53 protein-coding genes and 1 pseudogene (1 of these 54 cut by a window edge) are annotated in these 57,671 nt (G+C 38.3%); 25 read left to right on the plus strand and 29 right to left on the minus strand.

Annotation, left to right across the window (positions count from 1 at the left end; genetic code table 11):
- Positions 1-150: 150 nt before the first annotated feature.
- The 4 genes from MOMA_RS06560 to nrdB form a co-directional block, all read right to left on the minus strand.
- Positions 151-657: a C40 family peptidase gene (locus MOMA_RS06560; protein WP_009501704.1), complete on the minus strand. Its 507-nt coding sequence runs from the start codon at positions 655-657 to the stop codon at positions 151-153.
- 365 nt (positions 658-1,022) lie between these two features.
- The gene (gene rpoD, locus MOMA_RS06565) at positions 1,023-2,924 is read right to left on the minus strand and encodes an RNA polymerase sigma factor RpoD (RefSeq protein WP_009501726.1); all 1,902 of its coding nucleotides are present in this window, start codon (positions 2,922-2,924) and stop codon (positions 1,023-1,025) included.
- A 164-nt stretch (positions 2,925-3,088) separates the two neighbouring features.
- Positions 3,089-3,358: a 2Fe-2S iron-sulfur cluster-binding protein gene (locus MOMA_RS06570; RefSeq protein ID WP_009501727.1), complete on the minus strand. Its 270-nt coding sequence runs from the start codon at positions 3,356-3,358 to the stop codon at positions 3,089-3,091.
- 66 nt (positions 3,359-3,424) lie between these two features.
- On the minus strand, positions 3,425-4,558 hold the full coding sequence (nrdB, locus tag MOMA_RS06575) for a class Ia ribonucleoside-diphosphate reductase subunit beta (RefSeq protein WP_009501728.1): 1,134 nt from the start codon (positions 4,556-4,558) through the stop codon (positions 3,425-3,427).
- 322 nt (positions 4,559-4,880) lie between these two features.
- Between nrdB and MOMA_RS06580 the strand changes: the two genes are divergently transcribed.
- From MOMA_RS06580 to MOMA_RS06610, 7 genes and pseudogenes are all read left to right on the plus strand, one after another.
- Positions 4,881-6,086, plus strand: a complete 1,206-nt coding sequence (locus tag MOMA_RS06580) for a metal ABC transporter solute-binding protein, Zn/Mn family (protein WP_009501729.1) — start codon at positions 4,881-4,883, stop codon at positions 6,084-6,086.
- Positions 6,087-6,297: 211 nt separating this feature from the next.
- Complete coding sequence (locus MOMA_RS06585; RefSeq protein WP_009501730.1) at positions 6,298-7,089, plus strand: metal ABC transporter ATP-binding protein; 792 nt, start codon at positions 6,298-6,300, stop codon at positions 7,087-7,089.
- Positions 7,090-7,194: 105 nt separating this feature from the next.
- On the plus strand, positions 7,195-8,136 hold the full coding sequence (locus MOMA_RS06590; protein ID WP_009501731.1) for a metal ABC transporter permease: 942 nt from the start codon (positions 7,195-7,197) through the stop codon (positions 8,134-8,136).
- A 119-nt stretch (positions 8,137-8,255) separates the two neighbouring features.
- Positions 8,256-10,238 carry an ATP-binding cassette domain-containing protein gene (locus MOMA_RS06595; RefSeq protein ID WP_009501732.1) on the plus strand — a complete coding sequence of 661 codons (1,983 nt, stop codon included), beginning with the start codon at positions 8,256-8,258 and terminating at the stop codon, positions 10,236-10,238.
- 140 nt (positions 10,239-10,378) lie between these two features.
- Entirely contained in the window at positions 10,379-11,662 is a 1,284-nt protein-coding gene (locus MOMA_RS06600; protein ID WP_009501733.1) for an aspartate kinase, read from the plus strand.
- 314 nt (positions 11,663-11,976) lie between these two features.
- A pseudogene (gene csrA / locus MOMA_RS10095) lies at positions 11,977-12,198 on the plus strand (carbon storage regulator CsrA); the annotation flags it as partial.
- Between the two features lie 320 nt (positions 12,199-12,518).
- Positions 12,519-12,869: a HopJ type III effector protein gene (locus MOMA_RS06610; protein ID WP_009501735.1), complete on the plus strand. Its 351-nt coding sequence runs from the start codon at positions 12,519-12,521 to the stop codon at positions 12,867-12,869.
- A 58-nt stretch (positions 12,870-12,927) separates the two neighbouring features.
- Here the strand turns inward: MOMA_RS06610 and MOMA_RS06615 are convergent, their stop codons facing one another.
- Positions 12,928-13,398, minus strand: coding sequence for a nucleoside deaminase (locus tag MOMA_RS06615; protein WP_051012758.1), 471 nt, complete (start codon positions 13,396-13,398; stop codon positions 12,928-12,930).
- An 876-nt stretch (positions 13,399-14,274) separates the two neighbouring features.
- Here MOMA_RS06615 and MOMA_RS09885 point away from each other — a divergent pair.
- From MOMA_RS09885 to MOMA_RS06630, 3 genes are all read left to right on the plus strand, one after another.
- Entirely contained in the window at positions 14,275-14,433 is a 159-nt protein-coding gene (locus MOMA_RS09885; protein WP_161600316.1) for a hypothetical protein, read from the plus strand.
- The gene (locus tag MOMA_RS06625) at positions 14,387-14,830 is read left to right on the plus strand and encodes a P-loop NTPase family protein (RefSeq protein ID WP_009501738.1); all 444 of its coding nucleotides are present in this window, start codon (positions 14,387-14,389) and stop codon (positions 14,828-14,830) included. Before MOMA_RS09885 ends, MOMA_RS06625 begins: the two co-directional genes overlap by 47 nt.
- Before the next feature lie 632 nt (positions 14,831-15,462).
- Positions 15,463-15,810 (plus strand): hypothetical protein, encoded by a 348-nt coding sequence (locus MOMA_RS06630; protein WP_009501740.1) that lies wholly within the window; start codon positions 15,463-15,465, stop codon positions 15,808-15,810.
- 189 nt (positions 15,811-15,999) lie between these two features.
- Here the strand turns inward: MOMA_RS06630 and tgt are convergent, their stop codons facing one another.
- The 4 genes from tgt to MOMA_RS06650 form a co-directional block, all read right to left on the minus strand.
- Positions 16,000-17,109, minus strand: coding sequence for a tRNA guanosine(34) transglycosylase Tgt (gene tgt, locus MOMA_RS06635; RefSeq protein ID WP_009501741.1), 1,110 nt, complete (start codon positions 17,107-17,109; stop codon positions 16,000-16,002).
- A 209-nt stretch (positions 17,110-17,318) separates the two neighbouring features.
- Positions 17,319-18,485 (minus strand): tRNA 2-thiouridine(34) synthase MnmA, encoded by a 1,167-nt coding sequence (mnmA, locus tag MOMA_RS06640; protein WP_009501744.1) that lies wholly within the window; start codon positions 18,483-18,485, stop codon positions 17,319-17,321.
- A gap of 141 nt (positions 18,486-18,626) precedes the next feature.
- The gene (locus MOMA_RS06645) at positions 18,627-19,637 is read right to left on the minus strand and encodes an ornithine carbamoyltransferase (RefSeq protein WP_009501745.1); all 1,011 of its coding nucleotides are present in this window, start codon (positions 19,635-19,637) and stop codon (positions 18,627-18,629) included.
- A 27-nt stretch (positions 19,638-19,664) separates the two neighbouring features.
- Positions 19,665-19,901, minus strand: coding sequence for a DNA gyrase inhibitor YacG (locus MOMA_RS06650; RefSeq protein WP_009501746.1), 237 nt, complete (start codon positions 19,899-19,901; stop codon positions 19,665-19,667).
- Positions 19,902-20,111: 210 nt separating this feature from the next.
- On the opposite strand from MOMA_RS06650, the gene trmB reads away from it, so the two are divergent.
- The 4 genes from trmB to MOMA_RS06670 all read left to right on the plus strand — a co-directional run bounded on the left by trmB (position 20,112) and on the right by MOMA_RS06670 (position 25,359).
- Positions 20,112-20,765, plus strand: coding sequence for a tRNA (guanine(46)-N(7))-methyltransferase TrmB (gene trmB / locus MOMA_RS06655; protein ID WP_051012743.1), 654 nt, complete (start codon positions 20,112-20,114; stop codon positions 20,763-20,765).
- A 218-nt stretch (positions 20,766-20,983) separates the two neighbouring features.
- On the plus strand, positions 20,984-23,683 hold the full coding sequence (gyrA, locus tag MOMA_RS06660) for a DNA gyrase subunit A (protein WP_009501748.1): 2,700 nt from the start codon (positions 20,984-20,986) through the stop codon (positions 23,681-23,683).
- A 68-nt stretch (positions 23,684-23,751) separates the two neighbouring features.
- Positions 23,752-24,240 (plus strand): 2-amino-4-hydroxy-6-hydroxymethyldihydropteridine diphosphokinase, encoded by a 489-nt coding sequence (locus MOMA_RS06665; protein ID WP_009501749.1) that lies wholly within the window; start codon positions 23,752-23,754, stop codon positions 24,238-24,240.
- A gap of 6 nt (positions 24,241-24,246) precedes the next feature.
- The gene (locus MOMA_RS06670; protein WP_009501750.1) at positions 24,247-25,359 is read left to right on the plus strand and encodes an ion transporter; all 1,113 of its coding nucleotides are present in this window, start codon (positions 24,247-24,249) and stop codon (positions 25,357-25,359) included.
- 27 nt (positions 25,360-25,386) lie between these two features.
- Here the strand turns inward: MOMA_RS06670 and MOMA_RS06675 are convergent, their stop codons facing one another.
- The 4 genes from MOMA_RS06675 to MOMA_RS06690 all read right to left on the minus strand — a co-directional run bounded on the left by MOMA_RS06675 (position 25,387) and on the right by MOMA_RS06690 (position 29,634).
- Positions 25,387-26,379, minus strand: coding sequence for an EAL domain-containing protein (locus MOMA_RS06675; RefSeq protein WP_009501751.1), 993 nt, complete (start codon positions 26,377-26,379; stop codon positions 25,387-25,389).
- Positions 26,380-26,437: 58 nt separating this feature from the next.
- Complete coding sequence (locus MOMA_RS06680) at positions 26,438-27,220, minus strand: 16S rRNA (uracil(1498)-N(3))-methyltransferase (RefSeq protein ID WP_009501752.1); 783 nt, start codon at positions 27,218-27,220, stop codon at positions 26,438-26,440.
- Between the two features lie 91 nt (positions 27,221-27,311).
- Entirely contained in the window at positions 27,312-28,466 is a 1,155-nt protein-coding gene (locus tag MOMA_RS06685) for a PilT/PilU family type 4a pilus ATPase (RefSeq protein WP_009501753.1), read from the minus strand.
- Positions 28,467-28,584: 118 nt separating this feature from the next.
- Entirely contained in the window at positions 28,585-29,634 is a 1,050-nt protein-coding gene (locus tag MOMA_RS06690) for a type IV pilus twitching motility protein PilT (protein WP_040625291.1), read from the minus strand.
- A 237-nt stretch (positions 29,635-29,871) separates the two neighbouring features.
- Here MOMA_RS06690 and MOMA_RS06695 point away from each other — a divergent pair, with 237 nt between their 5' ends.
- Positions 29,872-30,582 (plus strand): YggS family pyridoxal phosphate-dependent enzyme, encoded by a 711-nt coding sequence (locus tag MOMA_RS06695; protein ID WP_009501755.1) that lies wholly within the window; start codon positions 29,872-29,874, stop codon positions 30,580-30,582.
- Positions 30,583-30,679: 97 nt separating this feature from the next.
- Here the strand turns inward: MOMA_RS06695 and MOMA_RS06700 are convergent, their stop codons facing one another.
- The 10 genes from MOMA_RS06700 to leuC all read right to left on the minus strand — a co-directional run bounded on the left by MOMA_RS06700 (position 30,680) and on the right by leuC (position 39,696).
- On the minus strand, positions 30,680-31,117 hold the full coding sequence (locus MOMA_RS06700; protein WP_040625294.1) for an Mpo1 family 2-hydroxy fatty acid dioxygenase: 438 nt from the start codon (positions 31,115-31,117) through the stop codon (positions 30,680-30,682).
- Between the two features lie 88 nt (positions 31,118-31,205).
- Positions 31,206-32,276, minus strand: a complete 1,071-nt coding sequence (gene leuB / locus MOMA_RS06705; protein ID WP_009501757.1) for a 3-isopropylmalate dehydrogenase — start codon at positions 32,274-32,276, stop codon at positions 31,206-31,208.
- Positions 32,252-33,490 carry a DNA methyltransferase gene (locus MOMA_RS06710; RefSeq protein ID WP_009501758.1) on the minus strand — a complete coding sequence of 413 codons (1,239 nt, stop codon included), beginning with the start codon at positions 33,488-33,490 and terminating at the stop codon, positions 32,252-32,254. The genes leuB and MOMA_RS06710 overlap by 25 nt, the downstream gene beginning before the upstream one ends.
- A gap of 10 nt (positions 33,491-33,500) precedes the next feature.
- Positions 33,501-34,151 (minus strand): 3-isopropylmalate dehydratase small subunit, encoded by a 651-nt coding sequence (leuD, locus tag MOMA_RS06715; RefSeq protein ID WP_009501759.1) that lies wholly within the window; start codon positions 34,149-34,151, stop codon positions 33,501-33,503.
- 181 nt (positions 34,152-34,332) lie between these two features.
- Positions 34,333-35,382 (minus strand): hypothetical protein, encoded by a 1,050-nt coding sequence (locus tag MOMA_RS06720; protein ID WP_009501761.1) that lies wholly within the window; start codon positions 35,380-35,382, stop codon positions 34,333-34,335.
- Positions 35,383-35,388: 6 nt separating this feature from the next.
- Complete coding sequence (locus MOMA_RS06725; protein WP_009501763.1) at positions 35,389-35,664, minus strand: hypothetical protein; 276 nt, start codon at positions 35,662-35,664, stop codon at positions 35,389-35,391.
- Positions 35,664-36,005: a hypothetical protein gene (locus tag MOMA_RS09715; protein ID WP_009501764.1), complete on the minus strand. Its 342-nt coding sequence runs from the start codon at positions 36,003-36,005 to the stop codon at positions 35,664-35,666. Before MOMA_RS09715 ends, MOMA_RS06725 begins: the two co-directional genes overlap by 1 nt.
- A 174-nt stretch (positions 36,006-36,179) precedes the next feature.
- Positions 36,180-37,199: a PDDEXK family nuclease gene (locus MOMA_RS06735; protein ID WP_009501765.1), complete on the minus strand. Its 1,020-nt coding sequence runs from the start codon at positions 37,197-37,199 to the stop codon at positions 36,180-36,182.
- A gap of 4 nt (positions 37,200-37,203) precedes the next feature.
- On the minus strand, positions 37,204-38,202 hold the full coding sequence (locus MOMA_RS06740) for a DNA cytosine methyltransferase (protein ID WP_040625301.1): 999 nt from the start codon (positions 38,200-38,202) through the stop codon (positions 37,204-37,206).
- Positions 38,203-38,253: 51 nt separating this feature from the next.
- Positions 38,254-39,696 (minus strand): 3-isopropylmalate dehydratase large subunit, encoded by a 1,443-nt coding sequence (gene leuC / locus MOMA_RS06745; protein ID WP_009501767.1) that lies wholly within the window; start codon positions 39,694-39,696, stop codon positions 38,254-38,256.
- Between the two features lie 300 nt (positions 39,697-39,996).
- Between leuC and MOMA_RS06750 the strand changes: the two genes are divergently transcribed.
- Positions 39,997-40,875, plus strand: a complete 879-nt coding sequence (locus MOMA_RS06750; protein WP_009501768.1) for a LysR family transcriptional regulator — start codon at positions 39,997-39,999, stop codon at positions 40,873-40,875.
- A 59-nt stretch (positions 40,876-40,934) separates the two neighbouring features.
- On the opposite strand, the gene MOMA_RS06755 is transcribed toward MOMA_RS06750, so the two are convergent.
- Together MOMA_RS06755 and MOMA_RS06760 are read right to left on the minus strand one after the other, a co-directional pair.
- Positions 40,935-42,116 carry an aspartate aminotransferase family protein gene (locus MOMA_RS06755; protein ID WP_009501769.1) on the minus strand — a complete coding sequence of 394 codons (1,182 nt, stop codon included), beginning with the start codon at positions 42,114-42,116 and terminating at the stop codon, positions 40,935-40,937.
- Between the two features lie 120 nt (positions 42,117-42,236).
- Complete coding sequence (locus MOMA_RS06760; RefSeq protein ID WP_009501770.1) at positions 42,237-42,449, minus strand: cold-shock protein; 213 nt, start codon at positions 42,447-42,449, stop codon at positions 42,237-42,239.
- Between the two features lie 538 nt (positions 42,450-42,987).
- Between MOMA_RS06760 and pyrH the strand changes: the two genes are divergently transcribed.
- The 4 genes from pyrH to MOMA_RS06780 all read left to right on the plus strand — a co-directional run bounded on the left by pyrH (position 42,988) and on the right by MOMA_RS06780 (position 46,030).
- Positions 42,988-43,713 (plus strand): UMP kinase, encoded by a 726-nt coding sequence (gene pyrH, locus MOMA_RS06765; protein WP_009501771.1) that lies wholly within the window; start codon positions 42,988-42,990, stop codon positions 43,711-43,713.
- 114 nt (positions 43,714-43,827) lie between these two features.
- Positions 43,828-44,382, plus strand: a complete 555-nt coding sequence (frr, locus tag MOMA_RS06770) for a ribosome recycling factor (RefSeq protein WP_009501772.1) — start codon at positions 43,828-43,830, stop codon at positions 44,380-44,382.
- Between the two features lie 4 nt (positions 44,383-44,386).
- Positions 44,387-45,136, plus strand: a complete 750-nt coding sequence (gene uppS / locus MOMA_RS06775; protein ID WP_040625174.1) for a polyprenyl diphosphate synthase — start codon at positions 44,387-44,389, stop codon at positions 45,134-45,136.
- Positions 45,137-45,154: 18 nt separating this feature from the next.
- Positions 45,155-46,030 carry a phosphatidate cytidylyltransferase gene (locus tag MOMA_RS06780; protein WP_009501774.1) on the plus strand — a complete coding sequence of 292 codons (876 nt, stop codon included), beginning with the start codon at positions 45,155-45,157 and terminating at the stop codon, positions 46,028-46,030.
- A 13-nt stretch (positions 46,031-46,043) separates the two neighbouring features.
- On the opposite strand, the gene queG is transcribed toward MOMA_RS06780, so the two are convergent.
- Together queG and MOMA_RS06790 are read right to left on the minus strand one after the other, a co-directional pair.
- Positions 46,044-47,198 carry a tRNA epoxyqueuosine(34) reductase QueG gene (queG, locus tag MOMA_RS06785; protein WP_009501775.1) on the minus strand — a complete coding sequence of 385 codons (1,155 nt, stop codon included), beginning with the start codon at positions 47,196-47,198 and terminating at the stop codon, positions 46,044-46,046.
- Positions 47,199-47,332: 134 nt separating this feature from the next.
- On the minus strand, positions 47,333-47,800 hold the full coding sequence (locus tag MOMA_RS06790; protein WP_040625175.1) for a hypothetical protein: 468 nt from the start codon (positions 47,798-47,800) through the stop codon (positions 47,333-47,335).
- Between the two features lie 705 nt (positions 47,801-48,505).
- Between MOMA_RS06790 and MOMA_RS06795 the strand changes: the two genes are divergently transcribed.
- The 3 genes from MOMA_RS06795 to ilvC all read left to right on the plus strand — a co-directional run bounded on the left by MOMA_RS06795 (position 48,506) and on the right by ilvC (position 51,817).
- On the plus strand, positions 48,506-50,218 hold the full coding sequence (locus MOMA_RS06795; protein WP_227498108.1) for an acetolactate synthase 3 large subunit: 1,713 nt from the start codon (positions 48,506-48,508) through the stop codon (positions 50,216-50,218).
- Complete coding sequence (gene ilvN / locus MOMA_RS06800; protein WP_009501778.1) at positions 50,218-50,709, plus strand: acetolactate synthase small subunit; 492 nt, start codon at positions 50,218-50,220, stop codon at positions 50,707-50,709. The genes MOMA_RS06795 and ilvN overlap by 1 nt, the downstream gene beginning before the upstream one ends.
- 85 nt (positions 50,710-50,794) lie before the next feature.
- On the plus strand, positions 50,795-51,817 hold the full coding sequence (ilvC, locus tag MOMA_RS06805) for a ketol-acid reductoisomerase (RefSeq protein ID WP_009501779.1): 1,023 nt from the start codon (positions 50,795-50,797) through the stop codon (positions 51,815-51,817).
- A gap of 102 nt (positions 51,818-51,919) precedes the next feature.
- On the opposite strand, the gene MOMA_RS06810 is transcribed toward ilvC, so the two are convergent.
- Together MOMA_RS06810 and MOMA_RS09585 are read right to left on the minus strand one after the other, a co-directional pair.
- Complete coding sequence (locus tag MOMA_RS06810) at positions 51,920-54,718, minus strand: DEAD/DEAH box helicase family protein (RefSeq protein WP_009501780.1); 2,799 nt, start codon at positions 54,716-54,718, stop codon at positions 51,920-51,922.
- Positions 54,711-56,774, minus strand: coding sequence for a site-specific DNA-methyltransferase (locus MOMA_RS09585; RefSeq protein ID WP_009501781.1), 2,064 nt, complete (start codon positions 56,772-56,774; stop codon positions 54,711-54,713). The genes MOMA_RS06810 and MOMA_RS09585 overlap by 8 nt, the downstream gene beginning before the upstream one ends.
- A gap of 165 nt (positions 56,775-56,939) precedes the next feature.
- Here MOMA_RS09585 and MOMA_RS06820 point away from each other — a divergent pair, with 165 nt between their 5' ends.
- Together MOMA_RS06820 and bamA are read left to right on the plus strand one after the other, a co-directional pair.
- Positions 56,940-57,437 carry a hypothetical protein gene (locus MOMA_RS06820; protein WP_009501782.1) on the plus strand — a complete coding sequence of 166 codons (498 nt, stop codon included), beginning with the start codon at positions 56,940-56,942 and terminating at the stop codon, positions 57,435-57,437.
- Between the two features lie 145 nt (positions 57,438-57,582).
- On the plus strand, positions 57,583-57,671 hold the beginning of the coding sequence (gene bamA, locus MOMA_RS06825; protein ID WP_009501783.1) for an outer membrane protein assembly factor BamA. 2,287 nt of this gene lie beyond the right edge of the window; the window shows 89 of its 2,376 coding nt (coding positions 1-89); its start codon is at positions 57,583-57,585; its stop codon lies off the right edge, out of view.

Genomic DNA, 57,671 nt, shown 5'->3' on the forward strand with positions numbered 1-57,671 from the left:
AAGACAGCTATAAATTGCAATTTTACGGATAAACGCACAAAAAAACAGACAAAAGTCTGCTAATTTGTTAAACATTTTTGTTAAGCGTTAAGCACGAACACATCTTTAAATTTAAAACAGTTAAATTTAAAACACCTGTTAAATTTAAAGTTAGTCGTTCAACACACGACGAGCGGTAATAAAACGCCCCGCCCAATATTTTGAATCAAGGTTTGTAATTTCTACGGTTTTACCCGTTGATGGTGAATGGATAAATTTGCCCTCGCCGACATACATGCCTACATGACTGATACGCTTGCCACTATGAGCAAAAAACAGCATATCCCCTACTTGTAGTGCATCGCGACCAACCTTTGTGCCAACGGTTGCCATATCGCGCGAGGTGCGTGGTAAACTTATGCCTGCATTGTTAAATACATATTGCATAAAACCGCTGCAATCAAATCCGCTGGGTGTTGTACCGCCAAGGCGATAGGGCGTACCGATAAGGGTTTTAGCCTTGCTAAGCAAACTGTCAGCCATGCTTGAAGTTTGGTTTTGTAGTGTGTTGATTTTTTCTAAAAAATTATCAACATTGTCATTTGCCATTGCACCAGTTGGCAGGCTAAGTATCGCACAAGGAAGAACGGTTAACACAGCTTTTTGGATAAAATTCATGATTAAAAACTCACGTTTAAGTTTTTATACCTATATTTGTTATTTTTTGTTATTTTATAATGCTTTTATAAATTTTTGCTAAAAAATATGGGTATAAAAATTTATCAATTATACAAAAATGGGCGTTTTGTTACATAACCAACCTATTTGGTTACACAACGATAAAATTGGCATTATAATAACAGGAAAAATTTAACAATTTGGATATCTTTTTGGCTTAAAATGTTAATAAATATTACAATGTTAATAAAGATGGGCGTGAGAAAGTTTACAGAAATTATACAGAAAGACTGTGGTAATAAATAGCACACAATAAAAAACTGTTATTGGTTAAAATAACAGTTTTTTGAACTTATGAATGATTCTCAATCATTTTCAAGGAATGAACGCAAATGTTCTGAACGCGAAGGGTGGCGTAATTTGCGTAAGGCCTTGGCTTCTATTTGACGAATGCGTTCGCGCGTAACATCAAACTGTTTGCCAACTTCTTCTAATGTGTGATCGGTTGCCATGTCAATACCAAAGCGCATTTTTAGCACTTTAGCCTCGCGGTCGGTAAGATTGGCAAGCACTTCACGCGTGGCTTCTTTTAGGCCTTGGGCTGTGGCTTCATCGACAGGGCTGTTAATGCTTGAATCTTCGATAAAATCACCCAAATGACTGTCTTCATCATCACCAATCGGCGTTTCCATAGAAATTGGCTCTTTGGCAATTTTTAGCACTTTACGCACTTTTGCCTCGTCCATATCAAGGCGACAACCCAGCTCTTCAGGGGTTGGCTCGCGTCCCATTTCTTGTAGCAGTTGACGGCTAACGCGATTGATTTTATTGATGGTTTCAATCATGTGTACAGGAATACGAATGGTTCTGGCTTGATCCGCGATTGAACGCGTGATCGCTTGGCGAATCCACCATGTTGCATACGTAGAAAACTTATAACCACGGCGGTATTCAAATTTATCCACCGCTTTCATAAGGCCAATATTGCCCTCTTGAATAAGGTCTAGGAATTGTAAACCGCGGTTGGTGTATTTTTTGGCAATGGAAATTACCAAACGCAAGTTGGCTTCCACCATTTCTTTTTTGGCACGGCGGGCTTTGGCTTCGCCAACTGACATATTGCGTGCGACTTTTTTCATCTGATTAATATCCATGCCAAGTTTGGTTTCATAATCAGCGATTTTGCCTTGATGTAACAACACCTCATCTAAAATCTTGCTTAGATTGTCAGCAAAATCAGGTTTACCTGCGATGCGATTTGGTAGCCAGTCAAGGTTGGTTTCGTTGTTTGGAAAAGTTTTACGAAATTCATCTTTTGGCATTTTACCGCGACGAATGACAAGTTTCATAATGTGGCGTTCGTGTTTGCGTACATCTTCGTAAACGGCACGCATCATATCCATAATGATATCTGCAATCCGCCCCGTTAATTTAAATAGCATAAAATAATTTGCCAAATCTTGGTAGGCTTGAGTGCTTTGTTCGCTGGCACGTCCATGTTTTTCAGTAGCGGTTTTGGCAACTTGGTATAATTTTTCTAATTCAATAAAGCGGTTTTTAACCTCTTCAAGATCAAGTCCAATGGTATCATCGGTTTCGCCATCGTCGCCAATTTCATCGGTTTCTAGTGAATCGTCGGTTTCTTCGGTTTCGCTGTCTAAATCGTCTAAATCTTTATCTGCCAAGGTTTTTTTGGGTAAAATTGGCAAATCAATTTTATCACTGCCCTCGCCAATTTCAACATCATCACTGCTGGCATCTAAAAAACCTGTAACAATGTCTGATACTTTTTTTTCACCCTCAAACGTTTCTTGGTATTCAGACAACACAAGCTCCACCGTGCCTGGCCAAAAAGTCATAGCGTATTGCACATCACGCACGCCATCTTCAATGCGTTTGGCAATTGCAATTTCACCTTCGCGGGTCAGTAAATCCACCGTACCCATCTCGCGCATATACATACGCACAGGATCAGTGGTGCGTCCAGGTTCCGATTCAACCGATGCCAATACAGCGGCCGCTTCGTCAGCAGCAATTTCATCATCATTGCTATTATCGCTTAGCATAATGTCATCTTCGTCAGGGGCAATTTCAAAAATTTTAATCCCCACATCAGACAGCATTTGAATAATGTCTTCAATTTGATCGCTTTCGATAACCGAATCAGGCAGTTGATCATTAATTTCGGCATAAGTAAGGTAGCCTTGTTCTTTACCCATTTGGATTAAAGTGGCTAATTGGGAAGTGGAATGTTCGTAATCGCTCATGCTCGCTCGCTTGTATCTTAAGGTGCTAAAAATCGACGGTTTATTATAGTCGATAAATGGGTATTTTTGGTAAAATAAAAAGGTTTTTGGCAAAATTTATTGTATCAAATTTATTGTATCAAACTTATTGCATCAAATTTATTGTATCAAATTGATTGGTTTTTTTATTGGTTGTTGGGATCTAGCAATTTGATCGCGCCTTTTATTTGACAACAACAGGGCAACAGTTCATCTTCGGTTAGCATCACCAAAGGGGTTAAAGTATACTGGACACAGCTTTCACTGTTTAGTTTTACAAACTTTTGTTTGCAAACACCACAATAACCTTGTTGGCATTCAAAATCCACCGCCACGCCAACTCGCCGTAAACCTGCCAACAAGGTTTCATTGTCATGCAAATAAAAATGCGTGTTTGGGTGAATAATCCATGCCATAATGTTAATTTTTTATAAAATTGTGTTAAAAAATTTTAACCAAACAATGCTTAACCAACCAATGCGTTACAGTTCAAAGCCATCAAAATCATTGCTGCTTAATTCGGCATCAATTTGTCCAACCAAATACGATGTAATCTCCGATTCTTGTGGGGCAACTTGTACATTGTCTGACGATAGCCAATTGTTCATCCAAGGCAAGGGGTTGTTTTTGGCATGGGCAAAAATTGATGGCAAACCAATTGCCTCCATACGCAAATTGGTAATATATTCTACATATTGTGATAAGATATTTTCATTTAAACCTATCATTGAACCGTCTTTAAACAAATATTTTGCCCATGCTTTTTCCTGTTCTGCAGCAAGACGAAAAATCTCTACGCTTTCTGCTTGACATTCTTTGGCAATTTCGGCCATTTCAAGATCGTCTTTGCTTGTTTGTATAAGGTTAATCATATGCTGTGTGCCGTTTAAATGTAAGGCTTCATCGCGGGCAATCAGCTTAATAATTTTGGCATTGCCCTCCATCAGTTTGCGTTCAGCAAAGGCAAAAGAACAAGCAAAGGACACATAAAAACGTATGGCCTCTAATACATTAATTGCCATCAAGCATAAATAAAGTTTTTTCTTTAAGTCTGTTAAGCTAATTTTAACAGTTTTGCCATGAATTTGATGCAAACCCTCGCCGTATAAGTTAAAAATTTGGGCGGTTTCGTACAAATCGTCATAATATTTAGCAATGTCGCTTGCCCGCTCCAAAATATACGGATTTTCCACAATTTCATCAAAAACTTTGCTCGGATCGTTGACAATGTTGCGAATAATATGGGTGTAACTGCGTGAGTGAATGGTTTCTGAAAAACTCCATGTTTCAATCCAAGTTTCAAGTTCTGGAATGGATACAAGTGGCAACAGTACTGCGTTTGGACTGCGGCCTTGGATACTATCAAGCAAAGTCTGGTATTTTAAATTGCTTAAAAAAATGTGTTGTTCATGATCGGCAAGGTTGGAAAAATCTAAGCGATCTTTGGATACGTCAATTTCTTCGGGCCGCCAAAAAAATGACAGTTGTTTTTCAATTAATTGCTCAAAAATCGGAAATTTTTGTTGATCGTAACGGGCAACATTCACAGGCTGACCAAAAAACATAGGTTCGGTTAACGGATTGTTTTTGGTTTGGCAAAAAATTGAATAGTGCATGATGATGTATCCTATTGTTAAATTTTTACTTATATTGTCTTTAGTAAAAATTTAAATTCATTGACAAAAGTTAGCCAAATATCATAGCATTTTTTGCTAATTTTTTCGACTGTAATTTTGGATTTTTTGGTAAAAATTTAACAAAAATGGTTTTTTAGCAAATGATTGTTTGTCTAACAAAAATTTTGGTTGAGTGTTTAAATAAAATGTTATATTATAACGAAAGAGTGTAATAACTGTAGAGTGTGATAAATGTAGAGTGTGATAACTGTGCTAGCAAATAATGCAATCGAAAGAAACAATTTAACTTAAAGGTGTTATGATGAAACCCAATCAAATTACAAATTTTGGTAAAATTTTTGGTATGACAATTGGCATGAGTGTCGGATTGGTGGCTTTGACTGCTTGCCAACAAGCACAAAATTCAGCCACGCAAGCAGATGATAAAAGTACAGCAAGTACAGCAACCACCGGTGATAAAATCAATGTTTATGCATCGACCAATGTGTGGGGTTCTGTTCTAAAAAATGTCGGTGGCGATCATGTGAATGTGATTGTTGCAGTGAATGATGTCAATCAAGATCCGCACGAATACCAAGCCACAGCCCAAGATAAACTCAACATTAGTCAGGCAAAATTGGTGTTGGTGAATGGGGGCGGTTATGACGACTGGGCGACGAGTTTGGCAAAATCTGTAGAGCAGCCCCCCATGATTATTAACGCAGTGGATTTGTCAGGGTTAAAACCCGATGACCACGATCATGATCACAAACACGATCACGAGCATGACCAAGATCATAGCCACGATCATAGCCACGGCCATCACCATCATCACCATCATGGCGAGTTTAATGAACACGTCTTTTTTTCGTTAGATACCGCCAAAAAAGTTGCTGAAGCGGCGGCCAATCATCTTTCTCAAGTAGACACTGCCAATAAAGCAACGTATGAACAAAATGCCAAGGATTTTATCGGGCAATTAAACCAACTACAAGCCATGGCTAAAAATATTGGCAAAGATAAACCATTTTCTGCGTTTGCTACCGAACCTGTGATCGGTTATTTGTTAAACGATATGGGTATTAAAGATGCCACGCCAAAAGATTATATTAAGCAGTCAGAAACCAATGCAGGCGTGTCGGTAAAAGTGTTGGACGACAGCAAAAAATTGTTAAAAAACAAACAAGTGTCTGTATTGGTTGTCAATGCCCAAACTGAAGATGCCACATCAAAACAGTTGGTGGAGATTGCCAAACAAGCAGGACTTCCAACCGTATCCGTCAATGAAACCTTTCCTGTAGGCATTGATAATTATGTAGATTTTATGAAAAAAACCATTGATGATTTTGCAGGTGCGTTGAATGTTGCAGCGGCAGAATCTCATGATGATCACGATCATGATCACAAACACGATCACGAGCATGACCATAATCATGACCATGACCACGACCACGATCATAGCCATAGCCATAGCCACGATCACAACCATCACGACCACGATCATGATGATCATAAACATGCCCATTAACAAAGTCTTAGTTTAACCAAATTGTCAGCTCTGTTACCAAAAACTGAGCTGACTTTTGTCATTGTAATTTTGTTATGTGCAAAAATGTGCGTAAAACCATGTTAAAACAGAACCATGTTAAAATTGTGTTAAAATCATTTTAAAACTGTGTTAAAATTGTATGAAAATTGTATGAAAATTATGCTAAAATAGAAAACATTGATAAAAACTTATGAATCAAATAACCATCGAAGCACCATTAACCCCTATTAATCAAGGGGTTAAGTCGCCTTTAATCCTGCAAAAATCCGATTGCCAAAAAGTCATGATCTGCCAAAATGCCACCATGCACTTTGGGCAACGCGTGCTTTGGCAAGCGATAAATTTTGAGATTTTAGCGGGGGAATTTGTGGCATTATTGGGTGCAAACGGTACGGGAAAAACCACGCTTTTTCACAGTATTTTGGGCTTAAAACGTTTAACGCAAGGCAATATTCATTTGACAAGTGGTGTTAAAATCGGCTATGTGCCACAGCTTAAAAATTTTGATCCAAAACTTCCCATTCGCGGACGTGATTTGGTGCAGTTGGGTTTAGATGGTGAAAGTTATTTGTTTGGTCGATTTAGTCCAAAAAAACTGTTTGGTGTGCATTGGCTTTCGACCAAACAAAAAAATTATCGCATCAATAAAGCCATTGACGAAGTGGGCGGACATGCTTTTGCTGATATACCGCTGCATCTGTTGTCAGGTGGTGAACAACAGCGTATGCGTATTGCACAGGCGTTGGTTGCGGAGCCTGATTTGTTGCTGCTTGATGAACCGTTGTTGAGTTTAGATGTGGCAAGTCAGTATGTGGTGTGTGATATTTTATTGCATCGCAAAACCTTTCATAATACCGCGATTTTGATGATTAGTCATGAACTGGCTCCTATTAAACCATTGGTTGATAAGGTGGTTTTTCTCAAGGACAGCACGGCTAAAGTTGGTGATGTGGCGTTGTTACAAGCGTATCAGGGTTTTTAGTGTAAACAATGTAGCGTAAACAATGTTTTGTCAAACAAATTTTAGGTTTTTATTTTTAGATTTTCATTGGTTAAAAAGTAAAATGATTAAAAAAGTAGAATATTCATGTTGCTAACGGTAGGTTTAGATCTGATTATAAATTTTGACAATTTTTGGCAATTGTTGCCTCTTGTGTATTCATCTATCCTTGCTGCTATGATTTTGGGCGTGTTGGCAGGCTTAATAGGCCCTATGATACAGGCGCGTGATATGGCGTTTGCGGTACATGGTACGGCAGAATTGTCATTTGCAGGGGCGGCGTGTGCATTGTGGCTTGGTAGCTCGGTAACGCTTGGAGCAGTGGTAGGATCTATGTTGGCTGGAGTGATATTGGCACTCATGGGTCTAGATGGTAAAAATCGCAATGCGTTAATTGGAATTATGTTGCCATTTGGGCTTGGACTTGGCGTGTTATTTTTATCGCTATATCAAGGGCGTTCGTCTAATAAATTTGGGCTATTGACAGGGCAAATTGTGGCAGTAACCTCCGCGGATCTACAAGCTATGCTGATGGTGGCTGTAATTGTGTTGGTGGTTATGGCAATTTTTGGTAGGCGAATGTTTTTTGCAGCCATTGATCCACAAATTGCCGAGGCTCAACATGTCTCATTGCGTAAGCTTTCGCTATTGTTTATGTTTGTGCTAAGCCTTGTGGTGGCTGTGAGTGTGCAACTTGTGGGGGCGTTATTGTTGTTATCGCTGTTAATTACACCCACAGCGGCCGCTTCACAAATTACCGCAAGGCCGTTATTTTTATACGGATTTTCTGTATTGTTTGCAATGATTGCTGGCGTTGGTGGAATTTTATTGTCATTGGGGCCAGGTTTGCCGATCTCACCTTACATTACCACGATTTCGTTTTTGATTTATTTGTTGTGTTTTGGCATTGGTTTTTTGCGTAAAAAATCAGGTTGGCAAAACCGCTTAAACCAACCCTCAAATTTACAAAACGATTTGACTTATCCAATGGACAACAATTTTTTGGACAACAATTGTTCCAAACATTAAGGTTGTGAAACGCTAAGGTTTTTATGCCAAATTTGATAATTAACCTTAAACGCGCAAAATTGTGCTAAAATAAGCCAAATTTTAACTGTTTAGAGACTTAATTTTAGAGACTTAATAATATGGCATTGATACATTTACGCAATTTACATTTGGCTTTTGGCATTGAACCGATTTTAGATGGGGTGGATTTTAATCTTGAACAAGGCGAGCGTGTTTGTTTAATTGGACGCAACGGCGAGGGTAAATCCACTTTGTTTAAAGTCATCAGTGGTAAGATTCATGCCGATAGCGGTGATTTGAGTATGATGAGTGGTTTAAAAATTGCGATGTTGGAGCAAGACATTCTTGAAACCACAGGTAAGGTTGTTGATATTGTGCTGGCAGGGGCTTGTGATTTGGCAAGTTGGTTAAAAGATTATGACAAACAAAGCCTTGCGTGTGCCAATGGTGATATGCAGGCTTGCGAAAAAATGACGGTTTTGCAGCATAAAATTGACGATGTGCAAGGTTGGGATCTGCCGCGAGAAGTGCAAACATTGCTATCGATGATGGATCTTGATGGTGAAGCGGATATTGCTGATTTGCCAGGAGGACGCAGGCGTCGCGTTCTTTTGGCAAGGGCGTTAATTACAAAGCCTGATGTTTTATTGCTTGACGAACCGACGAACCATTTAGATGTAGACAGCATTGAATGGCTTGAGCAGTTTTTGTTAAATTGGCAAGGTTTGACCTTGTTGTTTATTTCGCATGACCGAACGTTTATTGACAAAATTGCAACAAGCATTGTGGAGCTTGATCGTGGTGTGTTACGCAGTTATGATGTTACCCAAGGCATAAAAGGCTATGCACGCTATCAAGAATTAAAACAATTACAACTACAGGCCGAGGAAAAAGCCAATGCCAATTTTGACAAAAAACTGGCCGAAGAAGAAATATGGATACGCCAAGGCATAAAAGCCAGACGCACGCGTAACGAGGGGCGAGTGCGTGCGTTAAAAGCATTGCGCAAGGAGCGTAAGGCACGGCGCGAGCAAGTTGGCCAGGTTAATATCAACATGAATGACAGCGAAACAAGTGGCAAATTGGTGTGTAAAGTCAAAAACCTAACCATCGGTTATGGTGATAAAACCTTAATCAAAGATTTTAATGCACTGATTATGCGTGGCGATCGCATCGGCATTATTGGCAAAAACGGCGTAGGCAAATCCACGTTAATCCATGCAATTTTAGGACTTGATAAGCCTGATATCCAAAAAACAGGATCGATAAAACTTGGCACAAATTTAGAAATTGCCTTTATAGATCAACTTAGAGATCAACTGGATTTAGAGGCAACGGTTGTCCAAAATGTTGCACAAGGATCGGATTATGTAGAAGTTGGTGGGCATAAAAAACACATTATTGGTTATTTGCAAGATTTTTTATTTGCCCCAGAGCGTGCCAGAACGCCCGTAAAAGCCCTTTCAGGCGGTGAGCGTAACCGTGTGCTCCTTGCCAAACAATTGCTAAAACCTGCCAATGTGTTGGTGTTAGATGAACCGACCAATGACCTTGACATGCCAACGCTTGAACTTTTAGAAGAAGCGGTAGCCAGTTTTAATGGCACAATTTTGCTAATCAGTCATGATCGCAGTTTTATGGACAATGTGGTTACATCAACTTGGGTATTTGATACGGATAAAAACGGCGATGGCATTGTCAAGCAATACGTTGGTGGTTATGAAGATTATGTTGAACAAAAAAACTATCTTGAACAAAAAACCTATGCTGAACAAAAAACCAAACAAACCCAAACCAAAATCTCCACCAAACCACAAAAAGACAAAACCGCCAAATCACAGAGCTATCCGCCACAAAATCATGCCAACAACACCAACACGATTAAGAAAAAATTAACTTATAAAGAACAACGTGAATTGGAAAATTTGCCCGGTGAAATTGATGAATTAGAAACAGAGCAAGCCAAATTACAAGCAAAATTGGCCGATGGATCATGGTTTAGCACCGATCTTGAACAAGCCACTAAGGCTTCCGAGCGTTTAAATGAAATTGACGAAATTTTAATGCAAAAGTTAGAACGTTGGGCGGAATTGGACGGTTGATTTTACTCATTTGGCAATTTTACATGCATGGATTAAAAAACTTGTAAAAAACTTGTAAAAAACTTGCCCAACGGTTTCAAATATGGTATAAATACAACCCTTTACTTTTTTTGGCAAATAGGGCGGACTAAGGGTAAATTATGGCATTGATCGTACAAAAATACGGCGGTACATCTATGGGAACAACCGATCGTATCAAAAATGTGGCAAGGCGTGTTAAACATTGGCATGAAAACGGACACAAAATTGTCGTTGTTGTGTCCGCGATGAGTGGCGAGACCAATCGGCTAATTGCTTTGGCACACGAAATTAGTGCCTCTCCGGATTTACGAGAATATGACCAAATGGTATCAACGGGCGAACAAGTGTCTATTGCACTGTTGGCTATGGCTCTTAAAGAAATCGGTGTTGATGCCAAATCCATGACGGGCGGACAAGTTGCCATTCGTACCGATGACAGCCACACCAAAGCCCGCATTCAGCACATTGACGATAGCCAACTTCGCCAAGCCTTAGATGCAGGCGTTGTGGTGATTGTTGCAGGTTTTCAAGGCGTAGATGATAACGGTGATATTAATACATTGGGACGTGGCGGTTCGGACACCACAGGCGTGGCCTTAGCGGCAGCCTTAAATGCTGATGAATGTCAAATTTATACGGACGTTGATGGCGTTTACACAACCGATCCGCGTGTAACCCCAAAAGCAAAAAAATTAGATAGGATCACTTTTGAAGAAATGCTTGAAATGGCAAGCCTTGGATCAAAAGTACTACAAATTCGTTCGGTAGAATTTGCAGGCAAATACCAAGTGCCCTTGCGTGTATTGTCAAGTTTTGATGAAAATGTAGATGGCAAATTTGATGACAATTTTAAACAAAATGTCGGCACGTTAATTACCACCGACAATGGAGATAGTATGGAGCAACCGATTATTTCAAGCATTGCCTTTACGCGTGATGAGGCTAAAATTACCATTCGCGATGTGCCAGATCGTCCAGGCATTGCATCAGCGATTTTAACACCGATTAGCGATGCCAATATTGAAGTGGATATGATTATCCAAAATTTATCCACTGAGGGTTTGACCGATTTTACTTTTACGGTTAATCGTGGCGATTACCAAAAAGCCTTAGATATTTTAAATGAACACGTCAACGAAATTGGTGGCAGTAAAGTCATCGGACAGGACAAAGTGGTAAAAGTTTCACTTGTTGGTGTAGGAATGCGTTCACACGCAGGTGTTGCCAGTAAAATGTTCCAAGTGCTTGCTGAAAACCACATTAACATTGAAATGGTGTCAACCAGTGAAATTAAAGTATCGGTTATCGTTCAAGAACAATACCTTGAAAAAGCAGTCAAAGCACTACACACCGCTTTTGGACTTGATCGTAAAGATGGTGAAAGCAAGGTTGCAGGCTTATAACCGACAGGTTAAACAAAAATAGATTAAGCAAAAAATTGGCAAATCAAACAAAACTTGTCAAACAAATCTAATAAATAAAAATGTTAATAAAACTATGGGGCAACAAGCCATAAGGTTTCTACTTTTTGTTAATTTTTACTTTTTTAGTAAAAAGTAGTTGGTAAATTGGATAAAAGCAATTATAATAAAAACCGTCATTTGGGCAAATGACGACTTTTCTTTTTATTAAAAACCTTTCAATCCAACAATTCAACCATTTTTTGGGTGATTAATTTTCAAAATTTTATGGCCATTGTAACATAAGGAGTGTGAAGATGTTAATTTTAACTCGCCGTGTTGGCGAAACTTTGATGATAGGCGACGAAGTCAGTGTAACTGTGTTGGGCGTAAAGGGCAACCAAGTGCGTCTTGGGGTAAATGCACCTAAAGATATTGCGGTACATCGTGAGGAGATTTACCAACGTATTTTGCATGAACGTGGACAAGAATACACGCCAGCTTTTGGTATGTCAAACTATAATCCAGAGTCGCGTAATTTTGGGCAACAAAACTACCAAAATCATGGCTACCGTAACAATCAAAACTACCAAAATAACGGTTATCGTGGTTATAATCGTGAACGTTTTGACCGTAATCCGCCTGGCTATGATCGCAGTATAAATGAACATTTGCATGGCAATCCACAAATGAATCATTTGGAAAACCGCAATTTTCCACAGCCAAACAGAGGGCGATCAAATTTGGCTGAAAATGTGGGGGAGAGCAATAAATTTAACCCATCATTTGATCCTTTTGAAGATGATTATTACAACCGTTAAATGTCAAAATTAAAACCTAAAAATTAAGGAGATTTAACGTGATTGATAAACTTGTCTTATCAGCATTATTGGCAAAACTTGATAATAAAAGCATTGATTTTCAAGGTGTTTTACAAACCATAGCTCAATATTACGATTATCAACCGGTTGCGTTTGCCAATGGTTTAGCCCATAGTAAAGCAGGGGAAAACGAAGCCAGTGCCAAAATCCTTGCTTTTGCACAGGCTAATCATTTAAATCAAACCGATACGTTAAAATTGTTTGCTGAACATTATGATGCGGTAAAAGCCACACCACGCGGCGATGATCACCCCAATATCCGTAATTTTATGTTTTATGGGTGGCAGGGGTTTTTAATGGCAAAAAGTGCGTTGACTTTAAAAACATAATTGCTTTAAAAATACAATTGGTTAATGCTGATTAAAGAGCAAAACACTAAGATTTTCACTAAGATTTTGCTTTTTGTTGGCGATTTTCTTTTTGAGTCAGGCGTTTTTGGCGAAAAAAATCTTGCAATAATTCACGACTGTTGTTGGCTAATAAGCCGTGTTCTACTTGTAAAGTATGATTGTAAAAGTTTTTTGTTGCAAAATTTTGTTGGCTAATGAGCATGCCAGCACGTGGTTCGGCAGTGGCAAAAACCAAGCGCGACACTCTTGCATGAATCATAGCTCCTAAGCACATGGTGCATGGTTCAAGAGTAACAAACAACTCACAGCCTTGTGGCAAACGGTAATTGTTAAAGTGTTGACAGGCATGCCAAATAGCAACCATTTCGGCGTGAGATGTGGCATTTTTGCTTAAAATCGGTTGGTTATAACCTGTGGCGATAATGTTGTTTTGGTATACCAATACCGCTCCAACTGGGACTTCACCCAATTTTGCACCGTACTTGGCACAGGCTAGGGCGATTTGCATAAAGCTTGTATCAAGTGCAGAAAATGACAATGGTGAATTCACAACAAAATTTTCTCAATACTGTTTTTTAATACTATTAATTTTTTATCAAAGTGTTTGAAACCAAAGCAAACAACCGCTAAATTATAGCCATTTTTTAACCAATAAGCAACCATGCTAAAAGTTTATAAGCAAAGCTTAAATATTGGACAGCCTAGGATAATGTCAGAGAGATAATGTCAAAGACATACACCCATCACAACAAATAATCACCAATCCATAAGGACTGATGGTTACTTTCTAATATTTATATTATTTCTTTTTACGCTTTCTGCCGTAGATTGCGTCAGCTAACTTGCGGTTTTTTCAATATCCTCCATAGATAATTCATCTATATTTTTACCTGCCATGGCTGCATATTGGTGTCTGGAGAACTCAAGTAACTCATCATTGACTTTTTGGGTTAAAGCACCTTGAAATATGAGCTAAGATTTGTTCTCTTAGCTCAATGCTTTGTTTGATACTATATTTGATATTGCTTTGGTTGAGCTTTTCGCTATCTCGCCACGCTTTTGCCTTGGTAATCGTCCTTGTGCTACATCCTAGCACTTGGCAAATTTGCACCCATGTACTGCCGACATCAAGCAACAATAATGTTTTTGATTTTATTGTACTATGAAATGTGGCGCTAGCCTATCCTGCAATAGCAATGGAATTAAATACAATAAAAAGTAAATTGGCTAGATTGATGTTTTGATTTGATTTTTGTTACTTAGGCGAATAATATTGAAAATGGTTGAACGCTTTAGATTTTATCCATTACCATCAAAAATTATTGGATTTTATCAAAATAGCTGCTAAAATAGCTTGAATTTTCACCAAAAAGATGGGTTTATTATGGCTAGAGCAAAATTAAGCAAAAATGCAATTGATTTTATTATAAAACATCGTGATGATACTTCAGCGGTTTATACATGGAGTGATATTGCAGAGCTATTAAACAAACATTTTGGCGTGCAAGTTACGCATCAAGCAGTGGCAAAAAAAATATTATAAATATAAAGACAAATTTAACATTGGTTCATCTTGTGCTATTAAAGAAAGACAGACCACTAAAGAACAAATTGCAGAAAATTTAAATCAACAAGATAACCAAGATAATGAACAAAAAGACCTTGAAATTCCTTTGTTTGATAAAATAAACAAATCCCTAAAAAACAGCATCCATTTAAACAGCATCCATTTTGTTATGCATTCAAAAGGAGGTGTTGGTAAAAGTGTCGTGAGTTTTTTAATGGCGCAATATATATTAAATAAAGTTGATAATAGTAAAGTCGCAATTATTGACATTGAACCCAATTATAGAACGTTATCAAGATATAAAAGCCTGAATGTTGAGAATATTGATGTTTTAAATGATAAAAGTGCTGTAATAAAAATATTACTGGCGTAGTTAAATTACCCAAACTAAATGCTGATACCTTTGAAAAAGATTTTAAAACAATGATGGAAAAAGGCATGACATTTATTGATGCAAAAAATGATGACAAAGTATTTGGCTTTTTGAGCAGAAAGCGACTTAATTATATTGAACAAGCTATCAATATGCAACTTGATGATATTTTTATGTAAGCTGAAGAGTAAAGGCACAGAAAGTATACGCAATTGATAAATTTTTTATCGCCATATCCAATAACACAAAAACCTTTTCTTTATCGCTTGGCAACTCCATAATCATCAAAACCATAAAAATCAATAAGACAACAAGGATTTTCATTTTTAAGGGCAAAATAAATAATCAAATCAGCAATATTAAGTGCAAGCATACCGCTAATAGCAATCTTTGCTGTATTGAAATTGAGACAGTTGTTGATAAAAGTTCATAAATTTTCCTGTGTTTCAATTTACGCACAAAAGCAAACTGTAAACCTAACCTCGCTCCATCTCTTTTTGCCTTTGAAAGTCTGTAAAATTTGGTAAATTAAACTTACCATTGGCAAATCTGCTAACTTGTTGGTTTTTTGCTTGTGCTTGTTTGGTGAATTGTTTACAATAAAGCATGCTTAAAATAATTTTGAGTAACCTATGCTCCCTAACAACCTAGAGGATTTAACCGATCACGAACTACAAAGGCTAGAAAAAATGTTAGACATTGCCAAATTAAACCTTGATATAGAAGAAAGCCGGCAGAGAATGGAAGAAAGCCGAAAACGCTTCGATAAAGATTTAGAAGAAAGTAGGCAACGCATAGAAGAAAGTAGGCAACGAACGGAGGAAAGTCGTGCCACAGTTGAGCAAATGCGTATTGAAAACGACAAATTCCGAGCCGAGCAACAAAAGATTGCCAAAGAAGCCAGGTTTTACCCTTACATGACTTTAATCAGTGCGATGATCGGCGGACTTGTTGTGGCGATAATCACCAAGTTATTTTAACAGGTATTTTAACTATAGCTAAATCTTTAATTGAGCCAAAAGGAGCAATCAATGACCTCTAAACAATTATTAAAACAAGTACTTTTAAGCCTCTGCGTTACATTGTTTTTCAATTTGATTATTTGGACGACTTACATAATCGTAAACAGATTGTATTAATAAACATTCTATCAATAAACATTGTAACAATCATACGCTTTGTTTTTGATAAAACTCATTGACAAATTTATCAAACATACCATTATCCAAACTGTCGCGAATGTTTTGCATTAAATTTTGGTAAAATCGTAAATTATGAATGGTGTTTAATTGTGCAGATAACATCTCACCACATTTGTGTAAATGGTGCAAATAGGAGCGACTAAAATTTTGGCAAGTGTAGCAATCGCACTCGTTATCCAAAGGCGAATCGTCAAAACGATGCATGGCATTTTTGATTTTAACAACACCTGTGCTTACAAACAAATGCCCATTGCGTGCATTGCGAGTTGGCATGACACAGTCAAACATATCCACGCCACGACGAACCGCTTCTACAATATCAGTTGGTGTGCCAACGCCCATCAAATAACGCGGTTTGTCAGTGGGCATCATATTTGGCAGATAATTTAGCACGCAGGTCATCTCATCTTTTGGTTCACCGACCGATAATCCGCCAATGGCATAACCGTCAAAGGGCATCGCAAGCAGTCCGTTTAACGATTTTTCACGCAAATCACGATACATTGAGCCTTGAATAATGCCAAACAGGGCGTTTTTGTTGCCTAGTTTTTGATGTTCATTGATACACCGCTCGCCCCAACGCAACGACAATTCTAGTGATTTATCGGCTTCTAGATGGGTTGCAGGGTAGGGTGTACATTCGTCAAATTGCATAACAATGTCAGAATTTAGCGAGTTTTGGATTTGCATGGAAATTTCAGGTGATAAAAACACTTTCGCTCCGTCAATGGGTGAACGAAAATACACGCCTTCTTCTTTGATTTTTCGCATTGCCCCAAGGCTAAATACTTGAAAGCCACCAGAATCGGTTAAAATGGGTTTATGCCAACCAATAAAATCATGCAACCCACCAAATTTATCAATCACAGCGGTTGTTGGACGCAACCATAAATGAAACGTATTGCCAAGGATAATTTCAGCACCAATGGCATGAATGTCGCGTGGGAGCATGCCTTTAACCGTGCCATAAGTGCCAACAGGCATAAAAGCTGGGGTTTGTACATCGCCATGAGCCAAATGAACCGTGCCACGGCGAGCAAGGCTTGATTTATCGGTAGTGTGTAAGGTAAATTTCATAATTTAAGTATTTGTGTTTTAATATTTGTATTTTTAAGTTTTACAGTAAGATTGTCAAAAGTGCTTATTGTCAAAAAGTGCTTATTATAGCAGTTTTTCATAGATTGTAAATTTTCATAGATTGTAAAAAGTTGTATTTGTCAAACAATCTGTTAAAAAACAAATGTTGATAAGAAAACAAATGTTGATAAGAAAAAAATTGTTAAGGGCTAATACCCAATTTTGTTAGGGGTGTTAACCCATTCAATAACGCCACCTCCTAAGCAAATCTCACCATCATAAAACACACAAGATTGACCGCAAGTTATGGCTCGTTGTGGCTTGTCAAAAACCACTTTGATTTTGTCATCATTGGCAAACAGGGTGCAGGCTTGATCAGGTTGGCGATAGCGAGTTTTCGCGGTGCATTTGTAGCCGTTGTTGCTATAAATCTGATCGGGTATGTGGGTTACCCAGTCCAATTTATAAGCGATAAGTTCGGTTGATTGCATTTGTGGGTGATCATGCCCTTGTCCGACGATCAAGCGGTTGTTTGTTAAGTCTTTATGCAGCACAAACCAAGGCTCTTCAGGACGATTTTTAATGCCGCCGATACCAATACCACCACGTTGGCCGATGGTGTAGTACATAAGTCCGTCGTGCATACCGATGATTTGCCCATCATCGCTGATAATTTCACCCTTTTGAGCGGGCAAATACTGTTGTAAAAAGTCTTTAAAGCGCCTTTCGCCAATAAAACAAATGCCTGTGCTGTCTTTTTTGTTGGCGGTAGCAAGGTTGTGTTTTGTGGCGATTTTACGCACTTGTGATTTTTCTAATTCCCCCACGGGAAATAAGGTTTTGGCAATTTTTTTGCCATCAACCGCGTGCAAAAAATAACTTTGATCTTTGTTATTGTCAAGTCCGCGCAAAAGTTTGGCCTTATCAGCCGCCACAAAACCTCTACGCACATAATGCCCTGTGGCAATGTAATCCGCTCCCAATCCAAATTTTGGATTTGTGGCGTAATCCAAAAACGCCTTGAATTTGACTTCTTTGTTGCACAAAATATCAGGGTTTGGCGTGCGTCCTGCTTTGTATTCATCTAAAAAATGTTCAAACACATTATCCCAATATTCTGCTGAAAAATTTGCAGTGTGAAGTTTGATATCAAGTGCATCTGCCACGGCTTGAGCATCTGCTAAGTCGCTAAGAGCGGTGCAATATTCGGTACCGTCATCTTCTTCCCAGTTTTTCATAAACAAACCCTCAACTTGAAAGCCTGCTTGTTTTAACAATACAGCAGATACCGAACTGTCAACACCGCCTGACATGCCGACGATGACTTTGGTTTTGGTGGGGTTAAGAATGTCTTTTAAAGTAAATGCGTGTGTCATAGATTTGATTGGTTTTTGTTAAATATTTGTGTTAAATATTTATATTAAATATTTGTGTTGTAAATTTAAACGATACCCACTTAAAACGATAAACGATTTAAAGCAATAAATGGTTTAAAGCAATAAAAGCAATAAATGGTTTTACAAACCACCCAACGAGCTAACCATCACTGCTTTAATGGTGTGCATGCGATTTTCGGCTTGTTCAAAAGCGATGTTGTAAGGCGACTCAAACACCTCTTCGGTTACCTCAATGCCATTGATAAGAGCTGGGTATTGTTTGGCGATTTGTTTACCAATTTTGGTATCACTGTTGTGAAAAGCGGGCAAACAGTGCATGAATTTTACACGCAAATTGCCAGATGCTTTGATTAAATCCATATTGACCTGATAAGGCATGAGTAGTTTGATACGCTCGTCCCACGCTTCAAGTGGTTCACCCATTGATACCCAAACGTCGGTATGGATAAAGTCTACATTGTTTACCGCTTGGTGAATATCTTCGGTAATGGTGATTTTGGCACCGCTTAATTTGGCAAATTCTTCACACATATTGATGAAGGTTTCATGTGGCTTTAGATCTTTTGGAGCACAAATACGCACGTCCATGCCTAATTTTGCACCGATCAACAATAACGAATTGCCCATGTTGTTGCGAGCATCACCAAAATACGCATAGCTGATTTGGTGCAAGGGTTTATCACTGTGTTCACGCATGGTTAAAACATCAGCCAACATTTGTGTTGGGTGGTATTCATCAGTCAAACCGTTAAACACAGGCACGCCTGCGTATTTGGCCAATTCTTCTACTGCGCTTTGACTAAAACCGCGGTATTCAATGGCATCATACATACGGCCAAGCACGCGGGCGGTGTCTTTCATGGTTTCTTTATGGCCGATTTGTGATGAATTTGGATCAATATAGGTAACATTTGCGCCTTGATCATAAGCGGCAACTTCAAACGCACAGCGTGTACGCGTTGAGGTTTTTTCAAAGATTAATGCAATATTTTTGCCTTTTAATTGTTGTTGTTCCGTGCCTGCATATTTGGCACGTTTTAAATCACGTGATAAATCTAATAAAAAGTGTAAATCGCGTTCGCTATGATTGACAAGGCTCAATAAATGTCGGTTATTAAGATTGTAAGACATAAGTTTTCCTTTTGATTTATAAATGTTTTAATCTATAAATGGATCGAAAGTCATTTCTTGGGTAATTTTGTAATCTTCATTTGCCCACGCACCAAAATCAAGCAACTGACAACGTTCGCTACAAAACGGCTTAAAGGCATTGTTTTGCCAAGTGGTGATTGTTTTGCATTGTGGACAGGGATAAGTTTGGGTTTTACTGTGTGGCTGATCGTTGGCAAGATTGTTGTTGGCAAAATTGTTGGCAGGGTTTTGGGTGATGGTCATGGTGTTTGTCAGTTGTTGGCTTGTGGTTGTGGCAATTAATTGCTAAAATTTTAATGGTTGGCATTATAGCATTTTTTGCCAAATTTAGCGATATTTTTAATATTCGATATTTTTAATATTTTAACGTTATTGCTAAAATTTATCAAAGCTACTGATAAAAAAGTTTTATCCAAAGTTTTATCCAAAAAAAATTACCTAAAAAGAGTTTTTATGAAAAATCCATTAGATCGGTCTATTTCTCATCATGCCAAACGTTATTTTCAAGCGGATAAAATCCAGCCGCCCAGAGATTTTCAGCCGTTGCCTGCTGATTTTTGGCAAAATAACAACCTTGGTTTGGAAATTGGGGCAGGCAAGGGCAAACATGCGTTACAATTTGCCAATCAAAACCCTGATTTTCACTTGGTTGCCATTGAACGAACCAAGCAGAAATTTGGTGTTATGCAAAAAGCTGCAAAACTGGCAAATTTAGCAAACTTGCATGTGGTGCATGCCGATGCAATTGCGTGGGTGGTGCATGCTGTGCCAAAAAATAGCCTAAGCAAAATTTTTATTTTATACCCCAATCCAGAACCACACAATCCAAATCAGCGTTGGTTAAACATGCCTTTTTTTGAGTTTTTGTTGTCGCGTTTAAAAGTAGGCGGTGAGTTGATTTTGGCAACGAATATAGAAGATTATGCCAACCAATCTTTTGATGCAGCTTTAAATATTTGGCAATTGCCTGTACAAAAAACCGTTGTGCCAAAAGACAGTCAGCGCACGCATTTTGAGATAAAATATTTGGCAAGAGGCGAGCGGTGTTGGCAATTAGCCATGGTAAAACCCAAAAAGTATGTAACGCGTTTTGACAAAAATTTTTGATGCAATTTTTGGCATAAACTTTGATATAAATACTAAAAATTTGGTTTAAATTTTGCTAAATTTTTTACGCAAAATAAGTGTAAATTGTGTTATAATGTTGCTTTTGTTGTATGCGTTTATTTGTTGTATATATTGCGTTTGCGTTAAACATTCGTTATACATTGTGTTTCGTTAAACATTGTGTTAAGCGGATTTTTTAAGATATTTAAGGAAGCACCATGACGACCGATTCAATTAGCCCCATTGGCATTGTTGATGAACTCAAACAGTCCTATTTAGATTACGCCATGAGTGTGATTGTTTCTCGTGCCTTGCCAGATGTGCGTGATGGGTTAAAACCTGTGCATCGCCGTGTGCTGTACGCCATGCATGAGTTGTCTAATGATTATAACAAACCCTATAAAAAATCCGCCCGTGTTGTGGGTGATGTTATCGGTAAATATCATCCGCACGGTGATACCGCGGTGTATGATGCAATTGTGCGTTTGGCACAACCGTTTAGTATGCGCTATATGCTTGTTGATGGTCAAGGGAATTTTGGATCGGTCGATGATGATCCTGCAGCTGCTATGCGTTATACAGAAGTGCGTATGCAAAAATTCACCCACCAAATGCTTGCCGATCTTGACAAAAACACAGTAGATTGGGAGGCGAATTATGATGGATCTGAGCAAATGCCCTCGGTGTTGCCTGCTCGCATTCCAAATTTATTGGTCAATGGTGCAACAGGAATTGCTGTTGGTATGGCAACCAACATGGCGCCACACAACTTAACCGAAGTGGTTCATGCTTGCCTTGCTTATGCAGACAATCCTCACATTACAGGCGAGGGCTTGATGCAATACATCACAGGGCCGGATTTTCCGACAGGTGGTATTATTTATGGTCGCAGTGGTATTGTCGATGCGTATCGTACAGGCAAAGGGCGGTTGCATTTGCGTGGCAAATATCACATTGAAAAAATGGCACAAAATGGGGCAAACAAAGACCGCGAACGCATTGTTTTTAGTGAAATTCCTTATCAAACCAATAAAGCCAAATTGATCGAAAAAATTGCCGAATTGGTGCGCGATAAAAAACTGGACGGCATCAGCGAGATTCGCGATGAATCGGACAAAGACGGCATGCGTATTGCAATTGACTTAAAACGCGGTGAAAACACTGAAGTTGTTGTTAACAATCTGTTTTTGCAAACCCCTTTAGAAAGCAGTTTTAGCATTAATATGGTTGCATTGGACGAAGGGCAGCCAAAAATCATGACATTGCGTGATTTAATTGCGTGTTTTATCCGTCATCGTCAAGAAGTTGTAACGCGCAGAACCGCTTTTGAACTAAAAAAAGCCTTAACGCGTGGACATTTGTTGGAGGGCATGACGATCGCATTGGCAAATATTGATAAAATCATTGAAACCATTAAGCAATCCGCCAACCGCCAACAAGCCCGTGATAATTTATTGACCGATGTTTGGCAGTCAGGTGGCGTACTTGCTATGCTCGAAATGGCAAATAGTTCATCGATTCGCCCTGATTTTATTGAAGGTGAGGATCTGAACGCACCGTATGGTTTAATTGATAATGATACCCATTATCGTTTGTCGCCTGACCAAGTGAATGCCATTTTGGACATGCAATTGCACCGTTTAACAGGACTAGAGCAAGACAAAATCCAAGCAGAATTTAAACAAATTTTGGCAGAAATTGCCCAATTACAAAGCATTTTGGCAGATTTTGACAAACTTATGCAAGTGATTAAAGATGAGTTAAATGAAGTTTTAGCCAATTTTGGTGATGAGCGCAAAACCCAAATCGTGGCAACAAGGGCGGATTTTACGCGTGAGGATTTAATTCCAGAAGAACAGATTGTGCTGACTGTTTCTCAAACAGGCTATGCCAAAACTCAACCGCTTTCGGATTATCAAGCCCAAAAACGCGGCGGGCGTGGCAAATCTGCAACCAGTATGAAAGAAGATGATGTTGTGCAACATTTGTTGGTAACCTCCAATCATGCGACGGTTTTGTTTTTTACCAATATTGGCAAGGTTTATCGTTTAAAAGCCTATGAAATACCAAGTGCATCGCGTGGTTCAAAAGGACGCCCGATTGTGAATTTGTTGCCTTTGGCGGAACATGAAAACATTTCGGCAATTTTGGCATTAAAAGAATTTCCAGAAAATCACTACATTTTTATGGCAACCGCAGGCGGTACGGTAAAACGCGTGGCATTAAAAGAGTTTGAAAATGTGTTGTTTAATGGTAAAAAAGCCTTAGAAATGCACGATGGTGATAGCTTAATTGGGGTAAATTTGACCGATGGCAATCAACACATTATGCTGTTTAGCAACGCAGGCAAGGCTATTCGTTTTTCTGAAAATGATGTGAGGGTTATGGGGCGTTCTGCTCGCGGTGTGCGTGGTATGCGTGTCAATTTGCTTGCTGTCAATGATGATGAAGCGATTGACGATGACAGTCAAGATATAGAAAGTACAGATGTTGATAATGATGGCGGTGTCATCAGTCGCGTGGTGTCGCTTGTGGTTGCCTCTGAAGATAGCGAGGTGTTGTGTGCGTGTGCCAATGGTTACGGAAAGCGGACACTTGTCAAGCATTTTACTTTACGCAAACGTGGTTCGCAAGGCATGATAGCAATTAAAACCAGTGAACGCAATGGTGAGTTGGTGAGTGCAATTGAAATTGATGAAAGCAAAGATTTGTTGTTAATTTCTAATTTAGGTACACTTGTGCGTACTCGTGCAGCAGAGGTGATAACTGCAGGACGCACTGCTCAAGGCGTAAAACTCATTCGGCTCGGTGATAACGAAACGTTAGCCAGTATTGTGGCAGCTGAAGCGATGAATGAAGATGATGACGATTTGGATTTGACGGAAGTTTTGCACGAAGAGGGTCTGTTAGAAGAGTAGTGGTTGTTTTTAGCAAAAAACCCAATTTTAGCATTGGGTTTTTTAAATTTATGGGTAGGAGTGCTGATATGTCAAACACGATCGGGGCAAACTTTAGGGTAGAGCAGGCTATTTTTTCGTTGGCAACCAATGTGGATCGTTGCTATTTGCAGTGTGCTTGGACGTATTTTGCCACGCTTGGCAATGTGGTGGTGAGCGATGTTTATCAAAGTGCTGTATTGCACATGAATGAGAATGCGTATCACAATCAAATGTTGTGGCTGGGTTTTACAAAACCGATGTTATATCAAGATTTATTAAACTTAAGCAAAGTTTTAGAACAACAAAATAAACGCCAAAGTTTTGCAAAACCGCACATAACGCTTGATATTGACATTATTGCCATCAAAACTCAGCAAAGCATAGACACACAAAAAGATGAAAAAAATCAAGATTTTATCCAATTGCAATCCAACTGGTATGGAATTGCCAGACGCTTGCCCTTGGCGGATTATGACCATGTCTGTTACACGGATTTATGCCAAAAAACGCCCTGTTGTCCAAACTTATTAAAATAAACCGCCATGTCTATGCCAGTTACCACCCATCTTCGCAAAAAACTTTACAATATTTTACAAAATTACGCGTATGACAGTCCTGTTAGTCGTTATACTGAATATTTTTTGATTTTTTTGATTTTGCTCAATGTGCTGGCGGTTATTTTGTCATCGGTGAATGAATGGTATATGACTTATCGAGGTTATTTTGATTTTTTTGAAAGGTTTTCGCTTGCGATTTTTAGCCTTGAGTATTTTGTGCGACTTTGGGTAATTGCTGAAATTGATGAGACAAAATCCGCTTGGCAAAACCGCAAAGAGTGGCTGTTTAGCACGGGTTCTGTGATTGATTTTATTGCAATTTTTCCTGCGTATCTGAATTTTTTCGTACCGATAAATTTGCGCCTGCTTATTGTACTTAGACTGCTTCGGTTGTTTAAACTGACGCGTTATTTTTTGGCATTGCGCATTTTGTTAAATGTTATCAAACGCGAAAAAGAGTCGTTTAAAGCGGTGATTTTTATCTTATTGATTTTAATCATTTTATCAGCAAGCGGGATTTATGCAGTAGAAAATAAAGCCCAGCCGCATGAGTTTGAATCCATTCCAAAAGCCATGTGGTGGGCGGTGGTTACGTTAACGACTGTGGGTTATGGTGATGTAACTCCTGTAACCATGATGGGCAAATTTTTAGGAGCAATGATTACGATTTTGGGGGTTGGACTTGCCGCCTTGCCAGCGGGGATTTTGGCATCGGGTTTGGCAACCGAACTTGAACATCGGCGCAAAAGCACAGAAAATTTGTTGCGTCAAAGCATTATGGATAAAAATCTGGACGTGCATGAAGAGTCAGAAGCAATTGAGCGGTTGCGCCGTGAGTTAAATTTATCTCAAGAGCAAGCCGTGCGAGTGGTAGAGGAGCTTAAGCAAGATTTAGAACTTAACCAAAAAATCACCAATTCGCTGAATTTTTGTCCAAATTGTGGTTGTCAATTGGCTCATTTGCATGACAATGGCTCGCCCAATCACCCACCGATCAATCCAAAAATTGATCCAAAACCAAACACCATCGATCACAGCACCACCGATCATAAATTCCATAACCTTGGTGATATTGATGATGCCAATCCGCTTAATTAATACCGCTTAATTAATATTTAAGGTTTTTTAATCAGTCATATCATTTGCTGGTTGTAGGGTTGTTTGTTGTAGGACTGTTTGTTGCAGCCAAACAGTGGTTTCATCAGCGGACATGGGTTGACCGTGAACAAACCCTTGCGTGGCATCACAGCCAATTTGTTCTAGGCATTGGCGTTCGGCTTGAGTTTCTACACCTTCGGCGATTACCTTGATATTCATAGCGTGAGCCATTTTGGTTAGGGTTTTGACAATTTGAATTTGACGCGGATTTGTGTGTATTTTTTGAATAAATAATTTATCAAATTTTAACAAATCAATTGGAAAATTCAGCAAATAACTAAGCGATGCATAGCCTGTACCAAAATCGTCAATTGCGATGTTAAAACCGTGGTTGTGTAAAAAATTTAGTGTGGTTAAAGTATTGTGATTATGGGCGATCGGAGCGGTTTCGGTCAATTCAAACTCAATGAATTTGGCAAAATCAGGCTGTTTTGATGCAGTTTTTTGAATAAAAGTTAAAAAGTTTTCATGTAACAATTGGCGAGCATCGATATTAATGCCAAGTTTTACCAAAAAACCTTGTTGTTGCCACGCCAACGCTTGATTCATGCAATGTTTTACCATATTTTCAAACAATTGTTGTGAAAAAGTTTCTAAAACCTGATCCAAAAAATCCTTTGGCGATAAAATTCCAAGCACAGGGTGATGCCAGCGCATCAAGGCTTCAAAATGATAAATTGGCTGATTGTTGCTGTTAACTGGCGGTTTAAAATAAATCTTTGGTTGAAAAAACGCCACAATTTGTGAGTCATTTAACGCATAAGTGAAAGCACTTTGTATGTGAGTTTTATTAAAGGGCGGGCTAAAATTAAGTTTATCAAGCCACACAGGCTGATTGCTGTTTTGGGTGCAAGCCTGATGTAACATATTTTTTTTGGTGTTTAAGGTATTTTCAAAAAACAAGGGAGCAAAAATCAGTGGGTATTTGCCATCGGTTTTTTTGAAAATCGTAGTACACATTTTTTACCTTTATTAAAATATTACTAAGAATTTAGTATTGCTAAGCAATTTAATATGACTAAGCAATTGATAAACCATACAAGGTTTGTAAAGCCGTCAATGCGACAACAGGGGCGGTTTCGGTACGCAAAACACGCTCACCAATTTGCCATGCCAAAAAATCATTTTGATACGCCAATGCCAATTCATCATCTGACAATCCGCCTTCTGCTCCAATGAGTAAACAATAATCGCTATTTTTGTCAAATTTTGTGTGGTCAAAAACTTGTGAACTGGCCAAACGTTCAGGCACAGCAAGCACTAATTTTAGCGTATTTTTTTGGCTTGCGTGCTTGGTTTTGGCTGTTTTGTTGTTATTTTGGATAAAATCTTGAATGTCAAGCGGCGGTAAAATCGTTGGTATAAGATTTAATCCGCATTGTTCGCAAGCACTCTTTGCCACGCCTTGCCAATGATTGAGTTTTTTGGTGATTTGATCGGGTTTTAGACGAACTTCACTGTGATGACTTGTTAGTAATTGCAGTGCAAAAACACCCATCTCGCAGGATTTTTGAATGGCGTAATCCATGCGATCACCACGACTCATCACAAGCCCAATGGTAACTTTAAAGGGCAAATTGCGATTTAGTGGCAAAAAATCATCAACCGACACGTAAGCGGTTTTTTTGCTCATTTTGGTTAGTGTAACTATATATTCACCACCTTGACCGTCAAATAAAACCGCTTTATCACCAATATTGGCACGCAATACTTTGCACCAATGTTGCAATATATTGTTGTCCAACTCAATCTGTTTGCCAACTGCCAATACATCTGGACCTGTGTAAAAGAAACGTCGCATACTTTACTTTTGTGATATGTTTTATCTTTTTATGACCTTATAAACCAAATCCGTGGCTAGCCACATTTTTGTTAACGCAACAAGTTAATTGTTAACGAAACAAGTTAACGTTTTTGTTGCTGTAATCTTCATCGGCTTGCAATGAAAAATTGCTGTCATTGTCGTCAACCTTGCCTGAATGTTTGCTTTGTAGTTTGATTAATAAGCGCAGATCATTTGGACTGTCGGCAGATTTAATCGCATCTTGATAGGTAATTTCACCGTTTTCGTATAAATCAAACAAAGCCTGATCAAAGGTTTGCATACCAACCTCGCGCGAGCGTTTCATCAAGGGTTTAATCTCATGAATTTCACCTTTTCGGATATAATCGCCAACCAATTGCGTATTGAGCAAAATCTCAAGAGCCGCTCTGCGACCTTTACCATCAGGCGTTGGGAGAAGTTGTTGGGCAATAATTGCACGCAAGTTTAATGACAAATCCATCAAAATCTGTCCTTGATGTTCACCTTCAAAAAAGTGAATAATACGATCGATCGCTTGGTTGGCATTGTTGGCATGCAGGGTAGCAAATACCAAGTGGCCAGTTTCGGCGTATTGTATTGCATAATCCATGGTTTCACGCGTACGAATTTCCCCGATTAAAATCACATCAGGGGCTTGGCGCAGGGTATTTTTTAACCCCGCCTCAAACGACATTGTGTCAATACCAACCTCGCGCTGGGTAATGATACAGCCTTTGTGTTCATGCACATATTCAATCGGATCTTCGATACTGATGATATGTCCGCGCGAGTTTTCGTTGCGATGTCCGATCAAGGCCGCCAGTGTGGTTGATTTACCTGTACCGGTTGCACCTACCAAAAGCACGATGCCACGTTTTTTCATGGCAATTTCTTTTAAGATTGGTGGTAAATTTAAATCTTCAGGTTTTGGAATTTTGGTTTCAATTTTACGCAAAACCATGCCTGCACAATCTCTTTGGATAAAAGCGGAGACACGAAAACGGGCGTTTTTCTGTTTGTCGTTAATTGCAAATTGGCATTCGTGTGTTTCTTCAAATTCTTTGAGTTGGGCAGGCGACATGAGACTTTTTACCAACGCCATAGATTGGGCAGGCGTTAGGTTATTTTTGGCAACAGGCATAATCACGCCGTTAACTTTCATAGACGGCGGTACATCGGCGGTAATAAACAAATCCGAGCCGTTTTTTTGTACCATTAACTGTAATAATTTATCAAAATCCATAACAATCTCGGTTGGCTTAAGGGTTAATATTGATTAAATTTATTTAAAGATTATCTAAATTAAATAATGATTAGGTTGCATAAAAACTTAAGTTACAAATTTAAGTTACAAATTTAAGTTACATAAATGCTTCAGGCTGTTTGGCGTATTGGCGGGCAGATTCTCTACTGATCACGCCTTTGTTTAGCCACTCACGCAGGCTTTGATCAAGCGTGGTCATGCCCTCGCCTGCACTGGTTTGAATTGCTGAGTACATTTGGGCGACTTTATTTTCACGAATTAAGTTACGAATTGCAGGCGTGCCAAGCATGATTTCGTGTACTGCCACGCGTCCGCCTGTTTGGCGTTTTAGTAGGGCTTGAGAAATAACCGCTTGTAGCGATTCAGACAACATTGCACGAATCATATCTTTTTCGGCTGCAGGAAAAACGTCGACCACACGGTCAATGGTTTTGGCAGCTGATGTGGTATGTAGTGTGCCAAATACCAAGTGGCCAGTTTCAGCGGCAGTCAATGCCAAACGAATGGTTTCAAGATCGCGCATCTCACCCACCAAAATGACATCAGGGTCTTCACGCAACGCCGAACGCAGTGCTGCATCAAATGACAAGGTATCGCGGTGAACCTCGCGTTGGTTAATCAAAGATTTTTTGGATTGATGCACAAATTCAATCGGATCTTCGATGGTTAAAATATGTTCTTTTCGGTTTTCATTAATATAGTTAATCATCGCAGCCAGTGTGGTTGATTTTCCAGAACCTGTTGGGCCAGTTACCAGTACAATGCCACGTTTATAGCTTGATACTTTTTTGAACACCTCGCCCATGCCAAGCTGTTCCATGGTTAAAACCTCTGATGGAATGGTACGAAATACAGCACCAGCTCCGCGGTTTTGGTTAAATGCGTTGACACGAAAACGTGCAACTTCAGGAATTTCAAACGAAAAATCCGACTCCAAAAACTCTTCGTAGTCAGCACGCTGTTTGTCATTCATGATATCATAAATCAAGCCGTGAACCGTCTGATGATCAAGCGGTGGCATATTGATTTTGGTAATCTCACCGTCCACGCGAATCATCGGTGGCAAACCTGCAGAAATGTGCAAGTCCGATGCTTTGTTTTTATTTGAAAAACGCAATAAATCATCAATGCTAAGTTTTTTTGACATGGTTTTGCCTATAATTTTTTGATTGCAATGGTTTGCAATGTTTTGGTTAAAAAAATTTTCTCTACTATAAACAAAATTTGCCAAAAATACCAGTAAAAACCGACAAAAACGCAGGGTTTTTAATTTTTTAGCAAAATTTGTTAAAATTTTGGCTTAATGGTTGCTATTATAGCTAAAATTGTTACAATTAGCACACAGTTTAATTAACATATAATTTATCATCTGGATTGAGTGAATATGCCAAACAATGAACCTGTTTTAAATTTTATTTCTAATAAACAATTAATTCAAAATTATGAACAAATTAAACAAAAAATTCCATCGCACGTTACTTTGTTGGCGGTGTCAAAAACCAAACCAAGCGAGATGATACAAGCATTGGCTAAGCACGGTCAAAGGGATTTTGGTGAAAATTATGTCCAAGAAGCCCTTGCCAAAATTCATGCATTGCAAGGTATTACCGCCAAAGGTAAAGCACTGATTTGGCATTATATTGGACACATTCAACGCAATAAAACCCGTGATTTGGCCGAAAATTTTGATTGGGTGCATGGGGTTGATCGCTTGATTATTGCACAACGTCTCAATGAACAACGCCCCAAAAATTTGGCAAAACTCAACATTTGTATTCAAGTTAATATTGACAACGAGGACAATAAGTCAGGTTGTCAACCTGAAGAATTGCCAACTTTGGTTGCAAAAATCAGTCAGTTTGGCAATTTGTGCTTGCGTGGATTGATGATAATTCCAAACCCCACTCAAGACAGCAAACACGCCTTTGAAAAAACCAAACAATTGTTTGATAAGGTGAAACAGTGTCATGCCAATCCAACCGATTGGGACACTTTGTCAATGGGAATGAGTGGCGATATTGAACAAGCGATCGATGCAGGTTCAAACATGGTGCGAGTAGGGACAGCGATTTTTGGCGCAAGGAATTATGCTTAATGATTGCTTACTTATTAAATTATAATTACTTATTAAATTATAATTACTTATTAAATTATAATTACTTATTAAATTATAATTACTTATTAAATTATAATTACTTATTGATTGGTTTTTTTATTAAACTTAATGCCACCCACGCAGGGCCGATGAGTAAAAACTGCACATCTTCAAAAAACGACGGTTTTGCCCCTTCGATTTTATGGCCGATAAATTGCCCAATCCAAGCCAATACAAACACCGCAATCCAACCGCCAAAATGAATGGGTATGCTGGCAACAATTGCCACGCAAATTGCCACAAAAACAGACATAGCAATAAATAGCGACCATGACAAGCGAGCGTAAAACCACAATACGCCCAATGCCACAGCCAACAACAAAAATGGGTTAATAAGCCAAAACAACGCAACGATTGTTAAAAAAATAACCGGCACGCAGACAAAATGAATTTTTTTATTGGTGGGGTTACGGTGGCTTACGGCGTAATCAGTAAGCCAACTCGCTAAGGTTTTGTTGCTTTTGAACATTGCCATCACAAAATCCTTTTCATATGAAATGATTGCTAATTTAGCACATTTTGGCAAAAAATCCAAGCAAGATATGCGATGCGTGGTTTTGATGTTACAAATGCTTAACCACCGCATCGCCCATTGCCGCGCAGCCCACCAAAACACAGCCGTCGGCATAAATGTCCGCCGTGCGCAAGCCTTGTTTTAGCACCTTTTGCACCGCTTGCTCTATTTGCACCGCACGGCTTTCATCGTTTAAACTGTATCTAAGCAGCATTGCAAGCGATAAAATCGTCGCTAAAGGATTGGCAACGTCTTTGCCCGCAATGTCTGGAGCTGAGCCGTGGCTGGGTTCATAAAGCCCTTTGCCGTGTTCATTTAGGCTAGCCGACGGCAACATGCCAATTGAGCCTGTGAGCATGCTCGCTTGGTCGGATAAAATGTCGCCAAAAATGTTGCCCGTTACGATGACGTCAAATTGTTTGGGGTTTTTAACCAGCTGCATGGCGGCGTTGTCCACATACATGTGGGTCAATTGTACATCGGGGTAATCGCTTGCCATTTGTGCAAAAATTTGCCGCCACAATTCGGTGGTTTCTAGTACATTGGCTTTATCCACGCTGCACAATTTTTTGCCACGTTTTTGGGCGGCGGTAAAGGCAACTTTGGCAATGCGGCGGATTTCGCCCTCAGAATAACGCATGGTGTTAAAGCCTTCTTTTTCGCCGTTGTCGTTGGTAACAATGCCGCGCGGCTCGCCAAAATAAATGTCGCCCGTTAATTCACGCACAATCAGCATATCAAGCCCTGATACAATTTCAGGCTTTAGCGTGGAAGCATTGGCAAGCTCTGGATATAAAATGGCAGGTCGCAGATTGGCAAACAAATTTAAATCTTTGCGAATGGCCAAAAGCCCACGCTCTGGGCGTAAATTTCGCTCCAAAGTGTCATATTGGGGCGAACCGACCGCTCCGAGCAATACGGCATCGGCTTTATGCACAATGGTTTGCGTCTCACTCGGATAAGGCGAACCGTAAGCGTCATAGGCTTCACCGCCCAATTTGGCGTATTCATAGGTTGCGTTTAAACCTTGGGTAATGAGTTTATCCAAAACTTTGACGGCTTGAGCGATGATTTCAGCACCGATGCCGTCGCCGTTTAAAATGGCGATGTGTTTTGCCATAGTTGCTCCTTTTGTAGGTTTGTTGTGGTGATTAAAGTTGTTGTTACAGTATTCATGGTTACAGTATTCATGGTTACAGTTTCATAACTAAAATTAAAGTGTTGTTTTAATCTTTCTAATCTAAGCTGGGTAATAGATGCAATGCTGGGCGGATAATGGTGCTTTATCAGATAATTGATGGCAAACGCATTTTGTTTAATCGGTTCATCAATTTGACACAGGATAAATTGTTTGTGCGTATTGTCCTCATGATTGCATTCCAAAACCGCCTGCGCAGTTGTACCGCTGCCTGCAAAATAATCCAAAACGATATCATCGGGATTTGGCGTGGCAATTCTAAGTAAATATTTAATCATTTCAACAGGTTTTGCGGTTGAAAATAACGCTTCCATGTTAAGTTTTGCTAAATCATGCTTGCCTTGGCGTGAATAAAAATTTAACAAACTCATCGCACTGTCGGTTGCGTTTTTTAATAAATGTTTTTCATAGGGTCTACCATTTTTAAAAATCAATTTATTGGCATAAAAAAGTTTTATGATTTTTTCTTTAGAAGACCAAGCGCGGGTTTTTAACGGCTGCAAGGTTAAATTAATTTCAGGTATGTGCAAACAGTTTGGCTCGCCTGGAGTAGACAAATCGGTAGCAAAACAAATTTCGCCCTGTTCATCAACAATATTGTAATTTTTTAACCATGAAAATTCATCTAACGGCTCAAATTCTTTTAGGGCTTGTTTTAAGGCAATATTGGCTTTATCTATGCCTTCATGCTGATAAATTTTCTTAATTTTGTTAATCAGTGGGTTTAGTTTTTTTTGATAAAACGGTAGGGCTAAGCGTTTTATCGCAAACTTAGGCGCAAGCTGTTTGTTTTTTGCAAACGCCACAATGTATTCGTGCGTGGTATTGATGTGTTTGGCATTGCTTCTTGTGGCTTGACGGGTGATAAAAACGCCCAAAAAATTTTTTTTCGCAAAAATTTGATAGCACAATGCCAACAATTCTGCCAGTTTATTGTCATCAATGGAAATAAACACAAAGCCTGTGTCTTTGAGTAAATCTCGCGTTTTGGTTAATTTTTGCCCCATAAAATCGTCCCAATCTGCCAAATTGTCGTGATATTCAAAACTGGTAGATTGGGTGTTGTAGGGCGGATCAATATAAACCATTTGTACGCTGTTGTTTGCTAAGTGCTTTAAGCAATTATCGGCGTCCATGATGTATAATTTATGCTTCAATTGTTGCAAACACCCATGGTCTGGTTGTTGTTGCCTGCTGTTCAAAAGCTCGAATGTCATCGGCATTTTGTAGCGTTAAACCAATATCATCTAAGCCATTTAACAAACAATGCTTGCGAAAATTATCAACATCAAAACTGTACGCTTTGCCAGATGGGGCGATGACTTTTTGATTGGGCAAATCCACGGTTAATTGATAGCCGTCCGTGGCAAAACACGCGTTAAACAATTCGTCCACATCGCTTTCGCTTAACACCACAGGCAACATGCCGTTTTTAAAGCAATTGTTATAAAAAATATCGGCAAAACTTGAGGCAATCACAGTGCGAAACCCATATTCTTCTAACGCCCACGGTGCATGCTCTCGGCTTGAGCCACAGCCAAAATTATTGCGCGCAAGCAAAATCGTCGCCCCTTGGTAGCGGGGTTGATTGAGCACAAAATCGGGGTTTTTCGGACGTGTAGCGTTGTCCTGCCCCAAAAAGCCCTCGTCCAAATAACGCAATTCATCAAACAAATTCACGCCAAAGCCTGTGCGTTTGATGGATTTTAAAAACTGCTTGGGAATGATTAAATCGGTGTCCACATTGGCACGGTCAAGGGGGGCGACGATGCCGCTCTCAATAGTGTATTTTTTCATAAAATTTTTCCTTAAAATTTTTTAAAAGTGTCAATTAAAATGCTGTTTTAAAAATGCGAATTTTTTTAAAAGTGCATATTTTTAAAAATGCGGTTTTTAAAAGGCAAATAACAAAATGGATATTTAAAAGTGCATTTAAAAATGGTTAATCAAGTCGTTGTTTATTCATCATCTATTCAATCTATTCATCATCATATATTTTACTTGGCGTACCACACACTTGACAAAAATGCACAAAGGCACTTTTTCTGGCATTGCAATTAACACAATGATTGTGCAAACCAATCCCACAATGCGGGCAAAAATCCAAGGTCGGGTTGGATAAATCCACAGAACGCTCGCATCCTGGACAAACGCCCGATGTCAAACGCTTAAATGCCAAATCATAATCCAAAACTTTTCGGCGTAATTGTTCTGGCTGAGTTTCTGTGTGTTTTTGCTGCTCCAAATAATTATTTAACGCCAAAATTAATTGTCGCCCCACCACCAAAACCACAATGACGCCCACGCCATAACGCACATAGCCGCCATAACTTGGCAAATAAGGCACCAATTCAATAAAAAACGTAATCAGTGCAAAAAATATAAATCCCCAAACAAAGGGCCAATACATGCTGTGGCGTTTATTTTTCCAAAGCCAACCTGCCAATAATAAAAGCGGTAAAGTAAACGCCAAACGATACAAAAATACTTTTAATTCTTGATGAATAATCGCTCTTTGCATCAATGGATTGGCGTTTTCTAATAAATCTTGCTGTTTATCCATCAAATCTTGTATGGTGTTATTGGTGTTTAATTTAACTTTATACTGAGTTTCAATTTGGTTTTGCACCGACCGAACTTGTTGTCTTAACGGTTCTAACTGTTTGGTGCGATAAACTACTTCAGGGTTATCTTCAGCTCGCTCGGTGGCGGTACGACTTTGTAGCCAATCTTGAAAAGAACCTTGGGCGGTTGCCAAATTATTTTGTGCGGTTTCTAATTCCAATTCTAATTGGCTGATGGTTTTGGCAATATTATTTTCTTGAATTTGGAGCGTATTGATATTTTTTTCAATTTGTTGATATTGAGTTTTATCCACAAATTGCAACTGGTCAATATTTTTTTCTACCTTGGGCAAATCACCAATGATGGCACGCCCCAATCCTAACAAGAAAAAGGCAAACAATATCGCCACAATCCACAAACCACGGCGAAACCAAACTTCCGATAAACGCAAAGATTTTTTCATAAGATTTTAGTTTGTTGAGTTTGAATTGGTTGAGCTTGAGTTGGTTGAATTTGTTGAATGATTAAAACCCAAAATCATTGCCACATCATCGACAGATAATTTACGCACCAAATTTTGCTCATCAACATCCAGATAATTCATCTGCTCTTTGATCAAGCGGTGAACATCACGAGCCACATTGTAAGCACTGGCGTAATACAAATTTGGGTCATCTTTTGACAATTTTGCCAAATACCGCTCGATGATTTGTTTTCTTTTGTTGGCTTCGGTTATTTCTTTCATTATTTATACTCTTTGCATTCAATGTATTTTTCTTCACAAAACATAGCGTGAAACTCAGCTTTGCATTGTTTTTGCACGTTGAGTTTTGCTTTGCCACGGTTTGAATTTTCACTTTCAAAAGTTTTGGTAAAGGCTTTTAATTTACACACATGAATCGTTTCGTTCTCTGGTTTGGCAATTAAAATAGTCGGTTGCGGACTTTGAATAACGGCGGGTTGAATCACAATGGGCACGCCTTTGCCATTATCATCCACCACAGGAATCACACAAGCGGTTAACGTTGTGATGGTTGGCAGAATGAATAGCAGTGTTTTTTTCCATGTTTTTTTCGGTGTTTTCATAACAATCTTCAAAATTTATCATTTATAAAATATCGCTTCTATCACGATAGTCATTGGGATTTGTGCCTTGCATACAACCTCGCAAATCTATCCCACCTTTTCGGATTATCTGTTGCTTGGCATGTTTTTTTACGTCATAATAACTCTGATTTTCTTGAATAATTAGTTTTTTTACTACCTAGCATATAAAGCATGCAAAGTTTCTAACGTTAAATCTTTACAAGAATAAACCTTATCTATATTTTGTAAATACGCTTCTTGCTGATAAATCTCATCTGCGACAAACAAATAGATGCCGTGATTAACAATTGCTTTGACTTTATCAAAGGTTAAATCTGTTCCCAATGTTATTTCTATCATTACATCAACTGGTGTCATTTGAGCGGTTTTAATAAATTGCTTATAGCGTTCTCTTAAAGTGCGTTTTGCTCCAATTCCAAAAGTTTTACCATTTAGCACAAAAAATAAATCAAATTCGGTAGATTTATCTACTTTATCGTGTGTTTTATTAATATCTTTAGCTAAAATTCCTAGCCCCAACAATACAGATTTAATGCGATTTTCATAATCCAAACCGCTATCACTGGTAATGGATTGATTTAAACTTTCATTAAATAACAACATAAAAATTTGATTGGGTTCTATACCAATTTTCATCAAATCATTAGATTGTGTTACTAAATTTTCTATAAAAACATTGGTATCTTGCGAAAACCCCACTTTTAAATTTTCAAAAAACAATAATGATAACAACGCCCCATTAACCCGAGTGTGATAGGGATTTAAAACAGTTATTTTGTCGTATTCTAAAGACAAAGGATAGATATTTTTTAATTTTTCAATATTATCAGCAAGTTTTATTTTGGCTTCTTGTAATAATAAATCTTTTATCAGCATTAACTTAACGCTAAAAATAAACAGCTCTAAGTGATTGTTATCTTGAATTTCAATGAAAATTTCATTGAAATATTCAATTTGCTTGTTACCCTTTTTTGTTTTTACAGAAAACTGCTCTAAAACCAATTGTTTAAATTCATCTAATGTTATTTTTTTAAAAAACAATTGATAATATTCAACGATTTTTAAAACCTGATTATCATTTAAGTCAGCCTTAACTAAGTATTTTAAAAAGAAATAAAATTTAGCATTAATATCCATTTTTTCTTTTGAAATATCAAATTGTGGTAATCGCACTGCTTTATTCCTTTAATAAGTTTTTAAATATTTGCTGTTTAATTTCATTCGCCAATGCACGAATAACAGGCACAGCAACGCTATTGCCAAATTGCTTATAAGCCTGCACATCACTCACTACAATTTTAAAATTTTCAGGAAACCCTTGTAATCTGCTGGCTTCTTTTGGGGTAATTTTACGCGGATTTTGATTGTGTTGTTCAATCAAAATTTCCGAACCGTCTTTATAATATCTGGCACTGATGGTACTAGTATAATCAGAATTGGCATTAAATAAAGAATAACCAAACCCATTGCCTTTTTTTTGGTGTTCAAGTTTACGCCGCTGATGTCCTGCCCATAATTTATCAGAAATAGTATATTTTTTATCAACCCCAGTTTGCAAAATATCGCCAACCTTTGATGGTTTATAAATTGTCTTTAATGCGTTAAAATCAATTGCACCATCTTGATTAAATTCATTTAAAATGGCAATAATATAAATCCGCTCGCGATTTTGCGGAATACCAAAATTTTTGGCATTTAAGATATCCGCATAAACCCGATAGCCCAAATCTTCCAAAGTGCGTTTAACAACTTTAAAAGTATTGCCTTTATCGTGATTTTTAAAACCTTTCACATTTTCCAAAAAAATCAATTTTGGGCGATGATGTTTAGCAATACGTGCCACATCAAAAAATAAAGTACCACGCGTATCTTCAAAACCTTTACGAAGCCCTGCCACACTAAACGCCTGACAAGGAAACCCCGCCAAAATAATGTCATGATGCGGAATATCTTTGACATCAATTTGCGTAATATCACCGTGCGGCAATTCACCATAATTGGCGTAATAAGTTTGCTGTGCAAATTTATCAAATTCAGAGGCAAACACAAATTCAATCTGATGCTTAAAAACTTGCTCAAAACCCAAACGAATACCGCCAATGCCAGCAAATAAATCAATGGCTTTTAAAGTTGTTTTGGCATGATGTTTGGTTAAAAAATCAAAAGTGTGTTGCATGGTTTTCAATTATTCTGCTACTTAATTTATTTATTTAGCAATTGTAGCATATTAAACCATCAAACGCACATCCACAAACCTCCCCGCAATCGCCGCCGCCGCCGCCATTTCAGGGCTGACCAAATGCGTACGCCCGCCGTTGCCTTGGCGTCCTTCAAAATTGCGATTGGACGTACTGGCACAATGCTCCTTAGGCTGCAATTTATCGGCATTCATCGCAAGGCACATAGAACAGCCCGGCTCACGCCACTCAAAGCCTGCGGCGATAAAAATTTTATCCAAACCCTCTTTTTCGGCTTGTTCTTTAACCACGCCAGAACCCGGCACCACCATCGCTTGCTTGATGGTTTTGGCAACTTTTCGCCCTACAATCACCTTTGCGGCGGCACGAATGTCTTCAATGCGTGAATTGGTGCAAGAGCCAATAAACACGCGGTCTAGCACAATATCGCCCAAAGATTGCCCAGCGGTTAGCCCCATGTATTGATACGCGCGTGTCCACGCATTTTTTTGCACGTCGTCTTTTGCCATATCCAGCGTTGGCACGGTTTGGGTGATGTCCACCACCATTTCAGGCGATGTTCCCCAAGATACTTGTGGGGCAATTTGGCTGCCGTCCATTTCTATCACCGCATCAAAATGGGCATTTTCATCAGAATGCAACGTTTGCCAATACGCCACCGCCTTTTGCCAATTTTCACCCGTCGGGGCATAAGGGCGACCCTTGACGTACTCAATGGTTTTGTCATCAACCGCCACCATGCCAACCCTTGCCCCAGCTTCAATCGCCATATTGCACACGCTCATTCGCCCTTCAATGGACATATCGGTAAACACTTGTCCACCAAATTCCACCGCATAGCCCGTACCGCCCGCCGTGCCAATTTTACCGATTATCGCCAAAACCACATCTTTAGGGGTAACGCCAAAGCCCAATTTGCCGTTTACTTTAATGAGCATGTTTTTCATCTTTTTTTGCACAAGGCATTGCGTTGCCAACACGTGTTCCACCTCAGACGTGCCAATACCGTGTGCCAAACAGCCCAACGCTCCGTGCGTGGCGGTATGACTGTCGCCACAAACCACCGTCATGCCCGGTAACACAAGCCCCTGCTCGGGCCCGACCACATGCACAATGCCTTGGCGGCTGTCGTTAATGCCAAATTTGGTGATGTTAAATTTGTGGCAATTTTCGTCCAAAGTTTGCACTTGAATGCGTGAAGTGGCGTCTTTGATGCCGTTTACGCCCTCGGCTCTCTCTTTGATGGAAGTTGGCACATTGTGGTCGGGCGTGGCAATGTTGGCAGAAAGCCGCCACGGCTTACGGTTCGCCAATTGCAAGCCCTCAAACGCCTGCGGACTGGTTACTTCGTGCAATAAATGGCGGTCAATGTAGATAAGGCTTGAGCCGTCATCACGCTGGCTTACCACATGGTCGGCCCAAAGTTTGTCGTATAAAGTTTTTGCACTCGCTTGAGGGGTTTTGCCTGTCATGCGTGAATATCCTTAAAATTTTTACAAATCATTGAGTTGATTGATGTAGTATAACAGAAAATTTTTATAAATTTAATTGATGATTTTTATAAGTTAAATAACTTTTTGGAATAATTGACAAAAACATCAAGCAAAACCAAAACAAAAACCAAAAAAAGATAAAAATGCTTGTGTTTGAATTTTGCTACTATATAATAATATTTAATATATTTATAAAATTAAAAAACTTTTGTTTATGTAAAAAAAGTTTTCCTTATTGAAACAAACAGTTATTTAAATAAACAGTTATAGGCAGTGCTGATGAACACCACCAATCTCAATACTTTTTTGGCAGTTATGCAAACAGGCAGTATTTCACACGCGGCAGACAAACTTTTTATTACGCAACCTGCTGTGTCAAAACGTATCAAAAACTTAGAAGATGAGTTTAACGTTACCTTGTTTGACACGGTTGGACGTGGCATTATCCCAACTCAAGCTGCTCACGATTTAATGCCACATGCCAAACGTTGGTTAGATGATTACGCCAATCTAAAAATTAATTTAAAAAATCGTCAACAATCCGTTTCTGGCAAACTTGTCATTGGTACAAGTCATCACATTGGCTTGCACCATTTACCTGCTGTGTTAAAACAATTTATCCAAAATTACCCAACTGTGCAGTTGGAGGTGCATTTTGTAGACAGTGAACAGGCACATAAGGCGGTGCTTGATGGTGATTTGTCTATGGCGTTTTTGACTTTGCCACCTGTGTATGACAAACGCTTAAACTATCACACATTGTGGTCTGATCCTCTGCATTTTGTAACAGGTACGTTGTCATCATTGGCACAAAAAATGAATGTAACCTTAGAACAATTGGCAAATTATCCTGCAATTTTGCCGGCGGCCAATACCTTTACCAGTCAAATTACCTTAGCAGAATTTGCCAAACACAACCTAAAACCTTACGCCACCATGTCCACCAATCCATTAGAGTCCATTCGCATGCTTGTGTCTGTGGGTTTGGGTTGGTCGGTATTGCCTGAAACGTTGATTAGCTCGGATTTGCAAATTGTCAATATGAGCGAACCCATTGAAATGCAGCGTTATCTTGGTCTTGTAACCAATCCAAACATTACCGTATCAGCCAGTATGGCGGCCTTGTTAAAAATGCTTAGCGTGGAGATATCAAAATAGCTTAATAATTTGTTAAGCATTGATAACTATTATTAAGCACTGTTAAATAGCAAAAATATTTATAATTGGGCTTTAATTAGATTAACCAAACGATAAGCCATCTCTTCGGTGTCCGCTGTGTTCATATTTAACGCCGGTAACAAGCGTATGATATTGCCACCTGATACGTTGATGATTAACCGATGTTTGTCGCGTGCTTTGTCAACCAAACTTGAAAAATCAATATCCCGATCCGTTGGCAATACCACGCCCAGCATCATGCCTTTACCGCGTATTGATACGTTGTCTTTTGCCAAATTGTCCGTGATGATACCGGTTAAAATTTTATGGGTTTTGGCAACATTGTCCAATAGCTGTTCATCATGAATGGTATCTATGACTTCATTGACAATTCGGCAGGCAAGAGGCGTACCGCCATAAGTTGAACCATGCGATCCGTAAGTAAAAATTGCATTGGCTTGTCCGCTTGTCATACACGCACCAACAGGAAAACCGTTGCCTAAGCCTTTTGCTGTGGTTAAGATATCGGGCTTTATTTGACTGTGTTGATAGGCAAAATATTTGCCCGTGCGACCGTTGCCCGTTTGTACTTCATCTAAAATCATGAGTAAATCATGCGTATTGCACACTTGACGTACTTGGGCTAAAAAGTCAAAACCATTATCTGCAACACGCACACCACTTTCGCCTTGGATCGGTTCTAGCATAATTGCACAAATGTCATCGTATTGATTTAAGGCTTGCTCAATTGCTGTGATATCACCAAATGGCACACGCACAAAATCATCATCAAGGGTAAAAAATCCATCACGGGCAACTGGATTGGCCGTTGCCGAAACAGTCAGTAGTGTACGCCCGTGAAATGAATGATCCATAACGATAACGCGAGCGTGGTTTTGACCGCGTTTTTTGGCAAACAAACGTGCCATTTTTAAAGCAGCCTCGTTGGCCTCTGCACCACTATTGGCAAAAAAAACCTTATCCATGCCTGCAACATGACACAGTTTTTCTCCTGCTTTTTCCTGCCAATCAATGCCAAATAAATTGCTGGTATGTACCAAGGTTTTTGCTTGATCGCTTAGTGCTTGGGTGATGCGCAGGTGGCAATGTCCAAGACCACAAACAGCAATTCCCATCAATGCGTCTAAATAGGGCGTGCCATCAGCGGTAAATAAAAAACTGCCTTGTCCTTTGGCAAAACTAATCGGTTGGCGTTTATAAGTGGGGAGTAGGTAACTCATGATGTGTCCGTTTAATGAAATGAAAATATTCTACTAAAAAATCAAGCATAAAAAAAGACAAGTTAGCAAAAACTTGTCTTTTTGTCATTTAATTTTAAATAAAATTGGTTTTAAATAAAATCAGATGGCTTCAATTTGTTCAGCTTGTGGGCCTTTTTGACCTTCGCTTAATACAAAACTAACGCGTTGGTTTTCTTTTAAGGTTTTAAAACCTGAACCTTGAATGGCACTGTAGTGTGCAAAAACGTCTTGACCGCCGTTGTCTTGAGCAATAAAGCCAAAACCTTTGCTTTCGTTGAACCATTTAACAGTTCCAGTTACTTTATTTGACATAATAAAATCCTAATTAAAAAAGTTGATGATATATTAATCAAGTTACAAGGTTTTAACGACATTGGTATCGTCAAAGGTGTAAAAAAAATTGTAACTATTATTGCAGGATTTTTTGCCAAAATGGATAAAAAAAGACTGAACAAAGCTAACTTGGTTTTGATTTACAAAATTTATAACATTTTATTCATTAATCAATTATATTAATAATTAAATGTATTAATAATCAAACAATCAATTGCATAAAATGTTAGGGTTTGCCACAGTTTTTAGGCTATGCAAACAGGTTGTACTTAACTAATGCCACCATTATACCTTAATTTTATAATTTTAGCCAATGTTTTATGAAAATTTTGTGTAATTTTTTTTATAAAACTGGCAAATTGGCTGAATTGTTGGAGATTTTTGCTATAAAAATTGGCTAAAAAAGTTTTTTTGTGAAAACTGGTATCAAAAAACGCAAATATTTGCTAAAATTGGCGATTTAATGTTTAGCAATTGCACAAACAGCATACACAAATCATGACACAAAAGGTGAATTATGTCTGACAAAGCCCCTCGTTACAATCGAATTTTACTCAAACTTTCAGGTGAAGCCCTTGCAGGTGCAAATGATATGGGCATTGATTCTGGGGTGCTTGATAGCATGAGTTTATCCATTGCACACCTTGTTGGGCTTGGGGTTCAGGTGGGTATTGTTGTCGGTGGGGGCAATTTATACCGTGGCAGTCAACTACAAAAACAAGGTTTGGTTGGGCGGGTAACAGGCGATCAAATGGGCATGCTGGCTACGGTGATGAACGGTCTTGCCATGCGCGATGCGTTAGAACGCCGTAATATCAAATGTCGCTTGATGTCTGCTATGCAAATTGGCGAGGTGTGCGAAAATTATAGCACGCGCAATGCCATTCGATATCTAAAAAATGGCGAGGTTTGCGTGTTTGTTGCAGGGACGGGCAATCCGTTTTTTACCACAGACACTGCTGCTTGTTTGCGCGGAATTGAAATTGAAGCGAATTTGATTTTAAAAGCCACAAAAGTTGACGGCGTATATAGCAAAGATCCAAATACCTGTAAAGATGCGGTAAAATATGATGAATTGACCTTTGATCAAGTGCTTGATCAAAAATTAGGGGTGATGGATTTAACGGCAATTGCTTTGTGTCGTGAACATAATGTGCCCTTACAAGTGTTTGACATGAGTAGGGTTAATGCCTTGTTAAATGTTGTGATGGGTGAGCCCGAGGGTACAAAAGTTTATCATTGATCTTAAAAACCCAGATCTTAAAAAATTTGGCTAAAACTTAGCTGTTAAAAAACTTAGCTGTTAAAAAATTTAAAAAACTGTTAAAAAATACTTAAAACCATTAAAGGAAATCTTATGACGAAAGATGTGCAAACCAAAGCCGAATCTCAAATGCAAAAAGCGATCGAAGCCTTAGAAAATGCGTTTAGCAAATTGCGTACAGGTCGAGCTCACCCTGGAATATTATCAGGCGTGATGGTGTCTGCGTATGGTTCAGAAATGCCCTTAAACCAAGTTGCCAGTATTAATGTGGAGGACAATCGCACGCTGTTGGTACAACCGTTTGATCGAAGTATGGTGCAGGCAGTGGATAAGGCTATTCGCGAGTCGGATTTGGGTTTAAATCCGATGAGTGCTGAAGTTATCCGTGTGCCACTACCTGCGTTGACCGAAGAAACGCGAAAAGACATGCAAAAATTGGCACGTACGGAAGCAGAACACAGTCGCGTATCGGTGCGCAATGCCCGCCGTGATGCCAATAATGAGTTAAAAGCCTTGGCAAAAGACAAGCAAATCAGTGAAGATGACGAACGCCGAGCAGCTGACATTATCCAAAAAATGACCGACAAATACATTGACAGTATTGATAAAAAATTGTCAAGCAAAGAAAACGATCTGATGGCGGTTTAACCAAGTGTCAATTTTCATTCTTACCGCTGATAGAGCGTTACCAAAACACATTGCGATTATTATGGACGGCAATAATCGTTATGCCAAAGCGTGTGGTTTGGCAGTGGGTGAGGGGCATTTGGCGGGTAAAGATGCCCTTGATCCGATTGTTGAGCATTGTGCCAAAATTGGCATACAAGTGTTGACGGTGTTTGCTTTTTCTAGTGAAAATTGGCAACGTCCGCCCAATGAAGTGGCGTTGCTTATGCAATTGTTGGAGCAAACCATTCAAGATCAGTTGCCACGCATGTTTCGCCATGAAATTGCCTTGCGATTTATTGGTGATAAAAGCCAATTAGCCCCACATTTACAAGCATTAATAACCGATGCAGAAGCCAAAACCGCCCATTTTAACAAAATGACCTTGGTGATCGCGGTGAGTTATGGTGGTAGATGGGATATCGTGAATGCCAGTCGACAGTTGGCAAAGGCGGTTGCACAGGGCGAGTTGACGGCGGATGCAATTGATGAGTGTCAGTTGGCAAAACATTTATCATTATCGGATTTACCTGCGGTGGATATGTTGGTGAGAACGGGCGGTGATTATCGGATTTCCAACTTTTTGTTATGGCAATCTGCTTATGCTGAACTTTTTTTTACCGAAACCTTGTGGCCTGATTTTACAAGCGATGAACTGGATGTGATGATAGCCACTTTTGTTGGTCGTGAACGGCGTTTTGGCAAAACATCGGAACAAATTGCACAAACATCTTAAAGGATATAAGGAAAAGTCATGTGGCAGCGCATTAAAACGGCAATTGTTTTGCTAATTATCGTGGGAGTGGCAATGTTTGCTACGCAGTCCAATGTACTGATTATACCCTTGTTGTTAGTCATGGTAACCGTGTCTGGCTATGAATGGGCAAAAATGTTACCGCCTTTATCCAGTTTGCCTAACCAGTTTTTATATCGCGGTAGAGCAGATGAAACCGCCTTGCCACGCCAACAAAAACATCATGCAATGTATGCCTTGTGCGTGTTGACTTTTGCGTTAATTAGTTTATTTTTGCCAAAAATTTGGGTGATTTGGTGGGGGTTGGCAAGTGTTGTGTGGCTGTTTGCCATCAATTGGGTGGCAAATTTTCCCAATAAAACCAAACATTGGTATGGCAAACGCTTGATTTTGGTTGGTTTAATCATCTTAATTGCAACTGTAACTGCTATGTACAGTTTGTGGCAAGTGTCTGCGTGGTGGCTTTTGTATGTGTTTGTGTTGGTATGGTGTGCTGATAGCGGTGCGTATTTTGTGGGTCGTAAATTTGGCAAGCGCAAAATGTCGCCTCATGTATCACCTAATAAAAGCATTGAGGGTTTAATTGGCGGTGTGGCAACAGGCGTAATTGTGGTATTTGGTGTAAGTCTTGGGCTGTTAAGTGATTGGTCTGGGGTTGCAATTGGTTTGTTTTTGCTTTTGTCATTGACAACGATTGTGATATCGGTGTTTGGGGATTTGTTTGAGTCTATGATGAAACGTCATGCAGGGATTAAAGATTCTGGTTGGATTTTACCGGGGCATGGTGGGGTATTGGATCGCATTGATTCGCAACTGTCTGCTATGCCAGTTTTTGCTTTGGGGTTTTGGTTGATGAATTATTTTCATCTTATTTAAGTCAATGTTTAAATTAAGTCAGTTTGGCTTTTGCCAATTGTTGTTTGATCGCCCAATCAATATGAATTTGTGCATTTTCACTTAAGGTTGGGTATTTTTGTTTAAGTTTGTCTACAATATTTTGGTCAAATGGGGCATTGCCAAGTGCCACGGCAATGTTGCGCATAAAATTATCATAGCCTGTACGTCTAAGCGGACTGCCCTCGGTATTTGCCAAAAAAATTGCATTATCCCACCCCCACAAATCCAATAAACTGCTGCTATCCAAATTATGACGTGGGTTAAAATCATCAATTTTTGCCAATTTTGCAAATTTATTCCAAGGGCAAACCAGTTGACAATCGTCGCAACCAAAAATTTTATTGCCCATTTTTGGACGTAATTCAAGCGGAATTTCACTGTCTAATTCAATGGTTAAGTACGAAATACAGCGTCTGGCATCTACCAACTGCTCTCCAACAATTGCACCTGTTGGACAAATATCCATACACGCCGAACAACTGCCACAATGAGGCAAAACTGGGCTATCAGCAGGCAAGGGTAAGCTGGTAAACAATTCACCCAATACAAAAAACGAACCGCTTTTTTGGTTGATTAATAGCGTGTGCTTGCCCGTCCAACCAAGTCCCGCCTGTTCTGCCAATGGACGTTCAGAAATTGGAGCAGAATCACTAAATGGACGAAAGACAAAATCATCAGCAAACTGGGGATAATCTGTTTTTAATTTGTCATGAATGCGTAGGGCAAGGGCTTTTAGCCGACTTCGCATGATTTTATGGTAATCTCGCCCTCGTGCATAGCGTGCAATAATTGCATGATTGGGATAATCATTGTCAGGAATGGAACGTTTTGGAGGTGGTGTAACCAAATAATCCAAGCGAACGCTTAAAATACTTTTTGTGCCTGCAACCAATAATGCAGGATTGGCACGTTTGTCGTGATTTTCATGAAAAAAATTCATGTTTCCGTGATACCCATCAGCAAGCCATTGCTTGAGTTTTGCCAATTGTTGGGGGAAAATTGGATTATCAGGGTGTACCACACCACAGTCAGAAAAGCCTAAATCTAAGGCTTGCTCTTTAATCCAATGTTTTAAAATGGTCAATGTGTTGGTGTTGTCTAAGTTGGCATTATCTGAATTATCAAGAGTTTTGGTGGGTATTTTCATACAAAACAAAAAAAATTAAACGATAAATAACGATAAATAACGATAAATAAAAAATTAGCAAATAAATGGGTTTTATTTGCTAATTTAAAATGCGGTTGTGTTAATGTTGTTGCGTTAATTGTTTACTGGATTGATTATTTACAGTATTGGTTAATGGCTTGTTGGGTTTCTTGACGTTTTAGCTCAATTTCACGCCCATCAAGGTATTTACGCTCTCCTTTATCACTCATTTCGTAAACGCGACCGCCAGCTTGTAGGTTAGAAAGTTTGTTTTGCAATGATTTGCAGCGTTCTTTGTCTTGCTCGGCTTGCTGGGCTTTGTTTTTTGCTTCTAGCTCGGCAATGCGTTGTTGTTCAGGGGTGAGAGCTTGTGTGGAATTATTGGCTTGCGTGGCAACTGGAGCGACTGAATGAAAGTTATTGCGATAGGAGTATTCTTTAACTTTATTTGCATCCACGCCATTTGATGGGTGATATTGCGTGTAGTGTGAGGTGCCACTGGCATCTGTCCAACCGTAATAATACTCATTATTGGCATGGGTATTTAAAGCGGTTATTGATAAAATAAGTAAACCCAAATATTTCATACTTAGATGTTTCATAGTGTCCTACCAAATTAAGGTTAATGTCAGTAAATACGGCTTAGATTAACATAACTTTAACAATAACGCAAAAAAATATGACAAATAAACGCAAAAAAATAATAAAAATAGGTTTGGTTAAAACTTAAAATTTTACTTTTAAAATGATTGATAAAAATAAGTTATAATATATCAAGGCATTTTTTCCTTGACTTTAAGCTAAAAAAAAACGATGATAGGCATATTGCTTAGTCATTAGCAAAAAATTACCGTTTTTTGTTATCGGATTGACAAAATTTATTTGTATTTTTTGGTTTTACATTTGTTTTTTTAAATGAATTTTACCAGTCCAAGCGTTTGACTTATCGGTTAACAAGACAAGTGCATATCTGTGCATTAAGCGTAATCTTTGTGGTTAAAACTTTGTGGTTAAAATTTTGTAAAATTTTAAGCAAAAAAATTAAGCAAAATTAGTTATTTTATAAAGCAAGTTATTTTATAAAGTCAAAAAAGTTACCCTGTTTGCTCGCTTTGTTTTTACCAACTTTGTTTTGTCAATTTTTAAAAAAATGTTAATGACTTTGTATTTTTATTTCATAAAATATAAAGGTGAAGACAGTGGTACAGACAACCCAATCTCCCAATATGACAGGCGAAAATCAATCCGCTCATGCAGCCTTAAACTTTGATAAAAAAACCGAACAAGCATCCATGGGTGAAACTGTCATGCTATCAGGGGCTGAAATGCTCGTGCAAGCCTTGATTGATGAGGGGGTAGAGTATATTTTCGGCTATCCTGGTGGGGCGGTTTTGCATATTTATGATGCCTTGTTTAAGCAAGATAAAATTGAACATGTGTTGGTTCGTCATGAACAAGCAGCAGGGCATATGGCAGATGCTTATAGTCGCACCACAGGCAAAACAGGGGTTGTGCTAGCCACGTCAGGTCCTGGGGCAACCAATACGGTAACAGCAATTGCCACAGCGTTTATGGATTCTATTCCGATGATAGTGTTGTCAGGGCAAGTGCCAGCCAGTCTGATTGGTGATGATGCCTTTCAAGAGTGTGACATGATTGGTGTGTCGCGTCCAATTGTCAAGCACAGTTTTCAAGTGCGTCATGCCAGTGAAATTCCAATGATTATCAAAAAAGCCTTTTATATTGCAAGTTCGGGGAGACCTGGGCCTGTTGTCATTGACATTCCAAAGGATAAAACCGCTCCAAATGAAAAATTCCCTTACAAGTTTTTAGAGTCGGTTGCCTTGCGTTCTTATCAGCCTTCTGTTAAAGGGCATGCAGGGCAAATTCGTCGTGCGGTAGACTTGTTGTTGTCAGCAAAACGTCCTGTTGTTTATGCAGGAGGTGGTGTTATTGCCAGTGGTGCATCTGATGAATTAAAAGATTTGGCTTGGCATCTTAATTTGCCTGTTACCAATACGTTGATGGGGCTTGGGGGATTTGCAGGTTCGGATCGTCAATTTATTGGCATGCTTGGTATGCACGGTACTTATGAAGCAAATATGACGATGCATAATTCTGATGTGATTTTGGCAATTGGTGCACGTTTTGATGATCGCGTAACCAATAATGTACAAAAATTTTGTCCCAATGCCAAAATTATCCATATTGACATTGATCCAACCAGTATTTCAAAAACCATCAGTGCACACATACCGATTGTTGGTGATGTCAAAAATATACTCAATGAGATGATTGGTATTATCAAAGAATCAGGCAAACAACTTGACAAATCCGCCTTGTATGACTGGTGGTCGCAAATTAACGAATGGCGCAAACGCCACGGTTTGCATTATGATAAAGGTGATAATGTCATGAAACCTCAACATGTTGTGGAGCGTTTGTATGAATTGACAAAAGGCAAGGCGATTATCACCTCAGATGTCGGTCAACACCAAATGTTTGCAGCCCTTTATTACAAATATGACGAGCCACGCCAATGGCTAAATTCTGGTGGGCTTGGTACGATGGGTGTGGGCTTGCCATATGCAATGGGTGCAAAATTGGCAAAACCTGATCGTGATGTGGTTTGTATCACAGGCGAAGGTTCCATTCAAATGAACATTCAAGAGTTGTCAACGTGTTTGCAATATAATTTGCCTGTAAAAATTTTGAATTTGAATAACGCTCAACTTGGCATGGTTAAGCAATGGCAAGACATGATCTATGAGGGACGCCATTCGCAATCTTATATGAACTCTTTGCCTGATTTTGTCAAACTTGCCGAAAGTTACGGACATATTGGCATTCAAATCACAGATCCTGAAAAACTTGACGATCAATTGGCATGGGCATTGGCACAAAAAGACAAACTTGTGTTTATTGATGTGATAGTGGATAGAAATGAACACGTATACCCTATGCAGATCGCAGGGCAATCTATGCGTGATATGTGGCTTGGCAAAGGGGAGCGTTCTTAATGAAATATTTAATTTCGGTGTTGATGGAAAATGAGGCAGGCTCGCTATCACGAGTGGTTGGTTTGTTTTCACAGCGTGGTTATAATATTGAAACATTAAATGTTGCACCAACGGACGATCCAACGCTATCACGTTTGACTTTAACCACCAATGTCGATGTTGATAAAATTGAACAAATTACCAAACAATTGCACAAATTAATTGAAATTGTAAAGGTTATTGAATTGTCTGATTGTGTGCATATTGAACGCGAACTTATGTTGATTAAAGTGCGTGCTACAGGGGTTAATCGCGAAGAAATTAAGCGTAATGCGGATATTTTTCGTGCTCAAATTGTAGATGTAACGCCGAATCTGTATACCATTCAAATTGTTGGTGATTCAGAAAAATTAGATGGTTTTATTGATGTGATTGGACGTGATAAAATTTTAGAAGTGGTACGAAGCGGTGTGATTGGCATTGCTCGAGGCGAAAAAGTCTTGGCAGTGTGATTTTTAACAATGCAGTTTTTACAAATGCAGTTTTTACAATTTTTAACCCAATGCCAATTTTGGCAAATTTAGAAAGGAAAATTCTATGAGTTTAAATATTTTTTATGACAAAGATTGTGATTTATCCATCATTCAAGGCAAAAAAGTTGCGATTATTGGTTATGGCTCACAAGGCCATGCCCATGCGTTAAACCTTAAAGACAGTGGCGTTGATGTAACCGTAGGCTTGCGTGAAAATTCTGTGTCTTGGAAAAAAGCCGAAAATGCAGGCTTAAAAGTTGCCAAAACCGCCGATGCGGTAAAAGATGCCGATGTGGTGATGATTTTAACCCCTGATGAATTCCAAAAGCAGCTTTACAATGATGTGATCGAACCGAATATCAAACAAGGGGCAACCTTGGCATTTGCTCACGGTTTTGCCATTCACTACAATCAAGTTGTGCCAAGAAAAGATTTAGATGTGATTATGGTTGCACCAAAAGCTCCAGGACATACTGTGCGTTCTGAATTTGTCAATGGAGGTGGAATTCCTGATTTAATCGCTGTATACCAAGATGCCTCAGGTAAAGCAAAACAAGTGGCGTTGTCTTACGCATCGGGCGTGGGTGGCGGACGTTCTGGCATTATTGAAACCACGTTTAAAGATGAAACCGAAACCGATCTGTTTGGTGAACAAGCGGTTTTGTGTGGCGGTGCGGTAGAACTTGTGAAAATGGGTTTTGAAACGTTGGTTGAGGCTGGTTATGCCCCAGAAATGGCGTATTTTGAGTGTTTGCATGAATTAAAACTGATTGTGGATTTGATGTATCAAGGCGGTATCGCGGATATGAATTACTCAATCAGCAATAATGCCGAGTTTGGTGAATATGTAACTGGCGTGGAGGTGATTAATGAACAATCAAGACAAGCGATGCGTAACGCCTTAAAACGCATTCAGTCAGGTGAGTACGCTAAAATGTTCATTGCTGAGGGTCAATTAAATTACCCATCTATGACTGCTCGTCGCCGCCAAACTGCAGAGCACGATATCGAGAAAACAGGTGAAAAACTGCGTGCGATGATGCCGTGGATTACCAAAAGTAAAATTATTGACAAAGAGAAAAATTAATTTTGCTTAATTTTTTGAGTGATAAAAACCGCTGTGATTGTTTGACGGCGGTTTTTGAATAAATAAAGCAGTACGCAAGTTTCGGCTTTACCCTAAAACTTTTTACCTTAAAAATTTGGCATTAAAATCCTGCCTAAACTCTGTTTCATTATCATGATTATAAAATTTAAATCCTAAGCATTTTATTTCTTGATAGCCTTGATTGTTAATTGCGGCTAAATAATCTTTATAATCGTCGCTGTTATAATGATGCATGTCAAATTTAATTTCGCTGTGATTATTTAAGGCAATTAATGCTTCTTGTTTCCAGTTATCGTGTGCAATTAAATGCCCGCCTTTGGGTTCAAATAAACATTGATAATAAAAGGCTTTATTGTCATAATCGTTAATTATCATTAAATAATCAGGAGCAAAACGTTTGCCATTTTCTGGATTAAAAATATAATAATCCAATTCATTGCGAATTAAATAAATTTGTGCATTGTTAAATTTTTGTTTTAATTTGTCTATTTGGTCGGCAATAAATTTCACAAAATGCTTTTCTTCACTTGTGCCGTAATTTTCGCTATACGCATACCACTCGGCGTTTTGTATGTCATAACGTAAAGTTTCATTAGAATGGGTACTTTGGGCTTTACCACGTTCGTCTATTGCTTCTTCACCATTTGGTGTTTGATAAGAAACCAAATAAATATTCTTTTCAGCTTTAAAAACTTCTGACAAAGGTTTTGGGCGAAACACTTTACTGCCCGTAACAATTGGCATATTTTTATCAATCGCGCGGCGCACTTGTGGCAAAATACCGATGACCAATAATTGTAATTTCTCGTGCGCGCTTAGATTATAAATTTCTTTACCAACAGAATAACTGTATTCAATGTCATATTGCGGCAAATATTCATCAATTAAATAATCAATACTGGGTAAATCTACAATGTGTTGCACTAAATTATTAAAACGAAAAAAGTTATTTTCTGCTAATATTAGTGCTTTTTGAATCATATGGCGACTAAAAAATTCTGTGGTTAATTTAATATCGGTGATAAATTTTTGTTCATCATTATTGTTGTTTTGTTTATCGCTAAGTGCTTGTTCGCGCACGGTATAATTATCGGCTTTAATTTTATGATTAAAGGTTTTTTGTACTTCATCGGCAGTGGTGCGTTTTCGGTATTCTTGTTGATTTACCAATACAAAACCATGTTGATAAGTTGCACTTTGCATAAATTCTGGTTTTAAATAAATGGTACGTTTTTGCATTCCTTGATTAACAATGCCTTTATCCAATAATTTTTCTTGCAATTGGGTTAAAAAAGTACCTGTTTTGACAAAATGATAATAAAATGTTTCTAAAATCCGTCCGCCATCTTGTGGTGCATTATCAAATTTGCGTTTATATTCATCAAATTGAAAAAATTCACCTGTATCACTAATCATGTCATCTTTTTTATAGTTTCTGGGTAATTTATACGGTTTTAATCGTGCGCCGCGCCCAATTAATTGAATGTCTCGCGCTTCTGCTTTTTTCTTTGCAGAAATATCAAAATGAATAATATCAAACAAGCCCAAAACATCCCAGCCTTCATTTAATGCATTGACTGCAAAAATAGCGCGCATGGTATTATTTGGCATATCCAGCTGTGATAATTTATCGGCATTTTGTTTATTTTCGCTGTTATAAACCATACTATTATGTTCGGCAAAATGCATTTTTATGCTGCTAATAAATGCCAAAAGCCCCGTATGGTCTTTTTGACTGCTAAGATTTTCGGCTATCCAAGCAAACATACTAGCAATTAGCGGATTTTCTTGTTTGTCAATTTTTCTTAAATGCTCAAAATCTTTTAGTTGTAAAGAATTAATTACTTGATGAAAACAGGTTCTATCGTCAATGCTTTGATTAATTTTTGCCGATTTAATTAACACAATGGGGTTGAAAATTTCGTTCATTGTATATTTGGCATACAGTTTGCGATATTCGCTTAATGCTACGGCGTTAACAATTAATAAGCGCTTTTGGTCGGCAATATGAGTTTCTTCATTGTATAAAAAACTGACGTTTTTACTATAACCGTCTTTGTTAAATTGGGCAAAATCATAGCGTGCAATGATTTTATCTTTATATTTATCAAAAATGGCTTGATTGTCTAAATCTACAGTAGCGGTAAATTCTAGCAGTAAATTTTTAGAATTGGCGTTTAAAATTGATTGAGTTGCATTTTCCCAATTATTAATCTCTTTGTTTTCACTTTCTTTGCGTTTTTTCTTGGTTTCTATATTTAAATGATGGGCTTCATCAGCAATTAATACTGTGCGATTGTTCTCAAAATCCTTTAAAGTGAGACTATTTTCTTTTGCTATAGTTAGTCTATTGTATAGCATAGTCGTGCTATAAAACATCAAATTAATGTCATCACTGTTTTTGTCGGCATCATGAAAATGATTGATTTTTCTTATTTTAATATGCCTGTTATTAAATTTAATTTGTTTTTTAAATAAATATTTGGCAAAAGTAGGGTCGGTTAAGTTTTTAATAGCTTGTTCAATAATTGGCGTTTGATTGGTAAAAAATAAAAAGAAACGATAGCCTGCATCGTATAAATACAAAATAAGCGCCGCCATAATTAATGTTTTACCTGTGCCTGTTGCCATATTAAACAGTACATGACGTATGCCTTCTAAGCCATTATTTTCATAAGTATAAATAAAATGTTTGATGGCATTTATTTGATAATCACGCAAAGTTTTGGTTAAATTATCGCTAATTTCAGAGGGTAATTCAAACTCATTTGCCCAAGTTTGATAGTCTGGATTATTGGCAATTTGATTAAACAAAAACTCATCAAGTTTATCTTTTAATTGCAATGGATTTTGATTGTTTTTTAAAATGCGTTTAGTCATGGTTTGCTCCAGTATTGGTAGCGTTATTAAGATTTAATTGGTCTTGTTGTTCGTTATTTTGATAAATAGGTGGTTTGGTTATATTACAATAATCATCGCCATAAAAAGCCACTGTTAATGCTTTTTCGTCATCGCTAACATTGTGCTTTTGGTCGTTCATATCCAAAAGATTTAAATACAATTGATTAACGTCCAAAATTTCAATTAATTTTTTCTTACGCGCATTTAAATTACCAATTAAATTATTATCATCGTCTTTTTTAAACGCATCGGCAAGTTCTTGGTTGCTGTCAAAAGAAAATTGCAAAAATGCATTTTGTTTCATTTCGTGATAAACGCTGTTTAATTCACTAATTGTTTTGGCGTTATTAATCATATCAACGTATAAATGATTGTATTTTTTAAGTTCAAAATAACAAAACGAACCACCGCCTTGCCAATTAACCGCTTTAGAAATACCGCCTTGCTCGCCGTCAATGACTTTTTGTAAGCGTACTTTGGTAATGTTGTCAATATAATCCATTTGTTCAATGCCAATCCAACGCCGCCCCATTTTATGGGCGACGGCGCAGGTTGTGCCGCTTCCTGAAAAGAAATCTAAAACGATGTCATTTTCATTTGTTGCTAGACTTATAATTCTATGCAATAGTTTTTCTGGTTTTTTTGCCGACCTAAATTTAACATTTCCCTCTTTTGCATTTGTTTGAAATATTTGGTCGTCCCAAAAGTCAGATATTAAAACGCCAAAATAATTTTTTCCTTCATGTTTTACAACTCTATCAGCAAGATTAGTGAAAACTCCACCATTGTAAACCAATACAGTCTTATTCATTGAGTTTTTAAATTCAATTACTTTGTTTGTCTCTAAACTTTGCAGTATTGCTTCTTTTGTTTTTTCTCCAGCTTTTCCATTGCTTTTTTCTAAAGAGTAAATATTTTCAAAATTTTTTAAACAGTATTCTTCCAATTCTTCTGATGAGTATTTTAATTTAAGATTTTCAACAGAATACCCGCTTTCTGTTTTTATGACTTCATAACAATAATTATCATTGAATTTAGTTTTAATAAGAAGTGGATTAAACCTTGAGTTTGTGTTTTTTGAATAAAATAACAAATACTCTTTTAATTTAAATAATCTTTCACCTCTTTTGACGTTTATTGCATTAACGCCACTTGGAGTACTTGTTTTTATAGCAATACATTCTTTGAAATTCTCTCTCCCAAAAATTTCGTCCATCAAAACCTTTAAATACGCCTGCTCATTATCATCAATCTGCACAAAAATAACCCCATCATCACTTAATAACTCACGCGCCACTTCCAACCGATTTTTCATAAAAACCAGCCACGATGAATGATTAAAATTGTCATTGTATTTAAAACTGTCGCTGCCTGTATTATACGGCGGGTCAATATAAATCAGCTTAACTTTACCCGTAAGACGCGCCTTTAAAGAATGCAGCGCTAAAAGATTATTGCCTTTAATTAATAAATTTTGCAATAAATTGTTGTCATCATCAAAAAATTTTACTTGACTTTTATTTAAATTATGCGATGATTGATTGATTGATTGATTGATTGATTGATTGATTGATTGATTGATTGATTGATTGATTGATTGATTGATTGATTGATTGATTGATTGATTGATTGATTGATTGATTGATTGATTGATTGATTGATTGATTGATTGATTGATTGATTGATTGATTGATTGATTGATTGATTGATTGATTGATTGATTGATTGATTGATTGATTGATTGATTGATTGATTGATTGATTGATTGATTGATTGCACTTTTTTCGCCTGAATAAAACGCAAAATTGGTTAATACTTTTGGCTCAAGCAATGTATCAATTGCACTGGCGTGTTCTGTTTCATGAAAAAACCGCTCTTCACGCCCTGCATCTTCTTTATTCATACCCGCTTCTAATACCGTATCTTTATACGGAAAACTTAACACAACATCGCTATTGTGCAAAATAAATTCTTTATTGTTGTCATTATATAAGCCAATTTTATTGCTTAAATGGGTGGTTTTGTACTTGCTCATGGGTGTCCTTTGGGTTGGTAAAAGGGCAATTTTAGCGGTAAATTGGGCGTTTGGCAAGAGATTGCTTGATTTTATGGGTTTATTGTGTTAAATACGCAAATACAGGGTTTTTTTGCACGGCGTTTTAAGATACAATGACAACCTTGATTTTATCGGCGAGATATTATGACCACGGCTTTTTTGACTTTATCTATTAATCCACTTTCGTTGTTTAGTTTGTCATGGGAGAATATTGATTGGCAGGCTACTTATCTGTTGGGATCGTTTGTGATGACGGTATTGGTGCTTTACGAGGCGGTAAGTTTATACCGAACAGGGGGTAAGCTGTCTGAAGATTCGTGGGTGCATATGGTGTCAATATTGGGCGTTGTGTGGCTTATTGTATCGGCTGTGGCATTGTATTATGTGAATTTTGAACGTTTTGCTATGGTTATTCCAACGATTTTTATTGTGTATAATTTGTTTGGTTGGGGATATAGCATGTATTTGGTTAAAGATGATGTTGATTTTATGAAGATTGAGACGGTAGAGGATATTGTCATACCAAAACCGTATATAGATTATTCTATGGCGTTTGGTGTGGTGGCATTGTCATCTATCGGTGCGTTGGTGCTGTATTTGTCAAGTCAGGGGCGATTGGCCTTGGCTATGCTTGGCTTATAATTGAAATTTTTCAAAATCATTAAAAAAACTGATTTTTTTGTTGTGATATTTTTACATACCGCTTACAATAGAGAGTATTTTTATGTATGACTATTGGTTTTAAGTGCTTGTTAAAACATACTGGTTAAAAATTTGGAAGAAAATTATGCGAAATTTAGCGACTATTGCCCTTGTCCCTTTGGCGATCGTAACAACTTCTGCTCGGGCGGATTTTACGGTTGCAAATATTGAATT

It is taken from the genome of Moraxella macacae 0408225 (genome assembly GCF_000320365.1).
GTDB classification, from domain to species: Bacteria; Pseudomonadota; Gammaproteobacteria; order Pseudomonadales; family Moraxellaceae; genus Faucicola; species Faucicola macacae.

Coding starts and splice junctions, on each gene's coding strand:
- MOMA_RS06560 (WP_009501704.1), bottom strand. CDS start 657: ATGAATTTTATCCAAAAAGCTGTGTTAACCGTTCTTCCTTGTGCGATA.
- rpoD (WP_009501726.1), bottom strand. CDS start 2,924: ATGAGCGATTACGAACATTCCACTTCCCAATTAGCCACTTTAATCCAA.
- MOMA_RS06570 (WP_009501727.1), bottom strand. CDS start 3,358: ATGGCATGGATTATTCACCCAAACACGCATTTTTATTTGCATGACAAT.
- nrdB (WP_009501728.1), bottom strand. CDS start 4,558: ATGCACTATTCAATTTTTTGCCAAACCAAAAACAATCCGTTAACCGAA.
- MOMA_RS06580 (WP_009501729.1), top strand. CDS start 4,881: ATGAAACCCAATCAAATTACAAATTTTGGTAAAATTTTTGGTATGACA.
- MOMA_RS06585 (WP_009501730.1), top strand. CDS start 6,298: ATGAATCAAATAACCATCGAAGCACCATTAACCCCTATTAATCAAGGG.
- MOMA_RS06590 (WP_009501731.1), top strand. CDS start 7,195: ATGTTGCTAACGGTAGGTTTAGATCTGATTATAAATTTTGACAATTTT.
- MOMA_RS06595 (WP_009501732.1), top strand. CDS start 8,256: ATGGCATTGATACATTTACGCAATTTACATTTGGCTTTTGGCATTGAA.
- MOMA_RS06600 (WP_009501733.1), top strand. CDS start 10,379: ATGGCATTGATCGTACAAAAATACGGCGGTACATCTATGGGAACAACC.
- MOMA_RS06615 (WP_051012758.1), bottom strand. CDS start 13,398: ATGCAAATCGCCCTAGCCTGTGCCAAGTACGGTGCAAAATTGGGTGAA.
- MOMA_RS09885 (WP_161600316.1), top strand. CDS start 14,275: ATGGCTAGAGCAAAATTAAGCAAAAATGCAATTGATTTTATTATAAAA.
- MOMA_RS06630 (WP_009501740.1), top strand. CDS start 15,463: ATGCTCCCTAACAACCTAGAGGATTTAACCGATCACGAACTACAAAGG.
- tgt (WP_009501741.1), bottom strand. CDS start 17,109: ATGAAATTTACCTTACACACTACCGATAAATCAAGCCTTGCTCGCCGT.
- mnmA (WP_009501744.1), bottom strand. CDS start 18,485: ATGACACACGCATTTACTTTAAAAGACATTCTTAACCCCACCAAAACC.
- MOMA_RS06645 (WP_009501745.1), bottom strand. CDS start 19,637: ATGTCTTACAATCTTAATAACCGACATTTATTGAGCCTTGTCAATCAT.
- MOMA_RS06650 (WP_009501746.1), bottom strand. CDS start 19,901: ATGACCATCACCCAAAACCCTGCCAACAATTTTGCCAACAACAATCTT.
- trmB (WP_051012743.1), top strand. CDS start 20,112: ATGAAAAATCCATTAGATCGGTCTATTTCTCATCATGCCAAACGTTAT.
- gyrA (WP_009501748.1), top strand. CDS start 20,984: ATGACGACCGATTCAATTAGCCCCATTGGCATTGTTGATGAACTCAAA.
- MOMA_RS06665 (WP_009501749.1), top strand. CDS start 23,752: ATGTCAAACACGATCGGGGCAAACTTTAGGGTAGAGCAGGCTATTTTT.
- MOMA_RS06670 (WP_009501750.1), top strand. CDS start 24,247: ATGTCTATGCCAGTTACCACCCATCTTCGCAAAAAACTTTACAATATT.
- MOMA_RS06675 (WP_009501751.1), bottom strand. CDS start 26,379: ATGTGTACTACGATTTTCAAAAAAACCGATGGCAAATACCCACTGATT.
- MOMA_RS06680 (WP_009501752.1), bottom strand. CDS start 27,220: ATGCGACGTTTCTTTTACACAGGTCCAGATGTATTGGCAGTTGGCAAA.
- MOMA_RS06685 (WP_009501753.1), bottom strand. CDS start 28,466: ATGGATTTTGATAAATTATTACAGTTAATGGTACAAAAAAACGGCTCG.
- MOMA_RS06690 (WP_040625291.1), bottom strand. CDS start 29,634: ATGTCAAAAAAACTTAGCATTGATGATTTATTGCGTTTTTCAAATAAA.
- MOMA_RS06695 (WP_009501755.1), top strand. CDS start 29,872: ATGCCAAACAATGAACCTGTTTTAAATTTTATTTCTAATAAACAATTA.
- MOMA_RS06700 (WP_040625294.1), bottom strand. CDS start 31,117: ATGGCAATGTTCAAAAGCAACAAAACCTTAGCGAGTTGGCTTACTGAT.
- leuB (WP_009501757.1), bottom strand. CDS start 32,276: ATGGCAAAACACATCGCCATTTTAAACGGCGACGGCATCGGTGCTGAA.
- MOMA_RS06710 (WP_009501758.1), bottom strand. CDS start 33,490: ATGGACGCCGATAATTGCTTAAAGCACTTAGCAAACAACAGCGTACAA.
- leuD (WP_009501759.1), bottom strand. CDS start 34,151: ATGAAAAAATACACTATTGAGAGCGGCATCGTCGCCCCCCTTGACCGT.
- MOMA_RS06720 (WP_009501761.1), bottom strand. CDS start 35,382: ATGAAAAAATCTTTGCGTTTATCGGAAGTTTGGTTTCGCCGTGGTTTG.
- MOMA_RS06725 (WP_009501763.1), bottom strand. CDS start 35,664: ATGAAAGAAATAACCGAAGCCAACAAAAGAAAACAAATCATCGAGCGG.
- MOMA_RS09715 (WP_009501764.1), bottom strand. CDS start 36,005: ATGAAAACACCGAAAAAAACATGGAAAAAAACACTGCTATTCATTCTG.
- MOMA_RS06740 (WP_040625301.1), bottom strand. CDS start 38,202: ATGCAACACACTTTTGATTTTTTAACCAAACATCATGCCAAAACAACT.
- leuC (WP_009501767.1), bottom strand. CDS start 39,696: ATGACAGGCAAAACCCCTCAAGCGAGTGCAAAAACTTTATACGACAAA.
- MOMA_RS06750 (WP_009501768.1), top strand. CDS start 39,997: ATGAACACCACCAATCTCAATACTTTTTTGGCAGTTATGCAAACAGGC.
- MOMA_RS06755 (WP_009501769.1), bottom strand. CDS start 42,116: ATGAGTTACCTACTCCCCACTTATAAACGCCAACCGATTAGTTTTGCC.
- MOMA_RS06760 (WP_009501770.1), bottom strand. CDS start 42,449: ATGTCAAATAAAGTAACTGGAACTGTTAAATGGTTCAACGAAAGCAAA.
- pyrH (WP_009501771.1), top strand. CDS start 42,988: ATGTCTGACAAAGCCCCTCGTTACAATCGAATTTTACTCAAACTTTCA.
- frr (WP_009501772.1), top strand. CDS start 43,828: ATGACGAAAGATGTGCAAACCAAAGCCGAATCTCAAATGCAAAAAGCG.
- MOMA_RS06780 (WP_009501774.1), top strand. CDS start 45,155: ATGTGGCAGCGCATTAAAACGGCAATTGTTTTGCTAATTATCGTGGGA.
- queG (WP_009501775.1), bottom strand. CDS start 47,198: ATGAAAATACCCACCAAAACTCTTGATAATTCAGATAATGCCAACTTA.
- MOMA_RS06790 (WP_040625175.1), bottom strand. CDS start 47,800: ATGAAACATCTAAGTATGAAATATTTGGGTTTACTTATTTTATCAATA.
- MOMA_RS06795 (WP_227498108.1), top strand. CDS start 48,506: ATGCTATCAGGGGCTGAAATGCTCGTGCAAGCCTTGATTGATGAGGGG.
- ilvN (WP_009501778.1), top strand. CDS start 50,218: ATGAAATATTTAATTTCGGTGTTGATGGAAAATGAGGCAGGCTCGCTA.
- ilvC (WP_009501779.1), top strand. CDS start 50,795: ATGAGTTTAAATATTTTTTATGACAAAGATTGTGATTTATCCATCATT.
- MOMA_RS06810 (WP_009501780.1), bottom strand. CDS start 54,718: ATGACTAAACGCATTTTAAAAAACAATCAAAATCCATTGCAATTAAAA.
- MOMA_RS09585 (WP_009501781.1), bottom strand. CDS start 56,774: ATGAGCAAGTACAAAACCACCCATTTAAGCAATAAAATTGGCTTATAT.
- MOMA_RS06820 (WP_009501782.1), top strand. CDS start 56,940: ATGACCACGGCTTTTTTGACTTTATCTATTAATCCACTTTCGTTGTTT.